The sequence below is a fragment of the Rhizorhabdus argentea genome (assembly GCF_037861105.1).
GTDB classification, from domain to species: domain Bacteria; phylum Pseudomonadota; class Alphaproteobacteria; order Sphingomonadales; family Sphingomonadaceae; genus Rhizorhabdus; species Rhizorhabdus argentea.
Window position 1 is genome coordinate 56,436 of record NZ_JBANFK010000013.1, and the last position, 46,702, is coordinate 103,137.

At 66.1% G+C, this 46,702-nt stretch carries 41 protein-coding genes, 2 tRNA genes and 1 riboswitch (1 of these 44 running past the window's edge); of the genes, 22 read left to right on the forward strand and 21 right to left on the reverse strand.

Annotated elements, in window-relative coordinates:
- The 5 genes from AAC645_RS13160 to AAC645_RS13180 form a co-directional block, all read left to right on the forward strand.
- Positions 1 to 396, forward strand: the end of a protein-coding gene (locus AAC645_RS13160; protein ID WP_340316630.1) for a ShlB/FhaC/HecB family hemolysin secretion/activation protein. The gene continues 1,386 nt to the left of window position 1, outside the view; the window shows 396 of its 1,782 coding nt (coding positions 1,387-1,782); its start codon lies beyond the left edge, outside the window; the stop codon is at positions 394 to 396.
- Positions 396 to 5,801, forward strand: coding sequence for a beta strand repeat-containing protein (locus AAC645_RS13165; protein WP_340316632.1), 5,406 nt, complete (start codon positions 396 to 398; stop codon positions 5,799 to 5,801). Before AAC645_RS13160 ends, AAC645_RS13165 begins: the two co-directional genes overlap by 1 nt.
- A complete protein-coding gene (locus AAC645_RS13170) occupies positions 5,801 to 8,911 on the forward strand; it encodes a CHAT domain-containing protein (RefSeq protein ID WP_340316634.1) in 3,111 nt (1,036 codons plus the stop codon). Before AAC645_RS13165 ends, AAC645_RS13170 begins: the two co-directional genes overlap by 1 nt.
- A gap of 259 nt (positions 8,912 to 9,170) precedes the next feature.
- Complete coding sequence (locus AAC645_RS13175; protein ID WP_340316636.1) at positions 9,171 to 10,406, forward strand: putative DNA modification/repair radical SAM protein; 1,236 nt, start codon at positions 9,171 to 9,173, stop codon at positions 10,404 to 10,406.
- A gap of 113 nt (positions 10,407 to 10,519) precedes the next feature.
- Positions 10,520 to 11,881, forward strand: a complete 1,362-nt coding sequence (locus tag AAC645_RS13180) for a UdgX family uracil-DNA binding protein (RefSeq protein ID WP_340316637.1) — start codon at positions 10,520 to 10,522, stop codon at positions 11,879 to 11,881.
- A 71-nt stretch (positions 11,882 to 11,952) separates the two neighbouring features.
- On the opposite strand, the gene AAC645_RS13185 is transcribed toward AAC645_RS13180, so the two are convergent.
- The 8 genes from AAC645_RS13185 to crtY form a co-directional block, all read right to left on the reverse strand.
- Positions 11,953 to 12,126 carry a Thivi_2564 family membrane protein gene (locus AAC645_RS13185; protein WP_340316639.1) on the reverse strand — a complete coding sequence of 58 codons (174 nt, stop codon included), beginning with the start codon at positions 12,124 to 12,126 and terminating at the stop codon, positions 11,953 to 11,955.
- 172 nt (positions 12,127 to 12,298) lie between these two features.
- Positions 12,299 to 13,228 (reverse strand): electron transfer flavoprotein subunit alpha/FixB family protein, encoded by a 930-nt coding sequence (locus tag AAC645_RS13190; protein WP_340316641.1) that lies wholly within the window; start codon positions 13,226 to 13,228, stop codon positions 12,299 to 12,301.
- Positions 13,225 to 13,974, reverse strand: coding sequence for an electron transfer flavoprotein subunit beta/FixA family protein (locus AAC645_RS13195; RefSeq protein WP_340316642.1), 750 nt, complete (start codon positions 13,972 to 13,974; stop codon positions 13,225 to 13,227). Before AAC645_RS13195 ends, AAC645_RS13190 begins: the two co-directional genes overlap by 4 nt.
- A gap of 113 nt (positions 13,975 to 14,087) precedes the next feature.
- Positions 14,088 to 15,287, reverse strand: a complete 1,200-nt coding sequence (sucC, locus tag AAC645_RS13200; protein WP_340316644.1) for an ADP-forming succinate--CoA ligase subunit beta — start codon at positions 15,285 to 15,287, stop codon at positions 14,088 to 14,090.
- 128 nt (positions 15,288 to 15,415) lie between these two features.
- The gene (locus tag AAC645_RS13205; RefSeq protein WP_340316645.1) at positions 15,416 to 15,754 is read right to left on the reverse strand and encodes a hypothetical protein; all 339 of its coding nucleotides are present in this window, start codon (positions 15,752 to 15,754) and stop codon (positions 15,416 to 15,418) included.
- 224 nt (positions 15,755 to 15,978) lie between these two features.
- Positions 15,979 to 16,146, reverse strand: coding sequence for a hypothetical protein (locus AAC645_RS13210; RefSeq protein ID WP_340316646.1), 168 nt, complete (start codon positions 16,144 to 16,146; stop codon positions 15,979 to 15,981).
- A gap of 125 nt (positions 16,147 to 16,271) precedes the next feature.
- Complete coding sequence (locus AAC645_RS13215; protein ID WP_340316691.1) at positions 16,272 to 16,853, reverse strand: LOG family protein; 582 nt, start codon at positions 16,851 to 16,853, stop codon at positions 16,272 to 16,274.
- A 2-nt stretch (positions 16,854 to 16,855) separates the two neighbouring features.
- A complete protein-coding gene (crtY, locus tag AAC645_RS13220; RefSeq protein WP_340316648.1) occupies positions 16,856 to 17,998 on the reverse strand; it encodes a lycopene beta-cyclase CrtY in 1,143 nt (380 codons plus the stop codon).
- An 80-nt stretch (positions 17,999 to 18,078) separates the two neighbouring features.
- Positions 18,079 to 18,219: riboswitch (TPP riboswitch) on the forward strand.
- A gap of 43 nt (positions 18,220 to 18,262) precedes the next feature.
- On the opposite strand from crtY, the gene thiC reads away from it, so the two are divergent.
- Entirely contained in the window at positions 18,263 to 20,122 is a 1,860-nt protein-coding gene (thiC, locus tag AAC645_RS13225) for a phosphomethylpyrimidine synthase ThiC (RefSeq protein ID WP_340316649.1), read from the forward strand.
- Positions 20,123 to 20,307: 185 nt separating this feature from the next.
- Positions 20,308 to 20,670 carry a hypothetical protein gene (locus AAC645_RS13230; protein WP_340316650.1) on the forward strand — a complete coding sequence of 121 codons (363 nt, stop codon included), beginning with the start codon at positions 20,308 to 20,310 and terminating at the stop codon, positions 20,668 to 20,670.
- Between the two features lie 138 nt (positions 20,671 to 20,808).
- Here the strand turns inward: AAC645_RS13230 and AAC645_RS13235 are convergent, their stop codons facing one another.
- The gene (locus AAC645_RS13235; protein WP_340316651.1) at positions 20,809 to 21,075 is read right to left on the reverse strand and encodes a Txe/YoeB family addiction module toxin; all 267 of its coding nucleotides are present in this window, start codon (positions 21,073 to 21,075) and stop codon (positions 20,809 to 20,811) included.
- Complete coding sequence (locus tag AAC645_RS13240; RefSeq protein WP_340316652.1) at positions 21,072 to 21,329, reverse strand: type II toxin-antitoxin system Phd/YefM family antitoxin; 258 nt, start codon at positions 21,327 to 21,329, stop codon at positions 21,072 to 21,074. Before AAC645_RS13240 ends, AAC645_RS13235 begins: the two co-directional genes overlap by 4 nt.
- A gap of 113 nt (positions 21,330 to 21,442) precedes the next feature.
- On the opposite strand from AAC645_RS13240, the gene AAC645_RS13245 reads away from it, so the two are divergent.
- The 3 genes from AAC645_RS13245 (at position 21,443) to AAC645_RS13255 (ending at position 24,261) form a co-directional block, all read left to right on the forward strand.
- Positions 21,443 to 22,414, forward strand: coding sequence for a DUF4272 domain-containing protein (locus tag AAC645_RS13245; protein WP_340316654.1), 972 nt, complete (start codon positions 21,443 to 21,445; stop codon positions 22,412 to 22,414).
- Positions 22,415 to 22,883: 469 nt separating this feature from the next.
- Complete coding sequence (locus tag AAC645_RS13250) at positions 22,884 to 23,435, forward strand: 2'-5' RNA ligase family protein (RefSeq protein ID WP_340316655.1); 552 nt, start codon at positions 22,884 to 22,886, stop codon at positions 23,433 to 23,435.
- Positions 23,436 to 23,670: 235 nt separating this feature from the next.
- Positions 23,671 to 24,261, forward strand: coding sequence for a permease (locus tag AAC645_RS13255; RefSeq protein WP_340316656.1), 591 nt, complete (start codon positions 23,671 to 23,673; stop codon positions 24,259 to 24,261).
- 20 nt (positions 24,262 to 24,281) lie between these two features.
- Here the strand turns inward: AAC645_RS13255 and ung are convergent, their stop codons facing one another.
- From ung to AAC645_RS13285, 6 genes are all read right to left on the reverse strand, one after another.
- Positions 24,282 to 24,986 (reverse strand): uracil-DNA glycosylase, encoded by a 705-nt coding sequence (gene ung / locus AAC645_RS13260; RefSeq protein ID WP_340316693.1) that lies wholly within the window; start codon positions 24,984 to 24,986, stop codon positions 24,282 to 24,284.
- A 70-nt stretch (positions 24,987 to 25,056) separates the two neighbouring features.
- Positions 25,057 to 26,268 carry a murein hydrolase activator EnvC family protein gene (locus AAC645_RS13265; protein ID WP_340316657.1) on the reverse strand — a complete coding sequence of 404 codons (1,212 nt, stop codon included), beginning with the start codon at positions 26,266 to 26,268 and terminating at the stop codon, positions 25,057 to 25,059.
- The gene (locus AAC645_RS13270) at positions 26,268 to 26,690 is read right to left on the reverse strand and encodes a 23S rRNA (pseudouridine(1915)-N(3))-methyltransferase RlmH (protein WP_340316658.1); all 423 of its coding nucleotides are present in this window, start codon (positions 26,688 to 26,690) and stop codon (positions 26,268 to 26,270) included. Before AAC645_RS13270 ends, AAC645_RS13265 begins: the two co-directional genes overlap by 1 nt.
- 32 nt (positions 26,691 to 26,722) lie before the next feature.
- Complete coding sequence (gene rsfS / locus AAC645_RS13275) at positions 26,723 to 27,091, reverse strand: ribosome silencing factor (protein WP_340316659.1); 369 nt, start codon at positions 27,089 to 27,091, stop codon at positions 26,723 to 26,725.
- A 9-nt stretch (positions 27,092 to 27,100) separates the two neighbouring features.
- Positions 27,101 to 27,733, reverse strand: coding sequence for a nicotinate-nucleotide adenylyltransferase (locus AAC645_RS13280; protein ID WP_340316661.1), 633 nt, complete (start codon positions 27,731 to 27,733; stop codon positions 27,101 to 27,103).
- A gap of 183 nt (positions 27,734 to 27,916) precedes the next feature.
- Positions 27,917 to 28,402: a vgr related protein gene (locus tag AAC645_RS13285; RefSeq protein ID WP_340316663.1), complete on the reverse strand. Its 486-nt coding sequence runs from the start codon at positions 28,400 to 28,402 to the stop codon at positions 27,917 to 27,919.
- Positions 28,403 to 28,523: 121 nt separating this feature from the next.
- Here AAC645_RS13285 and AAC645_RS13290 point away from each other — a divergent pair, with 121 nt between their 5' ends.
- Together AAC645_RS13290 and AAC645_RS13295 are read left to right on the forward strand one after the other, a co-directional pair.
- The gene (locus tag AAC645_RS13290; RefSeq protein WP_340316664.1) at positions 28,524 to 29,129 is read left to right on the forward strand and encodes a LolA family protein; all 606 of its coding nucleotides are present in this window, start codon (positions 28,524 to 28,526) and stop codon (positions 29,127 to 29,129) included.
- 581 nt (positions 29,130 to 29,710) lie between these two features.
- Positions 29,711 to 31,900 (forward strand): TonB-dependent receptor, encoded by a 2,190-nt coding sequence (locus AAC645_RS13295; protein WP_340316665.1) that lies wholly within the window; start codon positions 29,711 to 29,713, stop codon positions 31,898 to 31,900.
- A gap of 457 nt (positions 31,901 to 32,357) precedes the next feature.
- Here AAC645_RS13295 and AAC645_RS13300 read toward each other — a convergent pair.
- Positions 32,358 to 32,434: transfer RNA gene (locus tag AAC645_RS13300), tRNA-Pro, on the reverse strand.
- A 188-nt stretch (positions 32,435 to 32,622) separates the two neighbouring features.
- On the opposite strand from AAC645_RS13300, the gene maiA reads away from it, so the two are divergent.
- The 5 genes from maiA (at position 32,623) to AAC645_RS13325 (ending at position 38,461) form a co-directional block, all read left to right on the forward strand.
- On the forward strand, positions 32,623 to 33,264 hold the full coding sequence (maiA, locus tag AAC645_RS13305) for a maleylacetoacetate isomerase (RefSeq protein WP_340316666.1): 642 nt from the start codon (positions 32,623 to 32,625) through the stop codon (positions 33,262 to 33,264).
- Positions 33,265 to 33,307: 43 nt separating this feature from the next.
- Positions 33,308 to 33,997: an ABC transporter ATP-binding protein gene (locus AAC645_RS13310; protein ID WP_340316667.1), complete on the forward strand. Its 690-nt coding sequence runs from the start codon at positions 33,308 to 33,310 to the stop codon at positions 33,995 to 33,997.
- The gene (locus AAC645_RS13315) at positions 33,987 to 36,515 is read left to right on the forward strand and encodes an FtsX-like permease family protein (protein ID WP_340316668.1); all 2,529 of its coding nucleotides are present in this window, start codon (positions 33,987 to 33,989) and stop codon (positions 36,513 to 36,515) included. The genes AAC645_RS13310 and AAC645_RS13315 overlap by 11 nt, the downstream gene beginning before the upstream one ends.
- Positions 36,512 to 37,597: a lipocalin-like domain-containing protein gene (locus AAC645_RS13320; protein ID WP_340316669.1), complete on the forward strand. Its 1,086-nt coding sequence runs from the start codon at positions 36,512 to 36,514 to the stop codon at positions 37,595 to 37,597. Before AAC645_RS13315 ends, AAC645_RS13320 begins: the two co-directional genes overlap by 4 nt.
- A gap of 273 nt (positions 37,598 to 37,870) precedes the next feature.
- Complete coding sequence (locus tag AAC645_RS13325; RefSeq protein WP_340316671.1) at positions 37,871 to 38,461, forward strand: class I SAM-dependent methyltransferase; 591 nt, start codon at positions 37,871 to 37,873, stop codon at positions 38,459 to 38,461.
- An 87-nt stretch (positions 38,462 to 38,548) separates the two neighbouring features.
- Here the strand turns inward: AAC645_RS13325 and AAC645_RS13330 are convergent.
- The 3 genes from AAC645_RS13330 to ppa all read right to left on the reverse strand — a co-directional run bounded on the left by AAC645_RS13330 (position 38,549) and on the right by ppa (position 40,622).
- Positions 38,549 to 38,625, reverse strand: a tRNA-Pro gene (locus AAC645_RS13330).
- Between the two features lie 83 nt (positions 38,626 to 38,708).
- A complete protein-coding gene (locus AAC645_RS13335; protein WP_340316672.1) occupies positions 38,709 to 39,977 on the reverse strand; it encodes an MFS transporter in 1,269 nt (422 codons plus the stop codon).
- Positions 39,978 to 40,082: 105 nt separating this feature from the next.
- Complete coding sequence (gene ppa, locus AAC645_RS13340; protein ID WP_340316694.1) at positions 40,083 to 40,622, reverse strand: inorganic diphosphatase; 540 nt, start codon at positions 40,620 to 40,622, stop codon at positions 40,083 to 40,085.
- Between the two features lie 132 nt (positions 40,623 to 40,754).
- Between ppa and hisS the strand changes: the two genes are divergently transcribed.
- The 4 genes from hisS to AAC645_RS13360 all read left to right on the forward strand — a co-directional run bounded on the left by hisS (position 40,755) and on the right by AAC645_RS13360 (position 45,196).
- Positions 40,755 to 42,002, forward strand: a complete 1,248-nt coding sequence (hisS, locus tag AAC645_RS13345; protein WP_340316674.1) for a histidine--tRNA ligase — start codon at positions 40,755 to 40,757, stop codon at positions 42,000 to 42,002.
- Between the two features lie 5 nt (positions 42,003 to 42,007).
- Positions 42,008 to 43,090 carry a peptide chain release factor 1 gene (prfA, locus tag AAC645_RS13350; protein ID WP_340316676.1) on the forward strand — a complete coding sequence of 361 codons (1,083 nt, stop codon included), beginning with the start codon at positions 42,008 to 42,010 and terminating at the stop codon, positions 43,088 to 43,090.
- A 5-nt stretch (positions 43,091 to 43,095) separates the two neighbouring features.
- Entirely contained in the window at positions 43,096 to 43,920 is an 825-nt protein-coding gene (prmC, locus tag AAC645_RS13355; protein ID WP_340316677.1) for a peptide chain release factor N(5)-glutamine methyltransferase, read from the forward strand.
- 295 nt (positions 43,921 to 44,215) lie between these two features.
- A complete protein-coding gene (locus AAC645_RS13360) occupies positions 44,216 to 45,196 on the forward strand; it encodes a DUF4167 domain-containing protein (RefSeq protein WP_340316679.1) in 981 nt (326 codons plus the stop codon).
- 106 nt (positions 45,197 to 45,302) lie between these two features.
- On the opposite strand, the gene AAC645_RS13365 is transcribed toward AAC645_RS13360, so the two are convergent.
- Complete coding sequence (locus AAC645_RS13365; RefSeq protein ID WP_340316681.1) at positions 45,303 to 45,599, reverse strand: hypothetical protein; 297 nt, start codon at positions 45,597 to 45,599, stop codon at positions 45,303 to 45,305.
- Positions 45,600 to 45,745: 146 nt separating this feature from the next.
- On the opposite strand from AAC645_RS13365, the gene AAC645_RS13370 reads away from it, so the two are divergent.
- Complete coding sequence (locus AAC645_RS13370) at positions 45,746 to 46,177, forward strand: CBS domain-containing protein (protein ID WP_340316683.1); 432 nt, start codon at positions 45,746 to 45,748, stop codon at positions 46,175 to 46,177.
- Positions 46,178 to 46,702: the final 525 nt, after the last annotated feature.

The following is a 46,702-nucleotide window of genomic DNA, read 5'->3' on the forward strand; positions in this document are numbered from 1 at the left end:
CTGCTTAGCTTCGAGCAATATTCGGGCGGCAATTACTCGATCGGCCGCGGCTATGATCCCGGCACGATCATCGGCGACAGCGGCGCCGGCAGCGGCTTCGAACTGCGCTTCCCGCGGGTCACGCCGCTGCCCAAAGTCAATCTATCAGTGCTGCCCTTCACCTTCGCCGATATCGCCTGGACCTGGAACCGGCGCGAGAACCGGATTGCCGGCGCGGCCAATCCGGATCGCCTGCTGTCGGTCGGCGTCGGCCTGCGCGCGCTGCTCAACAACCGCTTCCGGATCGACGGCACCCTCGCGATCCCGCTCGAGGCCGCCGGGCTGCAGACCAGCAACCATGACCCCCGTTTCCTTGTGTCCCTCACCACCAAGCTGTGGCCTTGGAGTAACCGGTAATGCGTAACGATCCACGAGCCGCCGGCGCGGCGATCCGCCCACATCGCGGCCGAGCTTCCCATCTGCGAACGCTCAGCTCGGTCCTCGCCGTGGCGACGATGCTGGCGATGCCGATGCGCGAAGCGTCGGCCGCGGTTCAGAACGGATTTCTGGGAATCCCGGATTGTGGCACAGGAGACTGCTCCGGCACGGGCTATAGCATCGTTCGGAACCCCAACGGCGCGGGCGATACGATCACCATCACCAACGCCCAGGCCCAGATCAACTGGGCGCCGGACGACATTAGCGGCACCGCGCCGATCGTCTTCCTGGAGAGCGGCACCGTCCACTATCAGGCCGGCGCCGCGCTGCTCTCGAACGGTGGCAAATATACCGTCCTCAACAATATCGTCCCCACCGATACGACCCGACAAATCCAATTCGTGGGTGGCAGCGTCACCTCCAATGCCGGCGGCAACATCTGGTTCTACACGCCGGGCGGCCTGCTGATCGGCTCGGGCGTCACGTTCAACGTGGGCGGCCTGTTGCTGACGACCGCGCCCATCCCTCTCACCGGTATTGTCAGCGATCCGATGACGGGCGAGGTCACGGGCGTTCATACCGATCCGGCCATGGGTGGAACGTCGGTCCAGATCGACAGCGGCGCCACCATAACGACGAGCGACTATTTCGGCATATTGGCGCCGCAGGTCATCCAGAATGGCACGGTCAGCGCCGGCGGCAGCGTCGCCTATGTCGCGGCCACCCAGGTGGACCTGACCACCAACAACGACCTGTTCAGCATTTCGGTGCCGGTCGGCGGCGGCACCCAGGTCGCGGGTTCAACGTCGACAACGGCGGCGCTCGTGCATGGCGGCACCACCGTCGCCCATGTCGACGGCACGGGCAGCCCCGGGATCAGCCATGCGATCTATGCGGTCGCGATCCCGAAGAACACCGCGATAACGATGCTGCTGACAAATGGCGCGACAAATGGAACGATGGGTTTCCAGGTCGCCAACGGCGCGGTCGTGACCGATCAGGGCATCGTCCTGTCGGTCGGCCGCGACACCGATGGGACCTCGGTCGGCACGCTGGGCGGCGTCTCGGCGGGCAATTCGGGCACAAATCCGGCCAACATCACCGGGGGCACGTTCAACGGCGGCAGCTATGACGCCACGCCGATCTATGTCCAGACCAGCAATCCCACCACCATTTCGGGCGGCGCCTTCCATGGCGAGACGCTTGTCAGGTCAGGCGGCGGCGGCATTACCATCAACAGCTCTGCCGGGGCGACCAGTTTCGATTCGCCTCTGACGGTCGACACCAGCCAGTCGCTGGCGGCCGGTTCTTCGCACGGCGGCGCTATCGACATCACCGCCTCAAGCGGAAATTTGCTGAGCTTCAACGACCTCATCCTCGACGCCAGCGGCAACGCCCAAAACAGCTTCAGCGGCACGGGCGGCAACATCACCGTCAGCGCAACGGGGGGCGGGATCACCATCGGTGGGGGCCTGACGGCGACGTCCATCGGCCAGGGCGGCTATGCCAGCGGCGGCAATGGCGGATCGGGGCAGGGCGGCGACATCATGGTCTCGGCGTCATCGGGCAGCACGCTCGCCGTCGGTGGCAGCCTGCTGCTCGGAGCCGGTGGGTCCGGCGGCGATGGCGGCAGCGGCGGCAATGGCGGCAATGGCGTCGGCGGGTCGGCGCAGTTGCTTGCCAGCGGCGGCACGATCACGGCGAACGCTTTCACCTTGCGCGCCAACTCGTTCGGCGGGTCCGGGGCCACGGGCGGCATGGCGGGGGCGACGGGTAGCAATCAGGGCTTTGTGAAGCTGGAGACGTCGGGGAGTGGCAGCCTGACGCAGAGCGGGCCACCCGGTTCGATCATACTGCAGGCCTATTCCGAAGGCGGCAATGGCAGCGCCAGCGGCAGTGCGGGCAACGCCATCGGCGGCACCGTCGAAATCGCCGCCAGCGGCGGCACCCTGAACCTCGATGGTCCGGTCACGGCCGATGCGAGCGCATTTTTTGGCGGCGAAGTCTCGGAAGGCGGCGGCACTGCGACCGGCGGCCATCTGAACCTGTTCGCGTCCGGATCGGGCACGCTGACGCTGGCGAACTATACCGGCTACGCAAACGGCGCGGGCGGGTACCGCAGCACGGCGGGGAGCGGGGGCAACGGCTCCGGCGGCCAGATCAGCGTCAACAGCAGCAGCACGAACACGCTGTCCATCGGCAGCTTTTCGGCTCATGCCGATGGACAAGGCGGCGACTCCGGCGGCGGCACCGGCGGCACCGGTAGTGGCGGCTCGGTATCGGCCTTTGTCGACGCTAGCGCGAGCCATCTCACCTTCACCAGCGCGCCTTCGGTCAGCAGCGACGGCCAGGGCGGCTATGGCGGCCACCAGGGTGGCCATGGCTATGGCGGCAAGGTCGATTTCGGCACCACCATCAATGGCGGCACCCTGACGCTTACCAATGGCGCCAGCCTGAGCGCCCTCGGAAGCGGCGGCGGTACCGACGGCACGGGAGCCGGCGGCAATGGCCGCGGCGGTTCGGTGCGGCTGTTCGGCAACGGCGGCTCGATCGTTTCAAACGGCATATTGTCGCTGAGCGCCGATGCCGAAGGCGGCGACGGCAATTTCGGCGGTGATGCCTTCTATATCGCCTCCGCTGGAGGTTTGCCGGCCAAGGGCTTTGTCGAGATTGGCGCGACCGCCGGCACTATCACCCAGACGGGCGTGGTCTATCTGTCTGCGAATGCCGACGCTGGCGGCGGGGATACTACGAGCGGGGACGCGCTGGCCGGTCAGGTCCGCCTCTCCAATTCGGGCACGGGCACCGTGACCTTCAACGGCAAGGTCAACGCCGACGCCCATGGTTCCGTCGATGGCTATGAGAGTTCGCGTGGCGGCGACGGCACCGGCGGCATACTTGAGATATTCACCGCCGACTCCGGCACACCCCGCCTCTCGCTTCACCTCACCGCCGGCTATGAGGGCCATGTCGACGGCACCGGCGGCAGCAGTTACGGCGCCAGCGAGGCTGCTGGCCTCGGGCAGGGCGGCAGTTTCCAAAGCAATGTGGACGGCACCAGCCAATTGGCGATCGATGGCTTGGTCACTGTCACCGCCTATGGCGATGGCGGCGATTCCGACAGCGGCACCGGCGGCATCGGCAAGGGCGGCGGCCTGCGGCTCGCCGCGGGCAGCGGCACCCTGACCGTCGGCACGGTCAACCTCTATGCCGACGGGACGGGTGGCGACGGCGCGCTCGTCGGCGGCGAGGGGTTCGGCGGCCACGCGGTCCTGGCCGCCGATCAGGCCGGCGGAACCGTCACCGCCATGGCGGCCGATCTGACCGCTATCGGTTCGGGTGGCGACGCCGGCTATGAGGCGTTCGAAATCAACGGCCACGGCGCGACCGGCGGTAAAGGCACCGGCGGTGAAGCGGGCTTCCGCGCCTTCCACGGCTCGCTCAGCGTCACCACCGGTACCGCGATCGCCGACACCAGCGGCTATGGCGGCAACGGCTATAATGGCGGCATCGGGATGGGCGGCGCGCCCGACTATAACACCTATAATCCGTTTTTCGGATCCTTCGCCGAGGCGGTTTCGGGTACGCTCACCTTCTCGGGCGGCAATGCGGGTGACAGCCTGTTGCTGCTGTCGAACGGCATCGGCGGCGCGGCGAACGCCGACGCGGACGGGCTGGCTGGCCAGGGCGGCGTCGGCCGCGGCGGTTATGCCGAGTTCCAGGCGTTCACCGACATCACCACCCCGTCGACCAGCTCGATCACGGCGAACGCGGTAAGGCTGACTGCGTTCGGCGTGGGCGGCGACGCCGATGCTTTCGGCGGCAGCACGTCCGGCGCCGATGGCGGCATCGGCGGCGACGCCTTTGGCGGCAGGATCAACATCGGTGGCGAGGCCGGCTACGGCCAGGTCGATATCGGCAATGCCAATGTCGTCGCCTATGCGCTCGGCGGGCTGGGCGGGGCTGGCACGGGCAATGTCCAGGAGCAGACCAACGCCGATGGCGGCGACGGCGGCGCCGGCGGCAATGCAACCGGCGGTATCATCATTCTCGGCATGTTCAACGGGCCCGACACCAGTGGCACGAGCGGCCAGGCCAGCTTCGGTTCGATCGCTGCGCAGGCTTTCGGCCGGGGCGGCGATGGCGGCGCCGGCGTCGATGGAAGCGGCACCGGCACCAGCGGCGATGGCGCCAATGGCGGCATCGGCACCGGCGGCAGCGTCGCGGTGCAGTCGCGCGGCGCGCCGGTCGACATCGCGTCGGTCTCGATCGATGTCTATGGCCAAGGCGGCGGTGGCGGCTCCCATGGCCAATTCGGTACCGCCGGCGTTGGTGGCGCCGGCATCGGCGGCAGCTTCGCGCTGATCTCCTCCTACCGTTCCGATGGCCCCAATTCCAGCACCCCCCATCAGCCGCTCACCGCCGGGGATCTCACGATCCGTGGGGATCTGACCGCAGTCAGCTCCGGCTATTCGGAAGGCGGGTCGACGACGCGGGGATCCTTCAAGATCAACACCTCCGGCGGCGATCTCGCGATCACGAGCACGACGACGATCGAGAATCTCGGTATCAACCCGCCGCAGAAGGGCACCCCGGAAGTCTCGTCGGGCAACGGCGCGCTCAGCTTCAGTACCTTCGCGCTGACCACGGAGGGGGCCTCGCCGATCAACTTCTACCTCGATCCGGCGGGTTCGATCGGCTTCAGCTCCGGCACCTCGTGCACCGTTAACCAACAGGCTTGCGCGGTACCAATACCGCGCCCGACGTCGCCGCCCCCTCCGCCGCCAGTAGAACAGCCAACCTCGCCGCCGCCACCGCCCGCGGTCGAGGAGCCGACCTCGCCTCCTCCTCCCCCGCCTCCGCCGGTCGAGGAACCGACCTCTCCTCCTCCGCCGCCTCCGCCGCCGGTCGAGGAACCGACCTCGCCTCCTCCTCCTCCTCCTCCGCCACCACCGCCGCCGGTGACCGAGGATCCCGAGGTAATCGAGACCGTGTCGATGGAAACCGACAAGATCACGTCGAGCATCCAGGCTTCGCTGACCGGCACCCGCGTCGGGGGTGGTAGCATCAGCAGTTCGGCCGATACCGGTGGTGACACCGGCGGCCCGGGCGCGGGCAGTGGTGATGGTGGCGGCAGCTCCGCCAGCAGCAGCAGCGCAGGCGCCGACGACAGCAGCGCCGACGAGGGCGGCGACGACGAGAGCAGCGAGAGCGCCAGCAGTGGCGGCTCGGGCGGTTCGGTCGGTGGCGCCAATGTGCTGATCGACACGAGCAACATCGGCTCGGGGTCCGCGCAGGTCGACACCCCCGTCACCAGCAGTGGAAACAGCAGCTTGTGGAGTGGCGAAGATGGTCTCGGTGAAACCCCGGGAGGAGGCCAGTGATGCGTAACGGGCGTGTGGCCTTGATGGCCGAGTTTCTCGCGGTGTTCGCGTTCAGCGTGCCGGCGATGGCGCCGGCCGCGACGCAGCCGGGTGGCCTGTCGCTGCGCAACAGCTTCCGGATCGGATCGAGCGGTGTGCTCTGCACCGCGCAGAACCGCGCCGTCAGCCCCAATCTGGTCGGCATGTTCGATCGCGGCTACCGGATCGTCTGCCGCGACGCGGCGGCGCCGGTCGGCCGGCTGTTCGCGCTGCGGACAGGCAAGGACGATCCGGTGGCAAGGGTGGCCGCCAATAGCGAAACCCCACTAACATGCGAGGCGCCCACCAGCGTCGCGCTCGGCGGTCTCGGCAATGTCCAGGCGCGCGAATGCGTCGATCCGACCAATCAGCTCGCCTATAAGAGCTACGCCTATAGCCGGGGCAAGACCGTCTACATCGCCGACGGACTGGGCGGCTATGACAGTGCGCTGCAGCTCGGCCTGCGCACCATCGTCGCCGACGCGATCGTCAAGGGCGAGGTTCAGGTCGCCACCACCTCCGCGGGCGATCCAGCGGCCTTCGCACGGGTCCAGGCGGGCGCGCTCGACAGCGACAGCGCCCTCGCCGAGGCCTATTCGCGCAACAATGACGGCTCCTATGCCGAGGCGGCCGAGTTTTTCGAAGCGCTGGTCGAACGCGATTCCAGCGGCACCAGGGCGGACGCGCGCCTCTCCGAATATCTCGCCAACCAGGCGTTGCAGGAATCGAACCAGCGCAATTTCTCGGCGGCCGATGCGCTGTTCACGCGCGCCTCCACCCCCAGTTCGCTTGCCGATCCGGTCACCGGCCGCATGCTGCGCAATTTCCACGCGATCCATGAGCTCAACCAGAACAAACTCAAGGAAGCGGTCGACGAGCTGTCGAAGCCGGTCGCGGAGATCGAGTCGCGGGCCGCCGCCGACACAATGCTGGCGAGCGGCGAGATATCGGGAGACATCGCCGACGATCTCAATCGCGAGGACAAGGGCCTGAACGATCTGGGCGGGTCGCTCGACGGCCAGCTCCAGGCCTTCGAGCGCGCCCAGATCCTCGATGCCCAGGCACTCCAGCTGCGCGGCGTCGCCTATCGCATCAACAAGGATTACGCCAAGGCGCGCGCGAGCTTCGCCGAGGCGGTCAACGGGATGCAGGGCGTCCGCGAGGGCAAGCTCAACAGCACCGGCTGGCTGCGCTCGAACATCCAGAGCGAACTCGCGCTGGTGGCCGAGGCCGAAGGCAATATCGCCGAGGCGGAGCGGCTCTATGCCGACGCGCTGCAGGTGGTGGAGATCCAGCATCCCAACACCGCCATCTCGCTCGGCGCCAAGGCGCGCTTCGCCGGCTTCCTCAGCCGTCACGGGCAGGGCGAACGGGCTGCTGCCATGTATGGCGAGGTGATTTCGGCGGCGGAGAACCTGCCCGGCGCGATGAGCTCCATCCGCTCGCTGCTGCGGCCCTATTTCCGGCTGCTGGCCGAGCGTGCCGCGACGGACCCCAAGGCGGTCGCGCAGATGTTCGGCGCGAGCCAGGTGATGCTGCGGCCCGGCATCGCCCAGACCCAGGCGCTGCTCGCCCGCGAGCTTTCGGGCGGCGACGACGAGGCGTCGAGCCTGTTCCGCCAGTCGGTGACGCTGTCGCGCTACATCGCCCGGGCGACTGGCGAGATCGCCAAATATTCGGCGGGGGCCAATCCCGCCGACAGGCCGGCGCTGCTCGATGCGCAGGCCCGGCTCGCGAAATATTCGCGCGACCAGACCGTGCTCCAGTCGAAACTGGCGCAGTTCCCGCGCTATCGGGTGCTGTCGCCGGCAACGATGCAGGTCGACGAGCTGCAGAAGGCGCTCCGCCCCGGCGACGGCTATTACAAGGTCACGCTGGTGTCGCAGGACGCCTATGCGATGTTCGTCACCAGGGATGTGGCGCGCGCATGGAAGCTCGACGTCACCACCAAGCAGCTCGAGGACACCGTCGCGCAGATCCGCGACTCGATCGTGAAAGTCGAGAATGGGCAGGTCGCGACCTATCCGTTCGACGTGGTGCTGGCGCGCAAGCTCTATGTATCGCTGATGGGGCCGGTCGACGCCGAAGTCCATCAGGTCACCAACTTCATCTGGGAGCCGGACGGTCCCCTGCTGCAGCTGCCCGCCAATCTCCTGCCGATGGAGCAGGGCGGGGTGGACGCCTATCTCGACCGCCTCAAGAAGCCCAATGCCGACGACTTCGACTTCCGCGGCGTCGCGTGGCTGGGCCGTGATCGCGACATCTCGACCGTGGTGAGCCCGCGCTCTTTCGTCGACGGGCGCGGCGTGGCGGGGTCCAAGGGAACCAAGGGCTATATCGGCCTGGGCGAGAATGCCCGGCCAGCGCTGAATCCCTTCTTCGTGCCGCCGCCGGCGATGGCCGATAGCTGCGCCTGGCCGCTGAGCAACTGGAATAATCCGATCTCCTCGTCGGAGCTGTTCCTGGCGAGCGGCATCATCGGCAAGGACAGGTCTGCGCTGATCACCGGGGCCGACTTCTCGGACTCGACGATCGAGGGTCGTACCGACCTGTCGGATTATCGGATCATCCACTTCGCGACCCATGGTCTGGTCACGGCGCCGCGGCCCGAATGCCCGGCACGCCCCGCGCTGCTGACCTCCTTTGGCGGCGGCACCTCGGACGGGCTGCTCTCGTTCAAGGAGATTTTCGACCTCAAGCTTGATGCCGACGTCGTCGTGCTGTCGGCTTGCGATACTGCGGGCATGGCGACGGTTTCGGCAACACGCGAAGCGGGCATCACTACGGGCGGCAATTTCGCGCTCGACGGCCTGGTCCGCGCCTTCGTCGGGGCGGGCGCCCGGACGGTGATCGCCAGCCATTGGCCGGTGCCGGACGACTTCAACGCCACCAAGCGGTTGATCACCGGATTGTTCACGGCGCCGCCGGGCACGCCGATGGCGACCGCGATGCGCAAGGCGCAGATCGGCCTGATGGACGATCCCAACACCTCGCATCCTTATTACTGGTCGGCTTTCGCGATCGTCGGCGACGGCGAACGGCCGCTGTTGCCGGCGGACATCCCCGCCAGCGCGGTGCAGTCGACGCACTGAGCGGCGGGCTTCGGCCGGCCCTCATCGCCGGCCCTAGACTCGGATGACGTTGACTTAACCCAGACCCTCGACCGTTCGTGTCGAGCGAAGTCGAGACATCGCCCAGACCGCGTGTGGACGTCCCTCGACTTTGCTCGGGAAGAACGGATCAAGGTAAAGTCATTCCGCCTAGGCTTTCCGTTCTCCTTCGTGCGGGCAAGGGCGAATTGTTTCGCCGGCATGGCTCGACAGATGCCCCGCCGGAACATATATCGAACACATGGCCCAGCTCGACACGCGGCAGAAGCTCGAGATCCTTGCGGACGCTGCCAAATATGACGCGTCCTGCGCGTCCTCGGGCACCAGCAAGCGGGACTCGGCCGGCAAGGCGGACGGTATCGGCTCGACCGAGGGGATGGGCATTTGCCATGCTTATGCGCCCGATGGCCGCTGCATTTCGCTGCTGAAGATATTACTGACCAACAGCTGCATCTTCGACTGCCATTATTGCATCAACCGCAAAAGCTCGAACGTCCGCCGCGCGCGGTTCACGGCACAGGAGGTGGTCGACCTGACGCTCGCCTTTTACCGGCGAAACTATATCGAGGGGCTGTTCCTGTCCTCGGGGATTATCAAGTCCTCCAACTATACGATGGAACAGATCGTCGAGGTGGCGCGATCGCTGCGTGAGGACCATCAGTTCCGCGGCTATATTCATCTCAAGACGATCCCCGATGCCGATCCGGCGCTGATCGATCTTGCCGGACGCCATGCCGACCGGATCTCGATCAACATCGAGCTGCCGACCGAGGCGGGATTGGCCCGGCTCGCGCCGGAAAAATCGGCGTTCGGCATCCGCAGCGCGATGGCTGGCATGAAGGAGTCGATCGAGGATGGGGCGGACGCCCGGCGGCGCTACAAATCGGCCCCCCGCTTCGCGCCGGCCGGGCAATCGACGCAGATGATCGTCGGCGCCGATGCAGCCAATGATCGCGACATCATGAGCACCGCCAGCAACCTCTATGATCGCTTCGCAATGCGGCGCGTCTATTATTCGGCGTTCAGCCCGATTCCCGATGCCTCGGCGATCCTGCCGCTGCGGCGGCCACCCCTGATGCGCGAGCACCGGCTCTACCAGTCCGACTGGATGATGCGCTTTTACGGCTACAAGCCGGCCGAGGTGGCGGCCGCGACCGACGAGCAGGGCATGCTGCCGCTCGACATCGATCCCAAGCTCGCCTGGGCGCTGCAGGCGCGCGAGATATTTCCGGTCGACGTCAACCGCGCACCGCGCGAACTGCTGCTGCGCGTGCCGGGACTTGGGGTGAAGGCGGTCGACGCGATCCTGGCATCGCGGCGCTGGCGCACGCTCTCCCTCGCCGATGTCGGCCGGCTGTCGCGTTCGATCGCCAAGCTGCGGCCGTTCATTATGACCAGGGACTGGAGCCCCTCGGGGCTGATCGACCGAATTGATCTCAAGGCGAGGGTAACGGAGCAGCTGGAGCTGTTCGGGTAGTCGGATGATGCTGTCTCTTGCCGTCATTCCAGCGAAAGCTGGAATCTCTCTTTTCTTCATTCGAGCTAAAGGCAGGGAGATCCCAGCTTTCGCTGGGATGACGGGCAGATAGCGTGGGCCACCGCATCCTTCTCTCCCGTCCCGATGACTATGAAGGCTGGCGCGATGCCGCGCGCGTCTTGGCTTTGGCCGATGTTCCGCCCGAGACGATAGGGTGGCAGGTGGAAGGCGAGGCCGGCGATCTGTTCGGCGGCAGCGGCAGCGACCCGTTGCCCGCACCGGTTCGCGCGCCGTTCAGCGTGCCGAAGCGCTTCCTCGATCTTGCCGAGAGCGTGGTGCTCCACAGCGATCCCGAACGTTTCGCATTGCTCTACGCCATGCTGCTCAGGCTGCGCGAGCAGCCCCATGCCATCGATGACGAGGCCGATCCGCTGCGCCGCCGGCTCGACTTGCTGGCGAAGGAGGTGCGCCGTGATATCCACAAGATGCGCGCCTTCGTCCGCTTCCGCGAGATCGACGGCGACTATGTCGCCTGGTTCGAGCCGGCGCATCACATCGTGCGGGCCAATGCCGGCTTCTTCGCCCGGCGCTTCGCGACGATGCGCTGGTCGATCCTGACGCCCGAGCTGTCGATTCACTGGAACGGCGAATCCCTGTCCGAGGCGCCCGGCGCCACGCGAGCGCAGGCGCCGGCCGGCGATCCGGTGGAGGATCTGTGGAAGGGCTATTATGCGGCGATCTTCAATCCCGCGCGCCTCAAGATTGGCACGATGGTCAAGGAAATGCCGCGGCGATATTGGGCCAACATGCCCGAAACCGCGTTGATCCCCGAATTGGTGGCGGGTGCGCAGGCGCGCGAGACCCACATGGTGGAGCGGATCGTGACTGGCGGAAATGCAAAACAGGCCTGGCAGGCGCTGCGCGAGGAGGCGGCGCATTGCACGCGCTGCGGCCTATATAAATGCGCGACCCAGACGGTGTTCGGCGAGGGGCCGGTCGATGCCGATGTGATGATCGTCGGCGAGCAGCCGGGCGACCAGGAGGATCTGGCCGGCAGACCGTTCGTCGGGCCGGCCGGGCAGATGCTCGATCGCGCGCTGGCCGAGGCCGGGGTCGACCGGTCGCGCACCTATGTCACCAACGCCGTCAAGCACTTCAAGTTCGAGCCGCGCGGCAAGCGGCGCATCCATTCCAAGCCGAACGCCGGCGAGATCGGCGCCTGCCGCTGGTGGATCGATCAGGAGCGCGCGATCATCGCCCCGAAGCGGGTCGTCATGCTCGGTACGACAGCCATCCATTCGCTGATGGGCAAATCGCTGACGCTGAGTTCGCAACGCGGGCGCGACCTTATGCTGCCCGACGGAGGGGCGGCGCGAGCGACGATCCACCCCAGCTTCCTCCTGCGGATGCCCGATCGATCGCGCGCGGACGAGGAGTTCGCCATGTTCGTCGAGGATCTGAAGGCGGCGGTGTGAGGGCGAGCAGGCGCACGGTCCTTGTCCCGTCATGCTGAAACGAGTTCAGGATGACATGGGTGGAGATCGGCTCAGATGCCGACCCCGCTGAGCAGCCCGAACGCCTGGAGCAGCCACAGGATCACCACGATCACCACGACCACGTTGAGGATGCTTTTGATCTTGCCGTCCATCGGGATGTAGTTGTTGATCAGCCACAGCACGACGCCGACGATGATCAGGACGATAATGACGTGGATGAGCATGCTTCTCTCCCGGCGATGGCATAGTTGCTATGCCGGTTCGAACCGGTAGCGGGCGCGATTGTTCCGGCTTGCTCCCAGCGGCTGTGCTGCATCGATGGCGGGGGAGGCGCACGAACCAACAAAAAAGGGGCGGACAGCCGCGCTGCCCACCCCTTTTTTCATGTCGTTCGGATCAGAGCTTGCCGGTCAGTTCCGGCACGGCCTTGAACAGATCGGCGACCAGGCCGAAATCCGCCACCTGGAAGATCGGGGCGTCCTCGTCCTTGTTGATCGCGATGATCGTCTTGGAGTCCTTCATGCCGGCCAGATGCTGGATCGCACCCGAGATGCCGACCGCGATATAGACTTCGGGAGCGACGATCTTGCCGGTCTGCCCGACCTGATAGTCGTTCGGCACATAGCCGGCATCGACCGCGGCGCGCGAGGCGCCGACCGCCGCGCCGAGCTTGTCGGCGAGAGGCTCGATCACGCTGTGGAAGTTCTCGCTGTTCTGCAGCGCGCGTCCGCCGGACACGATGATCTTCGCCGAGGTGAGTTCGGGACGCTCGGACTTGGAGATCTCCGCGCCGAGGAAGCTCGACAGGCCGGCATCGCTGCCGCCGGAAACCGCTTCGACCGTGCCCGAGCCGCCCTCGCGCTCCGCCTTCTCGAAGGCGGTGCCGCGGACGGTGATCACCTTCTTGGCGTCGGACGACTGCACCGTCGCGATTGCGTTGCCGGCATAGGTCGGACGGGTGAAGCTGTCATCGCTCTCGACCGACAGGATCTCCGAGATCTGCATGACGTCGAGGAGGGCCGCAACGCGCGGCGCGATGTTCTTGCCATTGGCGGTTGCCGGCGCGAGGAACGCATCGTGATGCCCCATCAGATCGACGATCAGCGGCGCGACATTCTCCGGCAGCGCATGCGCGAAGGCAGCGCCGTCGGCGACGTGGACCTTGCCCACGCCCGCGATCTTGGCAGCCGCCTCGGCAACGCCGCCGACGCCTTCGCCGGCTACGAGGAGATGGACTTCGCCCAGCTTCGAAGCTGCGGTGACCGTGGACAGGGTGGCGTCCTTGATGGCGCCGCCCTCATGTTCAACCCAGACCAGCGTCTTCATGCTGCAACTCCCATCGCCTTGAGCTTGGCGACAAGCTCGTCAACATCGGCAACCTTGATACCAGCCGAGCGCTTGGGCGGCTCGGCAACCTTGAGCGTCTTCAGCCGCGGCGAGACATCGACGCCGTAATCGGCGGGGGTCTTCTGCGCGAGCGGCTTCGATTTCGCCTTCATGATGTTCGGCAGCGACGCATAGCGCGGCTCGTTGAGGCGAAGATCGGTGGTGACGATCGCCGGCATCTTGAGGCCGACCGTCTCGAGGCCGCCGTCGACTTCGCGGGTCACCTTGACGGTGTCGCCCTCGACCTCGACCTTCGAGGCGAAGGTGCCCTGCGGACGGCCGAGCAGCGCCGCCAGCATCTGGCCGGTCTGGTTCGAGTCATCGTCGATCGCCTGCTTGCCGAGGATGACGAGGCCGGGGGCCTCCTCCTCGACGATCTTGGCGAGCAGCTTGGCCACGCCGAGCGGCTCGACCTCGGTTTCGCTGACGATCAGGATCGCGCGGTCGGCGCCCATGGCGAGCGCGGTGCGCAGCGTCTCCTGCGCCTTCTGTTCGCCGATCGAGACGGCGATGATTTCCGTCGCGATGCCCTTTTCCTTGAGGCGGATGGCTTCCTCAATGGCGATCTCGTCGAACGGGTTCATCGACATCTTGACGTTGGCCAGGTCGACGCCCGTGCCATCCATCTTGACCCGCGGCTTCACGTTGTAGTCGATCACCCGCTTGACGGGTACGAGTATCTTCATCTCTCGTTCCTTCTCCGGTTTTTCGTCATCCCGGCTGAGGCCGGGATCTCAGGAGAGGCGCGGAGGCCCTTGCCGCCTGAGATGCCGGCCTCCGCCGGCATGACGTTTTTGAGTTACGCGGCCGCCTTCACCTGGGCGACGATCTTCCTGGCGGCATCGCCGAGGTCGTCGGCGGCGACGATCGGCAGGCCGGAATTGGCGAGCAGATCCTTGCCCTGCTGGACGTTGGTGCCCTCGAGCCGAACGACCAGCGGCACCGACAGGTTCACTTCCTTCGCCGCGGCGATGATGCCCTCTGCGATGATGTCGCAGCGCATGATGCCGCCGAAGATGTTGACGAGGATGCCCTTCACCGCGGGATCGCTCAGGATGATCTTGAACGCGGCGGTGACCTTCTCGGTCGTGGCGCCGCCGCCGACATCGAGGAAGTTCGCGGGGAACATGCCGTTGAGCTTGATGATGTCCATCGTCGCCATGGCAAGGCCGGCGCCGTTGACCATGCAGCCGATATCGCCATCGAGCTTGATATAGGCGAGGTCGTACTTCGATGCCTCGATCTCGGCCGGATCCTCTTCGCTCTCGTCGCGCAGCGCGAAGACGTCGGGGTGGCGATAGAGCGCGTTCGAGTCGAAGCTCACCTTGGCGTCGAGCACGTACAGCTTGCCGTCGGTCGTCTCGACCAGCGGATTGACCTCGAGCATCGCCATGTCGGTCGCCATGAAGGCGTTGTACAGCTGCTCGGCGAGCTTGACCGCCTGCTTGTTGAGATCGCCCTTCAGCTTCAGCGTAAAGGCTACGGCACGGCCATGGTGCGGCTGGAAGCCCTCGACCGGGTCGATGATGATGGTGCGGATCTTCTCGGGCGTGTTGTGCGCCACTTCCTCGATGTCCATGCCGCCTTCGGTCGACACGATCATCGCGATGCGGCCGGTCTTCCGGTCGACCAGCATCGACAGATAATATTCGGATTTGATGTCGGCGCCGTCGGTTACGTACAGGCGATTGACCTGCTTGCCGGCTTCCCCGGTCTGGATCGTCACCAGCGTGTTGCCGAGCATGTCCGTGGCATTGGCGCGAACTTCGTCGACCGACTTGGACAGGCGGACGCCGCCCTTGGCGTCGGGACCGAGTTCCTTGAACTTGCCCTTGCCACGGCCGCCGGCATGGATCTGCGCCTTGACCACATAGATCGGGCCGGGGAGCTTCTTCGCGGCTTCGACTGCTTCGTCCACGGTCAGCGCGGCATAGCCGGTCGGAACAGCCGCTCCGAATTTCGCCAGCAGCTCCTTGGCTTGGTATTCATGGATGTTCATGGTCGAGCCTAATCCCTCAGCGTCCGATCAAATCGGCTCGGGCTTAAGCATGAAAGAACGGCGTTGAAAACCCCAAGCGCGGTGATTCGGTTGCTGCGCCGCAATAGAGATTGTTTGAGGGCGAAAAATCAGCTTGCGATCGAACAGCCGATTCCAGCCTTCAGCACCACCGCGACGATCTCCGGATCGTTCAGCGCGCGCAGCCGATAGACCAGCTCGTCGACGCTCATGCCGCGGACGTCGTGTCTGCCCAAGCCGCCGAGCGATTGCAGTCGCTTGAGCTGCACCAGCGATAGCCGGTCGACCATCCGTTCGGCCATGCAGCTCGCCACCGGCGGCCGCAGTCCGGCCTCGATCAGCTTGTTCCGCACCCGCGCCTCGGGGGAGACGGTGGTGCAGGCGGCCAGCGACAGCGCCGCGATCACGGGCAGCACTGTACCGAGGCTGGCGAATTTCCGGCGGGGCATGCGACGCACTCCTGAACTTTGGGCCTGAGCTTTCTGGCCTGAGCTTTATGACCCGCGACGGGCACAACGCTTGTGCGCGGCACCGCGTTGATCGGTGATGAACGGGTTTGTTGTTGGGGCGAATCCGTCTCCGACTCAATCCCGCAATGCTATCCCGCCGCCGTCGCGCGGCTTGAACAGGAGGGAGATCGGATGCCTGCGTGGCGAGCGATCGCGCCGGATGATCAGTGGGCGTCGCTTTCGGCGCGCTGAGCGTCCTCCTCCAGCCGCTGCCTGTACAGCTCCGCCAAGGCGCGGTGCACCGCGCTGGCCGCCTTGTTGGGAGCCTGGAGCGCGCGCGCGCGTTCCTGCGCCAGCCTTTCCCGGTAATAGAGTATATCCAGATCGACCATCGGCGCCCCCTCTCCTGCAGAAAGCCGCGATTTGTCGGCTGGCGCATTAGCATGAAGCAATTCTGTCCGGCCTTTCCCGACTTTTCCGACTATTTCGGCGCGATCGAGGGGTACCCCCTGGTGGATTACCGCTGGTTGTGACCGATCCATTTCGCGACGACCGGCGACTGATAAGCCTGCATCCGCGCGATCAGCGCTCGCGGCTCCTCCTCGACCATCAGCATCGCGCGATGGGTGTCGCGGAGGAAGCCGGCGGCCGCCACGTCGGCAATGAAGCCGGTGAGCTTGTCGTAGAAGCCCGCGACGTTGAGCAGGGCGACCGGCTTGGCATGATCGCCGAGCTGGCCCCAGGTCCAGATTTCGAACAATTCCTCGAACGTGCCGATGCCGCCCGACAGCGCGATGAATCCGTCGGACATATCCGCCATCATCGCCTTGCGCTCGTGCATCGAACCGGTGATGTGGAGCGCGCTCAGCCCGTCATGCGCCAGTTCCAGATCGGCAAGCGCCCTGGGGATCACGCCGGTGGCGCGCGCGCCGGCCGCCATCGCGGCGTCGGCGACGATCCCCATCAGCCCGACCTTGCCGCCGCCATAGACCAGATCGATCCCCGCCTGGCCCAGCGCGGCGCCGAGCGCGCGGGCGGCATCGGCATGGACGGGATCATAGCCGGGGTTCGATCCGCAGAATACGCAGAGGGACTTGATCGTCACCCCTTCACCATCGCGGTCAGCGGCATCGGTCCGTCGCCCAGGCTCAGCGCGATCCGGTCCGCGAAGCCAAGGGTCATCCGGTGGAAGCGGGCGATCAGGTCCGAATCCATCGTGTAGAGCGATTCGAGCATCCGGTAGCTGTCGGCCGCAGGGGTGTCGCGCATCATCCGGTGCGCGAAGCGGCGATAATAGTCGCGGCGCCCCCAGCTCTTGGCAGCATGGGCGTGCAGCATGTGGTGGAGCGCCGCGCCCGACCAGTCCTTCGCCTCGGCCACCATCAGCGCGGTGCGCGCCGCATCGCCGAGCGAATTGCCGCTGACCGGGTGGAACAGCCCCGCGCGCAGCCCGACCTTGGCGACGCCCTCGCCGCCGGATCGCCAATAGGCCTCGAAGTCGCCGCCCAGCGCCACCGGCACGACGCCCGCCTGGCCGCGTTCCGATCCGCGGATGCGCCAGCCGAAGCGGGCGGCATGGTGGACGATGCGGCTGCCATGATCGGCCATGTCGAGATCGGGATGCGATTCGAAGCGGACGTCCTCGATGAACAGCCGGTCGTTGTCGAGCGGCAGCATCGTCATATATTGGAAGCCGTCGGCGGGATCGGCGGCGGCGTCGATCAGGGTGGCGCGGCGCACGCTGTGCGGTCCGTCGAGCAGCAGCTCATAGCCGACGAACTTGCGCCAGTGCAGGTCGAGCAGCGACAGGTCGGCGGGGCCGCGCGCGTCGATCACGCCATGCGCCGCGATCGTGGTCCCGTCCTCCAGCACGACGCGGTCCGGGGTGACGGCGGTGGCGCGGCGGCCGGTCAGGATGCTTTCGCCCGGCATCGCCGCGTGCAGCGTCTTGTCGAACTGGTCCGATCGGATGCTGTAGAAGGGCTGCGGCAGCGCCCGCTTGTAGCGCGGGAACACCACCGCGAACTCGCGCCAGCCATAGGTGACCAGCGGCTGGAGCAGCGCCTTTTCGTCGTCGCCGACATCGCTGTCGATGAACGACCAGAGATGATTGCCGCCAAGGCCGGGCGCGGCGTCGATCAGCAGGATTCGGCGGTCGGGCTGGGCGCGCCGCGCCGCCAGCGCGATCAGGCCGCCCGAAAGGCCGCCGCCGACAATGGCTAGATCGCAGGCAACACCGTTCATGCGCGCTTTATAGCTGCGCCGCACCATGACGCCAGTCTGCTAACGGGGCTTTCGCCCGCCGCGCTCTTTCGTTACCATTGTTGACATCCCCGGGGAGCCCCCGCCGTCGAACCCGTTCGACGGAAATTCGGAACAACGGCTGAGAGGCGGCGCTGCAATGCCCGCGACCCGCTGAACCTGATCCGGCTCGCACCGGCGTAGGGAGGGAATGTCGCGCGCGACTTTTCTTCCCGACATCCGCGGGCCTCAATGGAGAGACTCGCCATGGCCGATATTCCCGCCCGCACCGAAATGAAGGTTACGACCGGACCGATCCGCGGATCGCGCAAGATCCATGTCGAAGGTCCGCAGGGCGTGAAGGTGGCAATGCGCGAGATCGCGCTGGAGCCGTCCTCGGGCGAGCCGCCGGTCCGCGTCTATGACTGCTCCGGCCCCTATACCGACGACAATGCCCGCATCGACATCATGGCCGGCCTGCCGGCGCTGCGCCGCGACTGGATCATCGGCCGCGGCGATGTCGAGGATTATGACGGCCGCGGCATCAAGCCCGAGGATAACGGTCTCAAGGGCCCGGATCGCTCGGGCGGCGTGACGCCGTTCCCGAACGTCGTCCAGCGCCCGTTGCGCGCCAAGGCCGGCATGAACGTCAGCCAGATGCACTACGCCCGCCGCGGCATCATCACGCCCGAGATGGAATATGTCGCGATCCGCGAGAATATCGGCCGCGCCGCGCTCAAGGAAAAGCTGGTCCGCGACGGCGAGGATTTCGGCGCGTCGATCCCCGATTATGTTACGCCCGAGTTCGTCCGCGAGGAGGTCGCTCGCGGCCGCGCGATCATCCCGAACAACATCAACCACCCTGAGAGCGAGCCGATGGCGATCGGGCGCAACTTCCTGGTCAAGATCAACGCCAATATCGGCAACTCGGCGGTCGCCTCCGATGTCGCCGCCGAAGTCGACAAGATGGTGTGGTCGATCCGCTGGGGCGCCGACACGGTCATGGACCTGTCGACCGGCCGCAACATCCACGACACCCGCGAGTGGATCCTCCGCAACTCGCCGGTCCCGATCGGCACCGTGCCGATCTACCAGGCGCTGGAGAAGGTGAACGGCGTCGCCGAGGACCTGACCTGGGAGATCTTCCGCGACACGCTGATCGAGCAGGCCGAACAGGGCGTCGACTATTTCACCATTCATGCCGGCGTCCGCCTGCCGTTCATCCCGATGACCGCCAAGCGCGTTACCGGCATCGTCAGCCGCGGCGGATCGATCATGGCGAAATGGTGCCTCAGCCACCACAAGGAGAGCTTCCTCTACGAGCGCTTCGAGGAAATCTGCGAGATCATGAAGGCCTATGACGTCGCCTTCTCGCTGGGCGACGGCCTGCGCCCCGGATCGATCGCCGACGCAAATGACGAAGCGCAGTTCAGCGAGCTGAAGACGCTGGGCGAGCTGACCCAGATCGCGTGGAAGCATGATGTCCAGGTGATGATCGAGGGCCCCGGCCATGTGCCGATGCACAAGATCAAGGCCAACATGGACAAGCAGCTCGAAGCCTGCGGCGAAGCCCCCTTCTACACGCTCGGGCCGCTGACCACCGATATCGCGCCCGGTTACGATCACATCACCAGCGCGATCGGCGCGGCGATGATCGGCTGGTTCGGCACGGCGATGCTCTGCTATGTCACGCCGAAGGAGCATCTCGGCCTGCCCGACCGCGACGACGTCAAGGTCGGCGTCGTCACCTACAAGCTCGCCGCCCACGCCGCCGACCTCGCCAAGGGCCACCCCGCCGCCAAGGTCCGCGACGACGCCCTGAGCCGCGCCCGCTTCGAATTCCGCTGGCGCGACCAGTTCAACCTGTCGCTCGATCCCGACACTGCGGAGCAGTACCACGACCAGACGCTGCCGGCCGAAGGCGCCAAGACTGCGCATTTCTGCTCGATGTGCGGCCCGAAATTCTGCTCGATGAAGATCACGCAGGAAGTGCGCGACTTCGCGGCGAAGCAGAACGCGCCGGCGGATACGTTCCTCGCGGCGGGCGAGGCCGAGGCCGGGATGCAGGCGATGAGCGAGGTGTTCAAGGAGAAGGGCGGGGAGATTTATCTGCCGGCAGCGGAGTGAGGGTCCCGCGCTGAGGCTTTTCCACTCCCGTGAAGATAAAGCCGAGGAGCAGCATGTCTCACTCAGTAACCTATGAACAATTTTACGAGGCGATTGGTAGAGCTACGGGTGCTTGGGCGATGCTCGAAGACCGTCTCTTCGATCTCTTCTCAAGGCTTGTAGTTTGCTCTGTCACAGGGAAGGGAATGAGCGACCACCCCAGCGCCATTTGGGTCCTAGGTGACGTCTTCTATTCAATCTCGAACCTCGGCGCGCGGCTGGCCATGATCGACAAAATCGCGCCAAGGATCGTCACTGAGGATGAGCTTTTGCGAGAGTGGAGCGCTATCAAAAACAAGGTCAACGAACTCTATAAGCGCCGTAACATTCTCGCACATGGAATGGTGTGGGGAAATGATGCCCCTTCGTCATTGGGTTATTCGATGTTTGGTAAGAAAGAGCACATGGAATACCTACAGGTTCAGCAATGTGCAGTCTCATTCAAGAACTACGCTGATCGCATTGAGCGGCTAGCTATCGCTATGAACAAGCATTTAGCGGAGCGCTGAAAAGGTGCATGGTGTTTCGGGGACACTTTACTTATCTGTTGCGCTCACCCAGCCTTCCTAGCCAGCGCGCCGCCTCAAAAAAATCGAGTATCAAGGATCCGGTCCCGCATAGCCACTCCTCAGCCCCTGCAGCGACAATCAATAATGATACCGGGACTGCGCGATCTCCAGCGCCTGCGCCTCGCCCTTGCCGCTCACCCGATAGACCAGCCGATGCTCGCTGTTGATCCGGCGGGACCACCAGCCGCTGAGATTGCCGCCGAGCGGTTCGGGTTTGCCGGTGCCGCGGAACGGGTCGCGGTGCGCTTCGCTGATCAGCGCATTTATGCGCTCGCACAGCTTCCTGTCTTCGGTCTGCCAGTGGAGATATTGGTTCCAGGCTCGTTCGGAGAAGACGAGCTTCACGGATCGATCAGCGTGCGCTCTGTCCCCTTGCCGGCATCCAGTTCGGCGATGCTCGACAGCAGCTCCGCCGCATTGGCGGGTGAGCGCAGCAGATAGAGCGTTTCCTCGATCGACGCCCATTCGCTGGCGGAGACCATCACCACGCTCTCCTGTCCGCGCGCGCGGGTAATCGCTACGGGCGCGCGATCCGACACGACCTTGTCCATCACCGCCTTCAGATTGGCGCGGGTTTCCGAGAAGCTGATCGAGTCCATCCAGACTATGTACCATATTTTGTACAATTATCAAGCTGCGGATCCAGGCCCATTGCATCTTGTTCGTTGAAGGTATGTTCCTTAAATGTTCGCGAAACTGGGAGTGAGTCGGAATGACGGTCATCAGGGCGAGCGCCGCAGGACTCTTTCCGGGAATTGGTTTTCCGCAGGGCTGCGACATTGTGACGTTCGACGGGATCGCCAGCCTGATCGCCATGGCGACAAGGGTGGATGATCAGCCCCGCTATATAGGGATGGAGGTGGTTGATAGCGCTCATCGTCGATGGCGCATCACTGGCATTCACCGGACGGAGCCGTCGCCCACGCCGCGCTGGTGGCAGTTTTGGCTGAACACCCCCGAGCCGATCGAGCTGGATGTCGCGCTGGAGGAGATCGAGCCGTTCGGCCTCGACGCTGCCCGTCAGCGCGTCATCGCGCATGCCGCGCCACTGTTCGAGGCGGGCGATCTTGCCCTGGCCTGGGTTCATGCCGCCGCCACCATGGCGGAACTCAGCGATGCATGCACCTCGGTGATGGTAAGGGCGGCAAATCGCCGGATCCTGCGCGGAGAAGAGGAGGACGCGATCAGAACAGCGGCGGACGTCGCGCGTCGGGTGCTCATCCTCTTCGCCGTAGTCCGGATGTCGCTGAGGGTCGACAGGCTGAACATCCTCACCTGGCTGGACAAACACGACCTGATCCATGCGCTGTCGGCCAAGGAAGCGGAGCTGTTCAAGACTCTTCGGCTTTCCGCAGAGCGCCGCGCGGAGGCAGGTTGGGACATCGAAGGGCTGACGGCGCTCCTTTGGGCGCTTGGTAGAGCCGACATACCCGGATTTGGTGAGTTCGCAGACGACATATCGGCGATCTCCGACATCTTACCCCCGTCGGCGCAGGTCGGCGTGACAGAGTTCATCGCAATGGCGAAGCTACGGTCGACGCGCGAGATCGCATTGATGACAGAAAGGTGGTGGGCGCACCTCCCAGCCGCTCGTGATGCCGGCGAGGATGCGCATGAGGTGGCCTATCGACGATACGCAGCGCTGCAGTGGATCGTGAACGCCCGCGATATGGGATGGGCGTGACACCATAGCCATGTTCCCATTTTGTCTTGACGTGTAGGCGTTGGCCTGATCGGCAGTGAGATCCTGCTGCGCGCAGCCGTGACGGCCTCATCCTGCGAGGCGGCTCATTCTCATGGCCGGAACACTGCACAAAGGGTTCCCATCCGGCGGGTCGCGATGACGATCTATTCAATCATTCGCGTGCCGGCTCCAGTCCTGGACGCATCTCCCCGATGCGTGGCCCGGTGCCCGCTGGACGACGATATCCAAGCTGGAGCGACAGGCGGCGCTGCGATGGCTGATGCGAAGCCGAAAAAACAAAAAACGAGCGGACAACCCCATGCACCCGGAAAATGCCGGCCAAAGCTGACCTCGCCGGCGACATTGCGCGTCCAGAGTATAGACAGAGGTAGCGTGCAGCGCCGACGAACAAGTTCTTCTTTTGTTCTTGTCGCAGATCGGGTAGAGAGCAGAACGAAGGAGAAACGCCATGACCCTGCGCCGGCCCTTTGACGATAGTGACGAGCTTGTCCTCCACCGCCTGTTCTTCGCGCTGATGCCGACTGCGGAGGCCGTCGCCGAGATCGCGGCGGTGCGCGACGGGGTGGGCGTGGCGCGCAGCCACGTCGCCGACGATCGGCTGCACATGACGCTGTTCGCGCTCGACCTGCCGATGACGCCGCCGCCCGGCCTGATCGCGGCAATGGGTGCGGCCGCTGCGACGCTGGTCGGGCCGGGGCTGCGGATCGTGCTGCAGGAGGTGGTGAGCAACGGCCATGTCACCTGCCTCCGGCCCGGCGATCACATGCCGGTGCTCAAGGCCTTCCAGCAGAAGCTCGCGCTCGCCATGGCCGATGCCGGGGTGTGGCCCAACCGCGGCTTCCGCTTCGATCCCCATGTCACGCTGGCCTATGGCCAGGAGGAGAGCTTCCGCCGGCCGGTGTGGCCGATCAGCTGGCGCGCCGGTGAGTTCGTGCTGGTCCACAGCCTGGTCGGCCTGACCGAGCATGTGCCGCTGGGGCGGTGGGCGCTGGCGGGGTAATCTACATTTTCGTCATCCCGGCGGAGGCCGGGATCTCAGGAGAGGTTCGCGACCTCACCTCCGTCCCTGACGACCGAGATCCCGGCCTCCAGCCTTTGGCTGGAGTTCATCCTGAGCGCCTGCCTTGCAGGCAGTCGAAGGGCCGGGATGACGATGAAGGCGGGTTCGCTCTGGACGCCGTCCACGATAGGCGACACACTGCCGCACCAGGCTTTCGATCGGGGGATTGAGGCAAATGACAGTCGACCGGCGCGCTGTGCTCGCGCTATTGCCCGCCCTCGCGCTCGCGGGTCGCGTTTCCGCGCAGGCTCCGGCGCCGGGCATTCCCGAGCAGGCCGGGTTCCAGGCGCAGCTGGCGCCGTTCTGGGATCAGCTGGCGATGCTGCCGAGCATCCGCGCGCCCGCGGGCGGCGGGGCGTCGGCGGGGATCTGCTACATGTTCACCAACAAGGACTGCACCGTCTGCCAACTCGTCCACAAGGAATATCCCAGGGGCTTCCGCCACATCGAGATGCGCTACATTGTCTATCCATGGCCGGGCGAACCCTATCGCGAACTCAACTACATGTACCGGCCCGAGACGACGCCGGCCGACTATGAAACCTATATGGCGCACAGGCTGACAGCCCAGTCGTCCTCCGACAGCAGCGCGCAGGTCGATCTGGTGACGGCGGTCGCGGCGGACATGGCGCAGGCGCTGATCGAGGGCGACGCCTTCGGGACGCCGTTCTTCTTCCATGCGGTGCCGGGTGCCGCGCCGGGGAGCCTGGTCTTCAGCGCCGGCGACATCGTCGCGATGGCGCCGCTGCTCGATCGGGGCGCGTAGAGCGCACGGCTCCCAAGCCCTCAGGCCGCCGCGGTCTCGGGCAGCGACCAGTCGATCGGCGGCAGGCCCTGCGCTTCGAGGAAGGCGTTGGCCTTGGAGAAATGGCGGCAGCCGAAAAAGCCGTTATGCGCGGACAGTGGCGATGGGTGGGCGGCCTTGAGCACCAGATGGCGGCCGCCCTTGTCGGTCGAATCGACGAAGGCCGCCTTCTTCTGGGCGTAGCTGCCCCACAGCATGAAGATGACGGGGTCGGTCTTGGCGTTGACGAGGCGGACGATCGCGTCGGTGAACTTCTCCCAGCCGCGGTCGCGGTGCGAGGCGGCAAGGCCCATCTCGACGGTCAGGACGCTGTTGAGCAGCAGCACGCCCTGCCGCGCCCAATGTTCGAGGAAGCCGTGGCCGGGGCGCGGCAGGCCGAGGTCGCTGTGCAACTCCTTGTAGATGTTGATCAGGCTCGGCGGCGGCCGCACGCCGGGGCGGACGCTGAAGCACAGGCCGTGCGCCTGGCCGAGGCCATGATAGGGATCCTGGCCCAGGATCACGACGCGGACCTTGTCGAGGGGGGTCAGATCGAGCGCGCGGAACCACTCGCCTCCGGCCGGGAAGATGCGCTTGCCGCTGGCGCGCTGGTCGCCGAGGAACGCCTTGAGCGCGGCCATGTAAGGGGCGGCGAATTCGTCGGCGAGCGGGGTCTTCCAGCTGTCGTGGAGCTTGATGTCGGGCATGGCGGATGTGTGGCGCAGGAGAGGTGCGGGTTCAACCATGCTTTCCTAAGGCGACCGACCGACCGACCCCTCAGCCCCGCGCGACGATCGGCAGGATGTTCACCGGCTCGCTGTTGTGGCGCAGTTCGACGGTGATGCGCGGATCGCGGTTTTCGGCCGTGCCGATCGGACTGCCCTGGATCACCTGCTGACCGACCCTGACGCCGAGCCCGGCCAGGCCGGTGATCAGCGTCGCCCAGCCATTGTCATGATCGATGATGACAATCCCGCGATAACCGCGAAACGGGCCGGCATAGGCGATCCGCCCGCGCGCGGGCGAGACGACCTGCGCGCCGCGCGCCGGGGCGAGGGTCAGACCCTTGGCGCGCACCCCGGACTGGGAAATCTCGCCCATTCCGGCGACGAGCTTGCCGAGCACCGGCAACCGATAGGAAGGCGGTGCGTCCGCCGCCGCCAGTTCGGCGAGCTCTGCAGGCGGTGGCGGCGCCTGGCCGGGTATCGGCGGGCGCAGCCGTGGGCCGGGCAGGCTCGCCAGCCGCATGCGGATGTCGGCCTGGTCGCCCAGTTCGGCGATCAGCTGGGTGATGTCGCGCGCCTTCTCGCCCATCGCAATGACCCGGTCCTGTTCGGCCATGGCGTCGTCGATCAGCCCCTGCGAGCGGCGGCGCTGGTCGGCTTCGAGGCGGGCGAGCGCGCGGCGATCGATTTCGAGCTGCTGCTGTTGGTGGCGCAGTTCGGCCACCGCTTGCTCAGCCTGCCGGCGCAGCGCGTCGCCGCGGGCCACCTCGGCGCGCAGCCCCGCGGTCCGGGCGCGGATCTCGGGCAGGGCGGAGCCGAGCAGTGCGCGGACATGAACCATGTCGTCCACCGAGCCGGGCTGGACCAGCGCCAGCGCAGCCGGGCGGCGAGCCATCGTCTGCAGCGCCGCGGTCAGCCGCACGATCGGCCCCTGCCGCTCGGCAAGCCGAGCCCGCTGCACCGCGCGTAACCTGTCGACGATGCCGACCTGCGCCTGCGCCGCGGCGATGCGCGCTTCGGAGGCCTGGATCGCGGCCGCCGCGGCGGCCTGCTCGGCCTCGGCGCGATCGGCGGCGCGGGAAATTGCCCTGGCCTGCTGCTCGAGCCGTGCGGCACGGCGCTCGGCGGCGACGGCGTCGCGGCGCGCCGAGAGGAGCGCGCGCTGCTGCTCGGCCACCATGGGGTCGCGATCGGCGGCCGGCGCGCGGCCGGTGCAGATCATCATCGCTGCGGCCGCTACGATGCCGACGGCGCGCGCGCGCATCACCCTTCCCGATGATAGGGATGGCCGGCCAGGATGCTGGTCGCGCGCCACAGCTGCTCCGCCAGCATCGCCCGGGCCAGCATGTGCGGCCAGGTCGCCTTGCCGAAAGCGAACAGCAGGTCGGCCTCGCGGCGCTGGTCTGCGTCGAAGCCGTCCGCGGCCCCGATCAGGAAACGGACCTCGCGGACGCCATCGTCGCGCCAGCGCCCCAGTTTTTCGGCAAAGACCATCGACGCCAGCTGCTCGCCCTTTTCATCGAGCATGACCAGCACGGTGCCGGAATCGCGCGGCGGCAGCTTGCCGCCGGTGTCGGGCAGTTCGGTGATGCGGGTCGGCCAGGCGATCCGCTTTAGGTAGCGATCGACCAGCTCGGCCTCGGGGCTCCGGCCGATCTTGCCCCGGGCGACGATGTGCAGCAGCAATGCTTTCCCGGTCCCCGCCTGCTGCCGCTATATCAGGCCTGGGCCGCCAGCGGCGCGGCCGGCGCGTCGCCGAAATTCCACATCCGCTCGAGATTGTAAAAGCTGCGGACTTCGGGGCGGAACAGGTGGACGATCACGTCGCCTGCGTCGATCAGCACCCAATCTGCGGTGGGTAGCCCTTCGATACGGACATTCTTGCCGGTTTCGCTCTTGATCTTGTCGGCGAGCTTCGTCGCCATCGACGCGACCTGGCGCGTCGAACGGCCCGAGGCGATCACCATGTGATCGGCGATGGACGACTTGCCCGCGAGCGGGATCGTCACGGTCTCGACGGCCTGGTCGTCGTCGAGAGATTTCAGCACGAGCTCGTGGAGCTTTGCTGAAGGGTCTTGGGCGGTCAAATTACCTCCTCATGGAAGCGGCCGGCGCGTCAAGCGATCGCGCAAACCTGTGTTGCTGTAGGAACGATGCCAGCTAGGGTCCTTGGCCCGGAGCCGCGTTGCGGAGCCGCGATCAGGATAAAAGTGCAGCAGCACGAGCGCTGGCGGTCTCCATGCCGTCCAATCCTTCGCCTTGGCCACGGGCCGGACGAAACGCCGTAACCAGCCCATCGACCTCGAGGCCCGGGCACCCCCATCATAGCCCGGACGCGCGACGACGGCAATGGTGACGCTGCGCGCTACGCCGCGCCAATCATGCCAACGGTCGAATTGCGCCAGATTGTCGGCGCCCATGATCCAGATGAAGCGGCGGTTCGGATAGCGGCGAACCAGCGCGCGCAGCGTATCGGCGGTGTAGCGGGTGCCGAGCCTCGCCTCGATCGCGGTGGGCCGGATCGGCGCGCGGCGCGCCATGCGCTCCGCCGAGCCAAGCCGCGCCGGCAGCGAGGCCATGTCCGAGGCTCCCGCCTTCAGCGGATTGCCCGGCGACACCAGCCACCACATCTCCGCCAGCCCCAGCGCGCGGATCGCGAACAGGCTGACATGCCTGTGGCTGTAATGCGCGGGATTGAAGCTGCCGCCGAGCAGGCCGGTTGGAATCATCGCGCCGCTCTAGAGCCTGATCGTTTGAGATGGAAGCGCGCGGCGCTTCGATCGAGAGCGTGAATCAGGCTCTCATCTATGGTTTAGACCTTGATTCACGCTTCCGGCTGAATCAGCCTGAAGCGACCAAGGTCTAGCGGGTGGCTATTGGTTCGGGAAGCCCGGCGCCGGCCACAGCCGATGTCATTCCCGGCGGCGCTCAGCAGGCGGGGGGAGAAAGGGCAACAGCGCCTCGTACACCGCGAGCTCCGGCTTGCCCGGTCGCGCCACGCCGCGTTTCAGCAGGAAGGCGTCGGCGACGATCTCGGCCTGCTGCTCGATGCCGTAATGCTCGAACCGCCGCCCCGGCCTTATCATATAGGCATATCGGCAGAAGGGGTGGCGCATCAGCGGCAGATACCAGCGCCCGCGCTGCTGGGCCTGCCAGACATGGGTCATCTCATGCACGAACAGTGCCTGCATCGCGAGATTGTCCGAGGCGTAGCAGGCGCGGAACAGCCCGCCTTCGGGATGGCACCAGATCGCGCCGTCGGGCGCCATCAGCGTGTTCCTGGGCTGAAAGGGCCACCAGCGCGCGTGGTGGATCGCGGCGCGGTCGAGGTCGATGGCGTCCCCGAACATCGAGCGGACGATCGCGCGTTCGGCCGGGGTGAGCGGGCGGCTGGTCATGCAATCCATATAGTGAGTCGCGACCTAGCGAGGGAGAGAACATCGCCTGCCGCCCTCGCTTCATTCCCAATTCACACCGGCTTGGGCATAAGCGCGGCCGCAACGACAGAATTGGAACCGCATGCGTCCGCTCTTCGCCTCCCTGATGCCCTTCGCGATCATCGCCGCGCCTGCCGCCGCCGAGACGGGTTCGCTCGCTGAGGTCTCCGCGCATCTGCGCGGCATCAGCACAATGACCGCGGACTTCGTGCAGACCGACCGCGGGGGCAAATCGCTGTCGGGCACGCTCAGCCTCAAGCAGCCGGGCCGGATCCGCTTCCAGTATCAGAAAGGCGTGCCGCTGCTGATCGTCGGCGACGGCAGCGCGCTCACCATGATCGACTATTCGGTGCGCCAGGTGTCGCGCTGGCCGGTCGGCAATTCGCCGCTGTCGGTGCTGATCGATCCGCGGAAGGATATCGGCCGCTTCGCCCGCGCGGTACCGTCGGCGGTGCCGGGCATCATGCTGATCGAAGCGCGCGATCCCAAGCATCCCGAATTCGGCACGATCACCATCGCCTTCGCGCGCGGCAGTGGCCCGGGCGGACTCAGCCTGCAGGGTTGGACGGTGCTCGACGCGCAGAATGGCCGCTCGACCGTGCGGCTGGCGAATCAGCGTTATGGCGTGCCGATTTCTGACAGGACGTTCAAATGGGACGACCCGCGGCCCAAGGGACCGCAAAAATAGCCGCGCTGTTCATAAAGGCGACAGGTTAAATGGCCTAATGCTCCTCCAGCGGTCGCGATCATCCTCGGGATTCCCCCCTGTTGCTCGAGGATATCAGTCGCGCCCCGCCTGCGTGACGAACGTCAGGTCGGCCCTCGCTCCCCGCCCCCGGAGCGGGGGCCATTCCTTTTCCGGCGACATCTCTCTTTGCACCGCGCCCAGTGCAGGCGCTCTGTGCGGCTGCAACAAATCTTCTGCCGCAGCGCACGGCCAGAGAAACGACAGCGGCATATCGAGTGGAAATTGTGGCCGAGAGCTGTTGGGGCTGGATCGGCGCGTGCGCCTTTGCTGATCGCGCAGTAACAGAGCGCCGCCCTATCGCCGCGACCTAGCGTCGACGCGGCACAGCCGAAACGCCAAACGGCGTATGTTATCAGCCGGTTAAGCGATCAGGCGAGTGATTTTGGGCTTGTATGACCAGGGACCGCCATCCTATTTGGCCGCACTGTCCCAAGATAATGCAGCCAGTGCATGTGGCGGCGTACGGTCAACATATTTCAAACAAGAGGGAGTTGTTCATGAGAGTATTGGGGCCAGCGTCAGTGGCGCTGAGCGCATTGCTCGCTTCGGCAAGCTATGCGCAATCGCCTGCGACCACAGCAGGCACGGTTGCGGCGCCGAGCGACGCCGCCGACCAGACCGGCGAGATCATCGTCACGGCGCAGCGCAGGTCGGAGAACCTGCAGGACACGCCGATTGCGGTGACGGCAGTGACGGCGGTGGCTGTCCAGAACCTCGGCCTGGCGGACATCAAGGACATTGCGGCGATTACGCCCGGTGCGAGTTTCACCACGACCAACGGCTTCTTCACGTCCCGCATCCGCGGCATCGGCACGGATTTCGTCTCGGTGGGCCTCGAGTCGCCCGTCGCGATCTATGAAGACGGCGCCTATCTGACGCGAACCCTCACAGTTAACGAGATTCTCGATAATTTCGACATCGGCAGCATTCAGGTCCTCCGCGGTCCGCAGGGCACCCTGTACGGCCGCAACGCGACGGGTGGCGTCATCATCATCAACAGCGCGGATCCGACCTCCGGGTTCAAGGCTCGGGTGCGTGGAGAGGTTGGGAACCAAGATCGTTACCAACTGAATGGCATGATCAACCTGCCGCTAGGCGAAGATCTAGCCTTTCGTGGGACTGCTAGCTACAAGCACGAAGGCGGTTTCGTCCGCAACATTATCACGGGCGGGAAGGTCGGCGGTGGGCGGACCTACAGTGCACGAGGGAAACTGCGCTGGCAGCCCGGAAATGCCGATATCGTCCTTGGCGGCCAGTATTACGACACTGCATATCGCCTGGGCCCACTGCAGTCGCTTGATCGTAACGACTCAACCTGCTTGGTCTGCGTCCTGAATCCAGGCAGCGTCAGGCCCGTCGGTCTCTTTGAGACCCAGAGCGTCGTGTCTCTCCAGCCGGTCAGAACCAAATATTATGGTGCCAACCTGCGAATGAGCTTCGATGCCGGTGACTTTCAGCTGACGAGTACGACGACATATCGTCGCCAGAAGACCGTCGACAGCTCAGGTGATGCCGACTTGACGCCGTTGCCCGGTTTCGAGTTTGCCGTGCCGAGATCCGGCGGCAGGTCATACACGCAGGACTTTCAGGTCAGCTCCAAGCTGGAGGGTGCGTTCAACTTTCTGTTCGGGTTGAGCTACCTGAACGATAAGGGCATTTTCAACACACGCTTTATCGGAGATCCGGCCTTGGGCGTCGGTGGCACCGGCCTCACGGTGGACACGTCGTTTGGCGCCGATAACACGGCGAGAACGAAATCTTACGCCGCGTTCCTCGAGGGCTATTATCAAATTACCGATCAGTTGAAGGCCACGGTTGGCGGGCGCTACACCTATGAGGAGCGTGAAGCACACGCCGTATCTTTCGGCTTCCCCTTCGATCTGCGCACATCGCAACGCGCGTTCACGCCGCGTTTCGTCCTGGCCTGGGACAATGGACCGACCAACGTTTATTACAGCTTTACCCGCGGATTCAAGGCGGGCGGATTCCCGGGTCCGATCTTCGCGCCAATTAATCCTGTGCAGCCTGAGAAGATCTTCAGTCACGAAGTCGGCGTCAAGCAATCGCTGTTCGACCATCGACTTCGATTAAACGCTGCCGCCTTTTACTTCAAGAACAAGGGTCTGCAGGTTCAGACTGTTGATCTGGGATCGGGTGGCACCAAAACGGAAAATGCCGGCGCACTCGAGAATTACGGCATCGAGGTCGAAGCGCAGGTCGTTCCGATGGGAGGGTTGAACATCGGGCTCAGCGGCTCTTGGCAGCATGCCCGTTACAGGCCTTTCAAGGGTGCTGCGTCTGTCTGTTTCGATCCTAACACGGTTCCGACGCTGTCTCGCTGCTTCCTTGATCTTACCGGCACACCGCCGCCGCTGGCCCCGGACTGGTCAGGCTCATTGAATGCGACCTACGAATTCGCCATCGCATCGTGGACCGCCTCCCTTTCGGGCCTGGCGCAGTATCGCTCCTCCGTCTACTACCAACCCGGTGCCGGCGGTGAGCTAATGGCTGACCGTGACGGAAGTCGTGTCCTCGTGAATGCGTCGGGCTATGTCAGTCCGCCCGGAGAGAACCTCCGGCTCGGCTTCTACGCCAACAATGTGTTCAACAAAAAATACAGGGCGTTCATCCAGACTGACACGACTTTTGGCGTGTACCATAACGCGGCAAGGGCGCGCACATATGGCCTGCGCGTGGAGTATGCTTTCTGACACCTGCTCGGTGTGAAATATGGCTCGCTGGCACCGCGTGTGCCGGCGCTCCAGCCTTCCGGCAGTGACGCCGCGGCGAACGCGTCTATGGACGCGTTCGCCGCGAGCAGCGCCGGCCTACGGTGGCGCGAACTGTTCAGCCGTATACCAATCTCAAGATGTTCGAGGATTACGTCAGATCTGGCGGCAGGTTGAGACTATTCCAGCGGCATAACGCACAGCTGGGCATCCGGCGGCGAGCGGGCCAGGCGAGGTGATGCCGCGGTGACAAACCCGGCCACTGGAATGTCGTGCGCCGATCCGGATTCGCGGTGTTGGCATTTTGTCGGCACGGTGCCGTTCGTGCCAACAGATCTTCGAGCGCTACAAGGAGCATAGGCATGAAAGCCCTGGCCGATCGCTCGCGGCGACCGGTCCGCTATGCGAACCCATGGGTCCGGGTCGGACATCAAAAATATGGTCGGGGAGACAGGATTCGAACCTGCGACCCCCTGGTCCCAAACCAGGTGCGCTACCAGCCTGCGCCACTCCCCGACGCGGGCGCCGCTATAGGGGGATGACGCCGTAAGTACAATGCATTGTCCGGTCCGGCCGATCGAAAACTGTCCGCCTCCCTGGATGCCGGACAGCGGCGGATGATCGACAGCCGCTTGCGCGCAAAGAGCGCGGGCTGGAAGATGGTATCAGGGACTCGATGGCGGGCCGGACGACGAGAGGGCAGCATGAAACTCTACAGCTATTTCCGCTCTTCGGCCGCGTACAGAGTGCGCATTGCGCTCAATCTGAAGGGCCTCGATGCCGAGCAGTCCGCGGTTCATCTGTTGAAGGGCGATGCCCTCGCCGCCTATCGCGCCGGGCGGAATGCGCAAGGTCTGGTCCCGGCGTTGGACACCGATGACGGGCTGCTCGTCCAGTCGCTGGCGATCATGGACTATCTGGAGGAGCGTTTTCCCCAGCCGCCGCTGCTGCCGCAAGGCCATGCGTCGCGCGCCTATGTGCGGGCAGCGGCGCTGCTGATCGCCTGCGATATCCATCCGCTCGCCAATCTCAGGGTGCTGCGTTACCTGAAGGCCGAGTTCGGGCACAGCCAGGACGAGATCGACACATGGTATCGCCACTGGGTCGAAGACGGCCTCGGCCGGCTCGAAGCCTATCTGCGCGCGGAGGGACGGAGCGGACGCTTCGTCCATGGCGACAGGCCGACCACCGCCGATTGCTGCCTGGTGCCACAGATGTTCAACGCCCGGCGGCTGAACTGCAATGTCGAGCCATTCCCGACGCTGGTCGCGATCGACGCCCACTGCACCGCCCTGGACGCGTTCCAGCGGGCGCATCCATCGGTGCAGCCCGACGCCGAAGGGTAGGTGAACCGGTTTCGTTTTCCCGAACAGTCCCTAAAGTACGCCAATGGGCGGCGCGGACTCCAATCTTCTCGAGGTGCGGGGCCTCGTCAAATCGGTGCCGGGGCCGCGCATGCTGTTCCGCGATCTCGACCTGTCCGCCCGTGCCGGGGAGGTCATCGCGATCATCGGTGAATCGGGGGTCGGCAAGTCGACCCTGCTCAACCTGCTTGCGGGGCTCGACGAGGCTGATGCCGGAGCGATCCGGATCGAGGGCGTCGAACTGGGCCTGCTCGACGAGGTGGCGCGGACGCGCATCCGGCGCGAACGGATCGGTTTCGTGTTCCAGGCCTTCCATATCCTGCCCTATTTGACGCTGCGGCAGAATGTCGCGCTGCCGCTGGCGCTGGTGTCGGCCGACGCGCGCGCCGCCACCGCCCGCGCCGATGCGATGCTTGAGGCGGTGGGGCTGGACGGGCGCGGCGACGGCTATGCCCGCGATCTGTCGGGCGGTGAATTGCAGCGGGTGGCCATCGCCCGCGCGCTGGTCCATCGGCCGGCGCTGATTCTCGCCGACGAGCCGACCGGCAATCTCGATCCCGATACCGCCGCGCGGGTGCTGGCGCTGTTCGCCGCCGCCAGCCGCGATCATGGCGCGGCGGTGGTGCTGGTCACCCATAGCGAGGCGACGGCCGGCATCGCCGATCGCGTGCTGGTCCTCGGAGCGGCCGGGCTGGCGGAGCGCGATGGGCGCTGAGCCCGGCTTGCTGTCGGGGCGGCTCGCGCTCGGCTGGCTAGTCGGCGGGGAATGGCGCTGGCGTCCGCTGCGGTTCCTGCTCACCGCACTGGCCATCGCGGTCGGGGTCGCGCTTGGCTTTGCGGTGCATCTGGTCAACGGCTCGGCGCTGGCCTCGTTCGATGGTGCAGTGCGCAGCGTCAACGGCGCTGCAGAGCTGGCGGTGCGCGCCGTCAGTCCGCTCGGCATCGACGAACTGGCCTATCCCCGGATCGCGACCGCGCCCGGGGTTGCCGATGCCAGCCCGGTGGTCGAGCTGCGCGCCCATAGCGGCGAGCAGCGCTTCACTTTGCTTGGGATCGATCTGCTTCGCGCGGCCGCGGTGACGCCCAGTCTGGTCGGCATCCGCGCCGAGGGAGCCGACGGTGGCGGCGAGGCTGTGTTCGAAGGGCAGGCGCTGTTCCTGTCGCGCGGCGCCCTGGCGCGAATGCGCGCGCAGGTTGGCGACCGGGTGATGGTCGGCGCGAATGGCCATACCGTGCCGCTGAGGATCGCCGGAACGCTGCCGGCGCTGGGCGAGGATCAGGCGATCGGCGTGATCGACATCGCCACCGCGCAATGGCGCTTCGGGCGGCTGGGGCGGATCGACCGGATCGACCTGAAGCTGGCCGATCGGTCGCAGGCGGTGGCGGCGCTGCCGAAGCTGCTGCCGCCGGGCGCTGCGGTCGAGAGCGGGCAGAGCCGCGCGATGCAGGGCGACACGCTATCGCGCGCCTATCGGGTCAATCTCGACATGCTGGCGCTGGTGGCGCTGCTGACCGGCGGCTTCCTGGTCTATTCGGCGCAGTCGCTGTCGGTCACGCGGCGGCTGCGCGCCTTCGCGCTGGTCCGCACCCTGGGCCTGCCGCGCGGCGGCATCGTTGCGGCGGTGACCATCGAAGGATTCATCATCGGCGTCATCGGGTCGGGCCTTGGGCTGCTGGCCGGCTATGGCCTGGCCGCGGGCGCGCTGCGGCTGTTCGGTGGCGATCTCGGCGCCGGCTATTTCGACGATCAGGTCGTGCGGCTGGTCTTCCAGGCCGGCCCGGCCGCCGCCTTCTTCGTCCTGGGCCTGGCGGCGGCGCTGCTCGGCAGCGTGTTACCGGCCCGCGCCGCGGCCAGAGCTGCCCCGGCGGCCGCGCTCAGGAACAGCGGCGACATGATCGATCCTCGCGCGCCGGTGCCATGGCGACCGGCGGCGCTGCTGGCGCTGGCCGGCGCACCGCTCGCGCTGCTGCCCGCGGTGGGGGGACTGCCGCTGTTCGGCTTCGCCAGCATCGCGCTGCTGCTCGCCGGCGGAATCGCGGGGGTTCCCTGGCTCGCGCGGCAGACGCTGGGATGGCTGTCGCGGCGGCCGGCCCGCCATGTGCCGCAGCTGCTCGCCACGCGGCACGTCCATGGCGCGCCGGGTGAGGTGGCGACGGCGCTGTGCGGGATCGTCGCCTCGACCGCGCTGATGATCGCAATGGCGACGATGGTCACCAGCTTTCGGGTCGCGGTCGATGGCTGGCTCGGCCATGTGCTGAGTGGGGACTTGTATATCCGCAGCGCGCCGCCCGGCTTCGCCCCGGCTGACCAGGCGCGGCTCGCGGCGACTCCCGGGGTGGCGGAAATGCGCTTCTCGCAGCAGATTCCGCTCACGATCCGGCCAGACCGGCCGCCGGTCATATTGGTCGCCCGTCCGGTCGGCCGCGAAGGCCGCGATCCCCTGCTCGACCTGATCGAGACCGGGCCGCCCGCGCCCCCCGGCACTGTACCCGTCTGGGTTTCGGAGCCCGCGTCGCGGCTCTATGGCTGGCGGCCAGGCGCGACGATTCGCTTGCCGATCGCGCCGGAGCAGCGCTTCGCGGTCATCGGGATCTGGCGCGATTATGCACGGCAGAACGGCGCGGTGATCATCGACACCGGCGACTATCAGCGGCTCACCGGCGACAGGATGCGCAACGAGGCCGCGATCGCCCTCGGCGAGGCCATGGTGCCCGCCCAGGTCGGCCGCAGCCTTGCCGCGCGGCTCCCGCCGGCGCTGGCGATGCAGACCGAGATCAGCGAGCCCGCCGCACTGCGCCGCTTTGCGCTGAAGCTGTTCGATCGCAGCTTCGCGGTGACGTATCTGCTCGAGGCGGTGGCGATCCTGGTCGGGCTCGCCGGGGTCGCCGCCACGATGTCGGCGCAGACCGTAGCGCGCACCCGCGAGTTTGGGATGCTGCGCCACCTGGGCGTGTCGAAGCGCCAGATCATCGCGATGCTGGCGACCGAGGGGGCGCTGCTCGGCCTGATCGGCGGCTTGGCCGGGGTGCTGCTCGGGCTGGTCCTATCGCAGGTCCTCATCCACGTGATCAACCCGCAGTCCTTCCATTGGACGATGTCGACGCACGTGCCGATCGGCCCCCTGGCCGGGGTCGTCGCGGCGCTGGTGCTGGCCGCGGCGGGAACGGCGATGCTGGCGGGGCGGCGGGCGACGTCGATCGATGCGGTGCTGGCGGTGAGGGAGGACTGGTGATCCGCGCGATCGGCATGCTGCTCGCGCTGCTCGCGCTGCTCGCGCCGTTCGCGACGATCGCGATGGCGGCGCCTGCCGTGGATTATCCGGTGGTGAAGCCGGGGCTGCATCTGCGCTTCCCCGCCGACCATGGCGCGCACCCGGCGTTCCGCACCGAGTGGTGGTACGTCACCGGCTGGCTGAAGGCGGAGGACGGCCGCGCATTCGGCTTCCAAGTGACCTTCTTCCGCAGCCGTCCACGCGTCGACCCCGCCAATCCGAGCCGTTTCGCCGCGCGGCAGATCCTGTTCGCGCACGCCGCTTTGTCCGATCCGAAGCTGGGCCGGCTTCTGCACGGCGAACGCGCGGCCCGCGCGGGCTTCGGCCTCGCGGCGGCGGCGACCGGTGACGCCGATATCCGCATCCGCGACTGGCGCCTGCGCCGCCTGCCCGACGGCCGCTTCGCCACCCGCGTGCAGGCCGATGGCTTCGCGCTCGACCTCGCCTTCCGCCCCACCCAACAGCCGATGGCGCAGGGCGAGAATGGCTATAGCCGCAAGGGGCCCAATCCAGGGCAGGCGAGCTATTATTATTCGATCCCGCACCTTGCCGTCGCCGGCACCGTCCTGCGGGGCAACATGCCGGTGCGCGTGACGGGCGAGGCGTGGCTCGACCGCGAATGGTCGTCCGACTATCTCGCTCCCGACGCCGCCGGTTGGGACTGGACCGGCCTGAACCTCGACGACGGCAGCGCGCTGATGGCGTTCCGGATCCGGCGCAAGGGCGGCGGCGTGCTGTGGGCCGGCGGATCGCTCCGCCGTCCCGACGGCCGAATCGTCCGCTTCGCGCCGGTCGACATCAGCTTCCGCCCGCGCCGCACCTGGAAGAGTGCCGCGACCGGTGCGGTCTATCCGGTCGAGCAGCTGCTGAGCGTGCGCTTGCCGGAGGGCGTGCGGCGCTTCCCGCTCGTGCCGCTGTTCGCGGCGCAGGAGCTGGACGGGCGGCGGACGGGATTGCCGGTGTACTGGGAGGGGGCGGTCAGGACCGGAGGCGGGCGCGGCTATCTGGAGCTGACGGGATATGCAGCGCCGCTCCGTATGTGAGCGGCAATTGGCGTGCGAGGAGCATCGATGCGCGCCGTCGTGGGGGAGTCATATTGTCAGTTGAGGCAGGTGGCCGCTACAGCGCCTGATCATCTGCGTAGCCGCTGCCATCTTTCGGAGAAGACCTTGCCGAAGCCCATACCTCCGCAACACCTTCGCCAGCGGGTTTCAGGTCTGTCCGACGCGGAGGCCTGGGGGCCGTCGGGCTGGCATTCGGCCTACGATTTTCGGCGAGGCCTATCGGGCGTTGGCGTCCATATCCAGGACAGGGCCATGAAGGTTCTCGATTGGGGCTGCGGGTGCGGTCGCGCCCTGACCCAGATCAAGTTCGACTTCGAAAAGCACGAAGTGCATGCCTGCGACATCGACGGCGAAGCCATCGAATGGCTGCAGGCAAATTACCCGGAGTTTCGCGTCTTCCAGAGCGGAGAGTTGCCGCCGCTACCCTTTGGCGCCGGCGTCTTCGATCTCATTCTCAACCACAGCGTCCTGACGCATCTCGACGAGGCTCATCAGGACGCTTGGCTTGCGGAGCTTCACCGCATCCTCGCCCCGGAGGGAGTGCTTGTCCTCACGGTCATGGGCCCCTTCGCCAAGCAGCGCTGGTTGGATCAGCTCCCGCCCGAACTGAAGCCCGAGGAATTGGCCAGGCATGTCGATGCCGTGCTCAGCGAGCACGGGATCTACTTCCACGCCGATGATGCCTGGGCGGCCGATTTTCCAAGCTACTATCAGAGCACATTCCACACGCCCTGGTATATCTTCAAGCATTGGACGCGCTGGTTCGATATCCTGAGCTATCAGCCGCGCGGCGCCTTGTCCCATCAGGACATGATTATCCTGCGCCACAAGCGCGACGCATAGGTCACCCGCACCCAACAAGGTTGCTCTTCGCGGGCGAACGCCCGGGTAATAAACGGGGACGGCCGGCTGCCGGCCGGAGCGCTGCAATGGTCGGGGCGATAGGATTCGAACCTACGACCCCTGGACCCCGAGACCAGTGCGCTACCAGACTGCGCCACGCCCCGACACATTGCAGGTGGGTGCGCCTAGCTGGGCAGCCGGTCTGCATCAAGTCAAAAAACTCGAAACGCACACCAGCGCTGCTTTTTCAGGCGGGTTGGGGGACTGCGAAGACGGGTGCCGATCGCGCGATGGCGATGGCCATGAGCGCGGCCAGGATGCCGAAGGCACCAGCGATCGTGAAGGCCAGGAAATAGCTGCCGGTCTCGGCGCGGATCAGGCCGGCGCCATAGGCCGCGGTGGCAGCGCCGAGCTGGTGGCCGGTTATCACCCAGCCGAATACTATCGGCGCGCGCGCCTCGCCGAAATAACGGTTGGCGAGCGCCAGCGTCGGCGGCACCGTCGCGACCCAGTCGAGCCCGTAGAAGATGGCGAAGATCAGCAGGCCGGTCGGCTGGAAACCCAGCGCCGGCAGCGCGATCAGCGACAGGCCGCGCAGGCCGTAATATATGAAGAGCAGCCGGCGCGGATCGTAGCGGTCGGTCAGCCAGCCCGAGGCGGTGGTGCCGATCAGGTCAAAGAAGCCCATCAGCGACAGCAGCCCGGCCGCGGCGACCGGGGCGATGCCATAGTCGCCGCAGTAGGCGATCAGATGGGTGCCGACGAGGCCGTTGGTGGTGAGCCCGCAGATCGCGAAGGTACCGAACAGCAGCCAGAACATCGGCGAACGCATCGCCTCGACGAGCGTGTGAATCGCGAGCATCGCACCGCGCGGCGCGGTCGTGGCGGGCGAGGTGCCCGGCGCCTCCCCATAACGCACCGCGCCGATTGCGGCAGGACTCTCCGGCATCAGCAGCCAGACGAGCGGGATCAGCGCCGCAGCGCCCAGCCCGACATAGAGCGCGACCGGTTGCCAGGCGCCGTTGCGGGTGAGCCACGCCATCGCCGGCAGGAATAGCAACGCGCCGGTGGCCGTGCTCGCGGTCAGCAGGCCCATCATCAGCCCGCGCCGCGCGGCGAACCAGCGGTTGACGATCGTCGCACCCAGCACCGGCGCAATCGCACCCGAGCCGATGCCCGATATCACGCCCCAGCTCAGTATATAGTGCCAGCTCTCGGTCATCCACAGGCTGGCGAGGCTGGACCCCGCCATCAGCATGAGGCCGCCGATCATCGTGCGGCGGATGCCGATCGACTGCATCAGCGCCGCCGCGAAGGGCCCGACCAGCCCATAGAGCAGGATGCCGGCCGCCGCGGCGAAGGAGATCGTCGCCCGGTCCCAGCGGAAATGCGATTCGAGCGGGAGGATCAGCACGCTCGGCGCCGCTCGCAGCGCCGCAGCGACCAACAGCGCGACGAACGTGATCGCTATGACGACGAAGGCATAGCCTTGTCCGGTGGCGCGGCGGTGGAGCATCAGTCCATAGGTACCGATCGGTACGGATTGTGCAAGCGCAAAAAGAGAGGCCCCTGCCGTGGGCGGGGCCTCTCTAACATCTTATGTCTGGTGAAGGCCCGAGCCTCAGGCCGCCTTTGCCGCCTTCGCGCGCTCGATCGCTTCCAGCACGATCTGGCGGGCATCCTCGGCGCCGCCCCAGGTGCCGATCCGCACCCACTTCTTGGCCTCAAGATCCTTGTAGTGGGTGAAGAAATGCTCGATCTGCTGCATGACGATCTCGGGCAGATCGTCCTTCTCGTCGACCTTGGAATAATAAGGGAAGGTGCCGTCGACAGGCACGGTCAGCAGCTTTTCGTCGCCGCCGGCTTCATCCTCGAGTTTGAGCACCGCGATTGGCCGCACCCGGACGACGCAGCCGGGCACGAACGGCGAGCGCGCGACGACCAGCGCGTCGAGCGGATCGCCGTCGGGCGACAGCGTGTGCGGCACGAAGCCGTAATTGCACGGATACCGCATCGGCGTGTGCAGGATGCGATCGACGAACAGCGCGCCCGACTTCTTGTCGAACTCATATTTGACGGGTTCGCCGCCCACCGGCACTTCGATGATGACGTTGAGGCTGTTCGGCGGGTCATCGCCGATCGGGATAAGGTCGATGTTCATAGCGCGCGGCTTTATGCTGCACTGCACCGGATGCCAAGCGGGAATCAGGTTAACCGCGCTGATTTCGGCGACGAAATGCAGGAGAGGTGGCAATCTTCCCTCCTCCCCCCAATTTGTTCTAAGGCCGCTGCGATGAGCAAGATCGAAACACCGCGCCCGATCCGGGGTACGCAGGACATGCTGGGCGAACAGGCGCGACGCTTCGGCCATGTCGTCGACACCTTCGACCGGGTCCGCCGCCTTTACGGTTTCGGACGGGTCGAGGTGCCGGTGATCGAGCCGACCGCGGTGTTCGCGCGCTCGCTGGGCGAAACTACCGACGTCGTCGCCAAGGAGATGTACAGCTTCGATGATCGCGGCGGAGATTCGGTGACGCTCAGGCCGGAGTTCACCGCCGGGCTCTGCCGCGCCTATCTCACCGAGGGATGGCAGCAGCATGCGCCGCTCAAGATCGTCACCCATGGCCCGCTGTTTCGTTACGAACGGCCGCAAAAGGGGCGGTATCGGCAGTTCCACCAGCTCGATGCCGAGGTGATCGGTTCGGGCGAGCCGCAGGCGGATGTCGAGCTGCTGTGCCTTGCCGACCAGCTGCTGCGCGAGCTTGGCATTTCCGACGGCGTGACTCTGACCCTGAACACGCTGGGCGACGGCGCTACGCGCGACGCGTGGCGTGCTGCGCTGGTAGCGCATTTCGACCGGCATCGCGGCGAGCTGTCCGAGGACAGCGTCGACCGCCTCGAGCGCAATCCGCTGCGGATCCTCGATTCAAAGGACCCGCGCGACCGGCCGATCGCGGACGCAGCACCGGAGATCGACGCCTATCTCTCGGCCGAGGCCGGCCACTTCTTCGAGGCGGTGACCAAGGGGCTGGAGGCTGCCGGGATCGCCTGGGTGCGCAATGCCCGGCTGGTGCGCGGACTCGATTATTACCGCCACACCGCCTTCGAGTTCGTTACCGACCGGCTCGGCGCGCAGGGCACTGTGCTTGGCGGCGGCCGCTATGACGGGCTGATCGAGGCGCTGGGCGGCCCGCCCACCCCGGCGGTGGGCTGGGCGGCCGGGATCGAGCGGCTGGCGATGCTGATCGATGCGCCCGATGCCGAAACCATGCAGGTTGCGGTGGTGCCGATGGGTGACGGCGCACAGGCGACCGCCATCGCGCTTCTCGCCGATTTGCGGCGCGCCGGCATCGCGGCCGACATGGCCTATAAGGGCAATATGAAGAAGCGGATGCAGAAGGCCGATGCATCGGGTGCGACCTGGGCGGTGATCATCGGCGACGACGAGGTGGCGCGCGGCGAAGTGGCGCTGAAGCAGCTCGACGACCAGACCCAGCGGTGGGTGCCGGTCGGAAAGCTGATCGAAACGCTGCGGGGCTGACGTCGATGGCAGGGATAACATCGGCGCGGATCGCACAGATCGAGGCGCGCCGTGACGAGCTCCAGGCGCTGATGTCGCGTGGCGACCTGCCGTCGGATCAGTTCGTCCAGCTGTCGAAGGACTATGCCGAGATCGAGCCGGTCGCGGTGGCGGCGGGCGAGGTGCGGCGGCTGCGCGCGGAGCTCGATGTGCTCAAGGGGCTCGCGGAAGACGACGACAGCGATGCCGACATGCGCGCGATGGCGGCCGAGGAGGTCGAGGAGATTCGGGCCAGGTTGCCCGAGGCGGAGCGCGATCTGGCGCTGAGGCTGCTGCCGCGCGATGCCGCCGACGAGCGATCGGCGATGCTCGAAATAAGGGCGGGGACCGGCGGCGACGAGGCCGCGCTGTTCGCGGGCGACCTGTTCCGCATGTACCAACGCTATGCCGAGGACCGCGGCTGGCGGGTCGAACTGATTTCGGCGAGCGCGGCGGATCTCGGCGGCTACAAGGAAGTGGTGGCGAGCGTCACCGGCGCCGGCGTGTTTGCCCGGTTGAAGTTCGAGAGCGGGGTCCACCGTGTCCAGCGCGTGCCGGTCACCGAATCCGGCGGGCGCATCCATACCTCCGCAGCAACGGTAGCGGTGCTGCCCGAGGCCGAAGAGGTCGACGTCCAGATCGACGACAAGGACCTGCGGATCGACGTCTATCGCTCGTCTGGTCCTGGCGGCCAGTCGGTCAACACCACCGACAGCGCGGTACGGATCACCCATCTTCCCTCCGGTCTGGTGGTGATCCAGCAGGACGAGAAGTCGCAGCACAAGAACAAGGCGAAGGCGCTCAAGGTGCTGCGCACGCGGCTCTACGAACAGGAGCGCGAACGATTGGCGAGCGCGCGGGCCGGGGCGCGCAAGTCGATGGTCGGATCGGGCGACCGGTCGGAGCGGATCCGCACCTATAATTTCCCGCAGGGGCGGGTGACGGACCATCGCATCAACCTGACGCTGCATCGCCTTCCGGAGATCCTGGAGGGGCCGGGGCTGAACGAACTTGTCGATGCGCTGATCGCCGAGGATGAGGCCGAACGCCTCGCTCAGCTGGATAGCTGAGGTCGATGGTCGAGAAGGTTCGTACCGCGCTTGCGCGTGCGGCGGCGATCCTGTCGGAGACCAGCGACAGCGCACGGCTCGATGCCGAACTGCTGATGGCATATGCGCTGGGCATCGATCGCGGTGTTATGCTGCTCGGCTGGCAAGACATTTCCGCCCCCGAGGGCTTCGACGCGCTGGTGGCGCGGCGGCGCGCGCATGAGCCGGTCGCCTATATTACCGGCCGGCGCGATTTCTGGACGATCAGCCTGGATGTGATGCCGGGCGTGCTGATCCCGCGGCCCGACAGCGAGACGCTGATCGAGGCGGCGGTCGATCATTTCGGCAGGGCCGGGCCGGCGCGGGTGCTCGATCTCGGCACCGGCTCGGGCGCGCTGCTGCTCGCCGCCCTCGCGGAGTGGCCGCGAGCGACCGGCCTTGGCATCGACCGATCGCCGGCTGCGGTCGACATCGCGCGGGGCAATGCGGCGCGGCTGGGGCTGCTCGGCCGGGCGGAGATACGGCAGGGCGACTGGGCGGACGGGCTCGACGAGCGTTTCGATCTGCTGTTGTGCAATCCGCCCTACATAGCCAGCGACGCGGCCCTGCCGCCCGACGTCATCGATTATGAGCCATCGTCGGCCCTGTTCGCCGGGCCGACCGGGCTCGATGATTATCGGCGGCTTGCGCCCGAGATCGGGCGGCTGCTGGCCCCGGGCGGCTTGGCAGCGATCGAAATCGGTGCAGATCAGGCAGATAGCCTTGTGGCGCTGCTCGCGGCCCACGGCCTGGCCGGAGCGGTGCGCCGCGATCTCGCCGGACGCGATCGTGCGATAGTCGTCAAAGCCTGATCCTTTTATCGCATGCCCGCACATTGTGCTTGGAAATCGATGCGCGACCTCCTACATCGGGGCTATTGACGGGCCTTGGATGCGTACGCGCACCGGCCCATGCTACGACCTCCAATGCCAGGGACGCCGTTTTTCGAGCGACCATGACGTAGGCGGATGCGGGCCGGCCGGGCTCGTGCCTGTGGGCGGCGTGCATCTTTTACGGTTTGGGGACGATGGTCCCCTTATGGCTCCGGGACGGTCCCGGTGTAGGGAGTGGTGAACCGATACCACCAGTGACGAGGACATCGGAAAGTTGATAAATAATCGGCAGAACGGCCGCCGTCGCGGTCGTGGCGGTGGTCAGGGTGCACCCCCGCGCAATGGTTCCAATGGTGGCGGTCAGGATCGCGGCAATCGCATCGACAATCGCGCGCGCGGCAATGCCGCCCAGCTCCATGAGAAATACAAGGCGCTGGCGCGTGATGCGCAGATGCAGGGTGATCGCGTCAACACCGAATATTATCTCCAGTTCGCGGACCATTATTTCCGCGTGCTGAGCGAGAGCCGGTCGCGCTTCGAGGAGCAGCAGCCCCGTCCTCGCCGCGACGATTATGCCGGCCAGTCCGATGAGGATTATGGCGACGAGGGCGAGCGGATCGGTAACGACGACCGCCAGGCGCCGGAACCGATCTTCGCCATGCGCGAGACCGACGCGCAGCGCGATTTCGGCGATCGCGAGATATCCGACGGCAATCGTGGCGACGGTAATCGCGCCAACCGCGACAACGGCAATCGGGGCGATGGCAATCGCAGCGAGGGTGGCCGCAGCGAAAACGGCCGAGGCGAGGGACATCGCCGCGCCAACAGCCGCGACGATGTCCGCAGCGACGGCAACCGGAACGACGCAGCGCGCGGAGACAATAATCGAGGTGACCTCAACCGGGTCGAGGACGAGCGTAGCGAGGATGCGGAACGTCGCCCGCGCCGCGGCCGTCCGCCGCGTGCGGAACAGAGCCATGCAGCGGCCGAGCAGGGCTATGCACCGACGGATAATGGCCTCGCGCCTGTCCTCGACAGCAGCCCTACGGTCCAGGAGGCCGCGCCGGCCGAGGGAGAGCCGCGTCCCGTTCGTCGCCGCGGCCGTCCGCCCAAGGTGCAGCCGCCAGAGCAGATCGAGGTCGACCGCCTGCCGCCGTCGCTCTCACTGAAGGCGCCGGTCGAAGAGGGTAGCGAAGGCAGTGATCGCCCGCGTCCGCGTACCCGCAAGCCGCGCGGGGAATCGGCGATAGTGTGATCGGGCAGGCATGATGCAGAGAAAGGGCGGCTCTCGGGCCGCCCTTTTTTTGTCCGGTTTCGGCGAAATTGGGCGTTTCGGTCACCATCAAGCTGGAGAGTGCTGCCTAGTCCCCTTCGTCGATATGGCCGACATCGTCGTCATGGCCCGTGCCGGAGCTCAGGAAGATCAGCCCCATCAGCGCGCCTGCCAGCAGCACCGTGAAGGCCACCCCGGCGCTGGTGGCGATGATCATCGTCGCGGTGAGTGGCGAACCGTCCGCCTTGAGATAGATCAGCGCGGCTACCACGCTGAGTGCCGCGGCGGCGACAACCCAGCGCATGATCCAGCGATAGCGCGCCCAGGCGCGCGCCGCATAAATTGGATCGGAAAGGCGATTTCCGCGTCGTGGTGGTCTTGTCATGGCTTCCATTTGGGAGGGAAAAGTGGGACTATCAACCGGTGGAGACCAACTCCGACGGCGATGCACCTGCTTCCCTGTCGAGAAGGCGGCTCCGCAGATGGCCCGGCGCGCCACGCGCCAGGCGCAACCGGGGGTAGGAGGCCGATATGACGATTGCGGCAATGCTTCATGGGCGACCCGACAACAGCGTTATCAGCGTGTCGCCAGACATGCCCGTCAACGGGGTGCTTTCGCTGCTCGCCGACAAGCGGATCGGCGCGGTCCCTGTGATTGAGAATGAGCAGGTGGTCGGCATATTGTCCGAGCGCGACATGATCTACGGCATCCGGCGCCATGGGGCCGATTTTCTGAACCGCCAGGTGCGCGACGTGATGACCACGCCGGTGATCACGGTGACCAGCAACATGTCGCCGCTCGAGGCGCTGGCGATGATGACCCAGCGGCGGGTTCGGCATCTGCCGGTGGTCGACGACGGCGTCGTGGTCGGGTTCGTGTCGATCGGCGATCTGGTCAAGTTCAGGATGGAGCGGATCGAGAGCGAGGCCGCGGCTCTGCGCGAATATATCCAGACGGCCTGACCCCGGCTCCCTGGCCCGGGTCCGACGCAGTCGCGCTCCTTCTCTCGTCGCGAATCTCCACGATTCCGAGTTAAATCGCCGGGTATCAATGAGTTGGCGTCGATGAAATTTCACGTCGTCGAATCGGGAGGGGGTTGATTCGGCTCGGTCGGAACCCATATCGGCGACAACGGCGGTGCTGAAATGCCCGGAAAATCAGGCCCGATTGGCGCTGTCGTTTTTTTGTAATTTTGTTGTTGACCGGGTGGGGCCTCGCCCATAGAAGCCGCTCCACCGACGGGGTTGACGCGGTTTCGACCGAGCCTCCACCGTTACTTTCCTGATCGTTAGATCGATCACCCGAAGAGATCATTCTTGGGGGAGGGAAGGTTTTCGGATCTTTCTCATTGTTGGATTGATGAAGGGACATGTGGGCGGCGGCTCCGGTTTCTGGCGGCTTCAGGGCGTTGGAGGATCGGTTAAAGCTAAGTCGTTCCATGTCTTAATATGCAAACACACTTTGTGTATTGTGCAGGAACGGCTCCT

Coding starts and splice junctions, on each gene's coding strand:
- AAC645_RS13240 (WP_340316652.1), bottom strand. CDS start 21,329: ATGGACTCGATCAGCTTCTCGGAAACCCGCGCCAATCTGAAGGCGGTG.
- AAC645_RS13175 (WP_340316636.1), top strand. CDS start 9,171: ATGGCCCAGCTCGACACGCGGCAGAAGCTCGAGATCCTTGCGGACGCT.
- AAC645_RS13185 (WP_340316639.1), bottom strand. CDS start 12,126: ATGCTCATCCACGTCATTATCGTCCTGATCATCGTCGGCGTCGTGCTG.
- AAC645_RS13285 (WP_340316663.1), bottom strand. CDS start 28,402: ATGACCAGCCGCCCGCTCACCCCGGCCGAACGCGCGATCGTCCGCTCG.
- thiC (WP_340316649.1), top strand. CDS start 18,263: ATGGCCGATATTCCCGCCCGCACCGAAATGAAGGTTACGACCGGACCG.
- AAC645_RS13245 (WP_340316654.1), top strand. CDS start 21,443: ATGACGGTCATCAGGGCGAGCGCCGCAGGACTCTTTCCGGGAATTGGT.
- AAC645_RS13370 (WP_340316683.1), top strand. CDS start 45,746: ATGACGATTGCGGCAATGCTTCATGGGCGACCCGACAACAGCGTTATC.
- AAC645_RS13280 (WP_340316661.1), bottom strand. CDS start 27,733: ATGATTCCAACCGGCCTGCTCGGCGGCAGCTTCAATCCCGCGCATTAC.
- hisS (WP_340316674.1), top strand. CDS start 40,755: ATGAGCAAGATCGAAACACCGCGCCCGATCCGGGGTACGCAGGACATG.
- maiA (WP_340316666.1), top strand. CDS start 32,623: ATGAAACTCTACAGCTATTTCCGCTCTTCGGCCGCGTACAGAGTGCGC.
- AAC645_RS13165 (WP_340316632.1), top strand. CDS start 396: ATGCGTAACGATCCACGAGCCGCCGGCGCGGCGATCCGCCCACATCGC.
- AAC645_RS13255 (WP_340316656.1), top strand. CDS start 23,671: ATGACAGTCGACCGGCGCGCTGTGCTCGCGCTATTGCCCGCCCTCGCG.
- AAC645_RS13230 (WP_340316650.1), top strand. CDS start 20,308: ATGAGCGACCACCCCAGCGCCATTTGGGTCCTAGGTGACGTCTTCTAT.
- AAC645_RS13205 (WP_340316645.1), bottom strand. CDS start 15,754: ATGCCCCGCCGGAAATTCGCCAGCCTCGGTACAGTGCTGCCCGTGATC.
- AAC645_RS13210 (WP_340316646.1), bottom strand. CDS start 16,146: ATGGTCGATCTGGATATACTCTATTACCGGGAAAGGCTGGCGCAGGAA.
- AAC645_RS13265 (WP_340316657.1), bottom strand. CDS start 26,268: ATGCGCGCGCGCGCCGTCGGCATCGTAGCGGCCGCAGCGATGATGATC.
- prmC (WP_340316677.1), top strand. CDS start 43,096: ATGGTCGAGAAGGTTCGTACCGCGCTTGCGCGTGCGGCGGCGATCCTG.
- AAC645_RS13290 (WP_340316664.1), top strand. CDS start 28,524: ATGCGTCCGCTCTTCGCCTCCCTGATGCCCTTCGCGATCATCGCCGCG.
- AAC645_RS13250 (WP_340316655.1), top strand. CDS start 22,884: ATGACCCTGCGCCGGCCCTTTGACGATAGTGACGAGCTTGTCCTCCAC.
- AAC645_RS13195 (WP_340316642.1), bottom strand. CDS start 13,974: ATGAAGATACTCGTACCCGTCAAGCGGGTGATCGACTACAACGTGAAG.
- sucC (WP_340316644.1), bottom strand. CDS start 15,287: ATGAACATCCATGAATACCAAGCCAAGGAGCTGCTGGCGAAATTCGGA.
- AAC645_RS13170 (WP_340316634.1), top strand. CDS start 5,801: ATGCGTAACGGGCGTGTGGCCTTGATGGCCGAGTTTCTCGCGGTGTTC.
- AAC645_RS13365 (WP_340316681.1), bottom strand. CDS start 45,599: ATGACAAGACCACCACGACGCGGAAATCGCCTTTCCGATCCAATTTAT.
- prfA (WP_340316676.1), top strand. CDS start 42,008: ATGGCAGGGATAACATCGGCGCGGATCGCACAGATCGAGGCGCGCCGT.
- crtY (WP_340316648.1), bottom strand. CDS start 17,998: ATGAACGGTGTTGCCTGCGATCTAGCCATTGTCGGCGGCGGCCTTTCG.
- ppa (WP_340316694.1), bottom strand. CDS start 40,622: ATGAACATCGACCTTATCCCGATCGGCGATGACCCGCCGAACAGCCTC.
- AAC645_RS13335 (WP_340316672.1), bottom strand. CDS start 39,977: ATGCTCCACCGCCGCGCCACCGGACAAGGCTATGCCTTCGTCGTCATA.
- AAC645_RS13190 (WP_340316641.1), bottom strand. CDS start 13,228: ATGAAGACGCTGGTCTGGGTTGAACATGAGGGCGGCGCCATCAAGGAC.
- ung (WP_340316693.1), bottom strand. CDS start 24,986: ATGCCCGACATCAAGCTCCACGACAGCTGGAAGACCCCGCTCGCCGAC.
- AAC645_RS13315 (WP_340316668.1), top strand. CDS start 33,987: ATGGGCGCTGAGCCCGGCTTGCTGTCGGGGCGGCTCGCGCTCGGCTGG.
- AAC645_RS13325 (WP_340316671.1), top strand. CDS start 37,871: ATGAAGGTTCTCGATTGGGGCTGCGGGTGCGGTCGCGCCCTGACCCAG.
- AAC645_RS13310 (WP_340316667.1), top strand. CDS start 33,308: ATGGGCGGCGCGGACTCCAATCTTCTCGAGGTGCGGGGCCTCGTCAAA.